Genomic DNA, 56240 nt, shown 5'->3' on the forward strand with positions numbered 1-56240 from the left:
TACATGGCCAAGCTGACCATCAACCCCGCCATCGCCCACGGCCTGGCCCACGAGGTCGGCTCCATCGAGGTCGGCAAGATGGCCGACATCGTGCTGTGGAAGCCCGAATTCTTCGGCGCCAAGCCGCAGTTGGTGCTCAAGTCCGGCTTCCCCGCCTACGGCGTCGTGGGCGACCCGAACGCCGCCACCGACACGTGCGAGCCTCTCGTCCTGGGGCCGCAGTTCGGTGCGTACGGCGCGACGCCCGCCGACATCTCGGTGGCCTTCGTCGCGCGGGCCGCCGTCGACCAGGGCAACGACCAGATGCCGACCCGGCGGCGCCGCGTCGCCGTGCGGGGCACCCGGGGCATCGGCCCCGCCGATCTGCGGCTCAACTCCCGCACCGGATCCATCGACGTCGACCAGCGCTCCGGCCTGGTCACGCTCGACGGCGACCCGGTGCGATCCGAGCCCGCCGACTCCGTGTCCCTCAACCGCCTCTACTTCCTGTAGTCCCCGTTCCGTCAGTCCTGTAGTCCGTCCCGTCAGTCCTTGCCGTAGGGATCACCATGACCTTCCACATGCCCGCCGAGTGGGCCCCGCACGAGCGCACCTGGATGGCCTGGCCGGGCCCCAATCCCACGTTCACCAATGAGCGTGAGCTCGCCGAGGGCCGGGCCGCCTGGGCGGGCGTCGCCCGTGCCGTACGCCGCTTCGAACCCGTCACGATGGTCGTCGGCACCGGCCAGAGCGAGTCGGCCCGCGCGCTCCTCGGCCCCGACATCGATCTCGTCGAGCGTGACCTGGACGACGCGTGGATGCGGGACATCGGCCCCACCTTCGTACGCGACGGCGATCAACTCGCCGCCGTGGACTGGATCTTCAACGGCTGGGGCGGCCAGGACTGGGCCCGCTGGGAGCACGACGCGAAGATCGCCCGGCACGTCGCCGACATCGCGGGCGTGCCCGTCCACTCCTCGCCCCTGGTCAACGAAGGCGGCGGCATCCACGTCGACGGCGAGGGCACGGTGCTGCTGACCGACACCGTCCAGCTCGACCCGGGACGCAATCCAGGGCTGACCCGCGAGCAGGCCGAGGAGGCGGTCCACGCCCGCATCGGCACGCGCAAGGCGATTTGGCTGCCGAAGGGCCTGACGGGTGACTACGGCCAGTTCGGCACCCGGGGGCACGTCGACATCGTCGCCGCCTTCGCCGCGCCCGGCATCGTGCTCGTCCACTCGCAGCAGGATCCCGCCCACCCGGACTTCGAGGTCAGCAAGGAGATCATCGGGGTGCTGAAGGGGCAGACCGATGCCCGGGGACGCACCCTGCAGATCGTCGAGGTGCCCGCGCCGACCGTCCTCACCGACGACGAGGGGTGGGTCGACTACTCCTACATCAACCACTACCTCTGCAACGGCGGCGTCGTCCTGTGCGCCTTCGACGACCCGCGCGACGAGGTCGCGGCCGGCATCTTCCGCCGTCTCTTCCCGGAGCGGACCGTGACGCTCGTGGACGCCCGTACGATCTTTGCCGGGGGTGGTGGCATCCACTGCATCACCCAGCAGCAGCCCAAGATCTAGCGTCAGACGAGTCACCGCAGGAGTCCCCGTGGCCCAGGCCGCCCGCCGGAAGAACGCACCACCGCGCGAGGACGTGCTGGCCGCTGCCATGGAGATGATCGCCGAGCGCGGCCTGGAGAAGCTGACCATGGCCGCGCTCGGCCGCGAGGTCGGCATGAGCAGCGGCCATCTCCTCTACTACTTCCGCACCAAGGACGAGCTGCTCCTGCGCACCCTGGAGTGGAGCGAGTCCGCGCTCGGCGCCGAGCGCGGCCGGCTGCTCGCCCGGCAGGGCACGGCCCGCGAGCGGCTGGACGCGTACGTCGACCTGTACGTCCCTGACGCCCCCGGCGACCCCCACTGGACCCTCTGGCTAGAGGTCTGGAACCGCTCCCTGAACGCCGACGAGGACGAGCGCGACCGGCAGGTCGCCATCGAGAGCGCCTGGCACCGCGACCTGGTGGCGCTGCTCGCCGAGGGCGTCTCGCGGGGCGAGTTCGGGGCCCTTGACCCCGACCGGTTCGCTTCGCGGTTGCGGGCGCTGCTCGACGGGTTCTCCATCCATGTGGCGATCGGCCTGCGCGGCACGGGACGTGACCAGATCCTCGCGCACGTACGGGAGTTCCTGGACGGAGCACTCGCCTCCGGCTCGGGGGACCCCGTTACCCCCGTCTAGGTTGTACGCGTTCCTGCGGATTGTGTGTGACCTGGCGGTGCGCTTGTATCCCCGTGGGCCTTCGGTACCGGGCCGGGGGGAATGACAGGTTTTGGGGGAAGCCATGTCCACTGCAAGACGCGTGTCCTTGAGCGCTTCACTGGTCGCGGCGCTCGGCGCCACCGTGTTACCGGCCGCGGCGCAGGCCGCGCCGCACGAGCCGTCGGCGCCGCCCGCACCGAAGGTGGAGCGCGTGAGCGTCGCCGCCGACGGGACCGAGGCCGACGGTGCCTCCCGCACCGCGTCCATCTCGGCGAACGGCCGCTACGTCGCCTTCTACAGCGACGCGGAGAATCTGACGGAGGGTCATCAGGGGCCGTACGACTGGGCGTTCGTGAAGGACCTGGAGACCGGCGAGGTCAAGCGCCTCAAGAACTCCATGGCCGCCCCCGTGATCAGCGACGACGGGCGGTACGCGGCGCACACCGGCTGGGGCTCGCACGGCATCAACGTCTTCCTCACCGACCTGAGCACGGGGGAGATCAAGCAGATCGACGGCCGGGGCTTCAAGTACAGCGCGTCCTCGCCGTCCATCAGCGCGGACGGCCGCTTCGTCGCGTACGACCTGCAGCCGCAGCACCCCGGAGACCCCCAGCGGGTCGAGGTCTACGACCGCGAGAGCGACACCCGCGAGGTCGTCAGCGACGGACCGCCCGACTCGGCCCGCGACATGGTGGACCCGTCCATCAGCGCCGACGGCCGTTACGTCGCCTACGAGGACAAGGGCACCGGAGAGGTCTGGCTCCGCGACCGCACCACCGGCAGCCTCACCCGCGTCGACGACGGCACGCCGTCCAAGGTGGTGCAGGTCAACGGCCGTACGGTGGCGATGAACGGCTCGGACGGTGCCTACGTACGGGACCTGCGCACCGGAAGGGTCGAGCACTTCCCGGGGGCGAGCGCGCAGGCAGTCAGCCGGGACGGCCGTCAGCTCGTCTACGGGGTCCACGGAGACGGACGGTCGGACATCCGGCTGCGCCACCTGCCCAGCGGCCACGAGCGGACGATCGGCCACGGCGGAGCCGCCGCGGTGGGGGCGATCGCCGACAAGGGGCGCAGCATCGTCTACTCCTCGGACGACGCGGACATCGTGCCGGGGGACACGAACGGCGTGGGGGACGTGTTCAAGTGGACGGCGCGCTGACGGACGGCAGCTCCGGCATCTTCGTGCGGACAGTTCCACAAGGCCCGCAACCATAAGACCATCTCGCGCATCACAGACATTGCACGCACTGAATGCCGCGCCGCACCGAACGACGCATCCGTACTGAACGCGGCATCCGCACCGAACACCAAGAAATCACGGGGGACTTGACCATGCACAGCACCAAGCGCCGCGCCGCCCTGGCCGCCGCCGCACTCGTCGCCGCCGTCACGGCGACGACCCTGCCCGCCGCCTTCGCCGCGCCCGCAGCCGACGCGCCCCGCACCGAGGGCATCAGCGTCACGGCCGACGGCAAGGCCGCGAACGACCGCTCTGCGGGCGCAGTGATCAGCCGCGACGGCCGGTTCACGGCCTTCGACTCCGAGGCCACCGATCTGGTCGCAGGCGACACGAACGGCCTCGGCGACGTCTTCGTACGCGATCTGCGCACCGGAAAGACCGAGCGGATCGCCCTACAAGGGCGCGACGTCAGGAGCCCCTCGCTGAGCGCGGACGGGCGATACGTCGCGGTGGTCACCAGCCCCGCCGGCTCCTACTCGGACTCCGACGTCCGGCTCTACGACCGCAGGACCAAGAAGACCGAACGGCTCGACGTCGAGCTGCCCGACGGCGCCGCGGGCGCGGGCAGCGTCTCGCTGACGCCCGACGCCCGGTACGCCGTCTTCGACGTCAGCCAGAGCGCGGGCAGCCCCGGCGGCGTCGTCTTCCTGCGCGACCGGAAGACCGGCACGACCGAGCGGATCAGCGAGGCCGACCCGGCGAGGGAGGGGCGCACCGCGCACGGGGCGACCGTCAGCGACGACGGCAGCCGTGTCGTCTACGCGTACAACTACTTCAACGGCCCGCGCGGCGACGACTGGAGCGACGTCTGGCTGCGTGACCGCAAGACCGGTGAGCTGACGGAGGTCGACCGTTCCCACGACGGGTCGGAGACGGAGAAGGAGTCACTCGAACCGTCCATCAGCGGCAACGGCCGCACCGTCGTCTTCGAGTCCCGCGACACGCATCTCGTCCCGAACGACGACGACGTCGCCTGGAACGTCTTCGTGCACGACGTCGCATCCGGAAAGAACCAGCGGATCCACGGCACGCAGGGCGGCCCCGGCGAGGTCTACACCCGCTCGCCCGCGATCAGCGCCGACGGCCGCAGGCTGACGTTCATGTCGGAGCTCACCGAAGCCGGATCGGAGTACGGCAAGGAGTGGCCCGTCTATCTGCGGGACCTGAAGAAGGGCAGCACCACGCTCGTCACCCCGGACACCACGGGCGGCGCGGCCTCGGCCCAGGTCGCCCCCGGCGGCATCTCGGCCGACGGCCGCCGCGTCGCCTTCCTCTCCGGTGACGCCTCGCTCCTGAGCGGCGACACCAATGACGGCTACGACACGTTCGTGCGCCACGTGCGCTGACGTCCTGTGGCATGCGGGCGGCGCGTCCCACGCGCCGCCCGCATCGTGAGACGGGGCAGCGCGGTGTGTGCGCGCTGTGGCAAGCTGCCACCGTGCTCTCGTTCGCCATGATTATTGGCAGCAGGCGCGCCGGTCCGCAGTGACCGTCTCGTACCACCATGTACGGGCGGACACCGTCGTCTCTCGACCCGCGCGCAAACCTCTCGTACCCACGAGGGGTTTTTTCGTTTCCTGGCCCAACATCAGCCGGACGCGGAGCGCGAGGGATCATTGAGGCGGTGGAGCCGGTCATTCCGGTAGACCGAGATCCGACACAGGAGCCAGATCAGCATGACGGAAACCAGCACACCCGACGATACGTTCCACGTCTTTGACACCACGCTGCGCGACGGCGCGCAGCGCGAGGGAATCAACCTGACCGTCGCGGACAAGCTGACCATCGCCCGGCACCTGGACGACTTCGGCGTGGGCTTCATCGAGGGCGGCTGGCCGGGCGCCAATCCCCGCGACACCGAGTTCTTCGCCCGCGCTCAGCAAGAGATCACCTTCCGGCACGCCCAGCTCGTCGCCTTCGGCGCCACGCGCCGCCCGGGTGGCTCGGCGGCAAAGGACCCGCAGGTCAACGCCCTGCTGGAGTCCGGCGCCCCGGTCATCACGCTCGTCGCCAAATCCCATGACCGGCACGTCGAGCTCGCTCTGCGCACGACCCTGGAGGAGAACCTGGAGATGGTGCGCGACACCGTCTCCTACCTCACCGGCCAGGGCCGGCGCGTCTTCGTCGACTGCGAGCACTTCTTCGACGGCTACCGCGCCAACCCCGAGTACGCGAAGTCCGTCGTCCGCACGGCCTCCGAGGCGGGCGCCGACGTCGTCGTCCTGTGCGACACCAACGGCGGCATGCTCCCCGCCCAGGTCCAGGCGATCGTGGGCACCGTGCGCGCCGACACCGGCGCCCGGCTCGGCATCCACGCGCAGGACGACACGGGGTGCGCGGTCGCCAACACCCTCGCCGCCGTCGACGCGGGCGCCACGCACGTGCAGTGCACCGCCAACGGCTACGGCGAGCGGGTCGGCAACGCCAACCTCTTCCCCGTGGTCGGCGCCCTTGAGCTCAAGTACGGCAAGCAGGTCCTGCCCGAGGGCTCGCTGCGCGAGATGACCCGCGTCTCGCACGCCATCGCCGAGGTCGTGAACCTCACCCCCTCCACGCACCAGCCGTACGTAGGCGTCTCGGCCTTCGCCCACAAGGCGGGCCTGCACGCCTCCGCGATCAAGGTCGACCCGGATCTCTACCAGCACATCGACCCGGACCTGGTGGGCAACCGCATCCGGATGCTGGTCTCGGACATGGCGGGCCGCGCCTCCATCGAGCTCAAGGGCAAAGAGCTCGGGATCGACCTGGGCGACGACAGAGCGCTGGTGGGCAGGGTCGTCGAGCGGGTGAAGGAGCGGGAGCTCAGGGGCTACACCTACGAGGCCGCGGACGCGTCCTTCGAGCTGCTCCTCCGCGAAGAGGCCGAGGGGAGGGCCCGGCGCTACTTCCGTGTCGAGTCCTGGCGGGCCATCGTCGAGGACCGGCCCGACGGCACGCACGCGAACGAGGCGACCGTGAAGCTGTGGGCCAAGGGCGAGCGCATCGTCGCCACGGCGGAGGGAAACGGCCCGGTCAACGCGCTCGACCGGTCGCTGCGCGTCGGCCTCGAGCGGATCTACCCCCAGCTCGCCAAGATGGAGCTGGTCGACTACAAGGTCCGCATCCTGGAGGGCAAGCACGGCACGTCGTCCACGACCCGGGTGCTGATCTCCACCAGTGACGGTGACGGTGAGTGGTCGACGGTGGGTGTGGCGGAGAACGTGATCGCGGCGTCGTGGCAGGCGCTGGAGGACGCGTACACGTTCGGTCTGCTGCGGGCGGGCGTCGAGCCGGTGGAGTAGTCGCTGGAGAACCGGTGGAGTGGTCGCCGGAAACCGGTGGAGTGGTCGCCGGAATTGAGGTCGTCCCGGACCGCCGTCGGGGGCCCGACTGAGTTAGCTTCGAAGTATGACCAATGGGACGAAGCGAATATTTGTCGCACTGTCCGGGCTTCTCGTGACCCTGGGTGCCGTGTCGCTGACCGCAGCGCCCGGGGCCGCGGCTGCCACCGGTGTCCCGGCGGTGGCCGAAGCCTGGGAGAAGAGCCCGGTGTACGTGGATCCGGACGCGTCGGACCAGCTGTCCGGGGCCGAAGCGGACGCCATCGCGGAGAAGATCAAGGACGCCGACAAGCCCGTGTTCGTGGCGGTCCTGCCCGCGGACTTCCCGAAGCAGGACCTGTTCCAGAAGCTGCGCACCGAGACCGGTGTGACGGGTGTGTACGGGGTCAGGCTCGGCGATGCGTTCAACGCGCGAGCGGACAGTGCGGTGCTGAGCAACGCGGCCGTCGCGAACCTCGTCACCACGTACAAGGACGTGGGCGACACCAAGACCCAGCTCAACGACTTCGTCGACCAGGCGGTGAAGGACGCGCGCGGCTCGGCGCCGGCTTCGTGGGACGACGCCGCGGGTTCTGACGGCGGCACTCCCGTGGGCGCGCTGATCGGTGTCGGCGCGGTGCTCGTCGCGGGTGGCGGGGCCACGTACGCGGTGGTCCGGCGCAACCGGCGGCGGAAGGCCGAGGAGCAGCGGGTCGCGCTGGAGAAGCTGCGGGTCGTGGTGGACGAGGACATCACGGCGTACGGCGAGGAGCTGGACCGTCTCGATTTCCACCCCGCGGAGGCGGGCGCGGACGACACGATGCGCGCGGACTACGAACGGGCCCTCGACTCGTACGAGAAGGCGAAGTCGTTCATGGCGGCGGCGGAGCGGCCCGAGGAGGTGCGGGCGGTCACCCAGTCCCTGGAGGACGGCCGCTTCTCGCTCGCGCTCCTGGCCGCACGACGCGAGGGTCGCCCACTGCCGGAGCGGCGGGCCCCCTGCTTCTTCGACCCGCGCCACGGCCCGTCGGTGAAGGACGCGCAATGGGCGCCGCGGGGCGGGGCCGAGCGGTCGGTCCCGGTCTGCCTGGCGGACGCGACGCGCCTCGCGGACGGGGAGGAGCCGATGGCACGGACGGTGACCACGGAGTCGGGGGAGCGCCGCCCGTACTGGGAGGCGGGCCCGGCGTACGGCCCGTGGGCCGGCGGCTACTTCGGCGGCGGCATGCTGCCGGGACTCCTGGTGGGCACGATGCTGGGCGGAATGATGGCGAGCCCGGCGTACGGGGCGGATTACGGGTCGGGGTACGGGGACTTCGGCGGCGGGGGAGGGTACGACGGCGGGGACTACTCGGGGTCGGACTTCAATCCTGGGGACTTCGGAGGCGGCGGCGACTTCGGGGGTGGAGGGGACTTCGGGGGTGGCGGGTTCTAGGGGCTTCGGCTGAGGGGGGGCGCGGCGCGGGGCCGGTCCTTCTGTGATGCCGGATCTGGGGTGCTGGGTCTGTGATGCCGGGTCTCTGAGGCCGGGGGTTGACGTTCCGGCAGTTTGACGAGACGATACGTATCGTTCCGTTGCTTTCCCGCCGACCCGGAAGGTCACCATGCAGCAGCAGTACGTCGAAACCGCCCCCGGCGTCCGCCTGTGGACGGAGCGGCGCGGTGCCCCCGGGGCCCCCGTGCTGCTCCTGATCATGGGTGCCCAGGCTTCAGGCCTCGGCTGGCCCGACGACCTGGTCGACGCGCTCGCGGCCCGGCATCACGTCATCCGCTACGACCACCGGGACACCGGCCGCTCCACCACCGCCTTCGACCAACACCCGTACCCCATCACCGACTTGGCCCAGGATGCTGTGGCGGTCCTGGACGGCCTCGGCGTCGAGAAGGCGCATCTGGTGGGCATGTCCCTCGGCGGCATGCTGACCCAGCTGGTCCTCGCCGACCACCCCGAGCGCGTCCTCAGCGCCACGCTGATCGGCACCTGCGCGCTCAGCGAGACCCCGTACGAGGCGCCGGACGGAACGCGGGTACCCGTCGGGGAGCTGCCCGGCATCGCCCCGGAGGTCCTGGAGATGTGGTCCCGCCCGGTCGAGGACAAGGGCCCGGAGGCCGAACTGGACCGCCGGGTGGAGCACTGGCGTGTCCTGAACGGTGGCCAACTCCCCGTCGAAGACGCGTACTTCCGCGATCTGGAGGCCCGGATCATCGCGCACACGGGAACCCACGTCGCCTCGACCGCACACGCCCGAGCCGACGACTCCCACATGCTCCGCACCGACGAACTGGCCGACACGAAGGTCCCCACGCTCGTCATCTCCGGCCCTGCCGAGCCGGTGTTCCCGCCCCCGCACCCGCACCACCTGGCCCAGGTCATCGGAGGCGGCGGCGCACGCGTGGTGGAGATCGCGGGCATGGGGCACGCACTGCCCCCGGCGGTGCAGGGCCCGCTCGCGGAAGCGATCCTGACGCACACGGACGCCGTCAGGTCCTAGCCGCGCCGTTCCGCAACCCCGTGAGCTCCGCGGACAGTTGCCAGAGGCGGGCCGCGGCGTCGGGGTCCGTCGCCCAGGGTTTGACGCCTCCGATCAGCATGTCCTGCGTGGTGGCGGGTTCCGCGATGTCGCAGTCCTGGCAGTACGCGCCGCCGTGGGCGTCCAGGAGCGGTGACGTCGCGGCCCAGACCGCCGTGGCCGCACCCTGCGCCGGGGTCTTGAATCCCTGTGCCGGTGTGCCGTCGGCGGACATCCAGCCCTGTGCGATCTGTTCCTCCCGGGGGATGTGGCGCTGCAGGGGAGTGAGGATGCTGCCGGGGTGTACGGAGTAGGCCCGGGGGCGGCTGGTGTCGGCCGTGCGCAGTGAGTTGAGGTGGACGGCGAAGAGCGCGTTCGCCGTCTTGGACTGGGCGTAGGCCAGCCAGCGGTCGTACCCCTCGTGGAAGTGCGGGTCCGTCCAGCGGATGTCGGAGAGGAAGTGGCCGGACGAGGCCACGGACACGACGCGTGCGGTGCCCGGGGTCAACGCCGGCTGGAGGAGGCCGACCAGGGCGAAGTGGCCCAGGTGGTTGATCGCGAAGTGCGACTCCCAGGTGCCGTCCGGGCCGACCCGGGTCTCGGGGCACGCCATCACGCCCGCGTTGTTGATGAGGATGTCGAGGGCGCGGTCCGTGGCGAGGAAGCGTTCCGCGAAGCGCCGGATGCTGTCCTGATCCGCCAGGTCAAGCGCCCGCACCTCCACGCGGTCCGTGCCCCGCAACGCCTCGCGTGCCGCGTCGGGCCTGCGCGCCGGGACGACGACGTGCGCGCCCGCCCGGCCGAGCGCCCGGGTGATCTCCAGGCCGAGTCCCGAGTAGCCGCCGGTGACCAGCGCCGTCCTGCCCGAGAGGTCGATCCCGGCGAGTACGTCGTCCGCCGTGCTCGACGCGCCGAACCCGCTGCCGATCCTGTGCTGTTGCGCTTGCCGCTGCTCTCGCTGTGTGGTCATGAGCGCGACGCTAGAACCTGGACCGCGCTCTAGGGCAAGGTGTGCCCTGACCGGCGGAGGGACCGTTCCGGGCGTACACGGACAATGGACAAGCGGGGGAAGACAGTGAGCGAGCACGGCACGAACGACACCACCTGGGCCATCCTCGACCGAGCGCACGCGGCCCTGCGCACGGCCGTCCGCGGCGTACCGGACGGGGACTGGGACCGCCCGACGCCCTGCGCGGAGTGGAACGTCACCCAGGTCCTTCAGCACGCCGCCGGCGACCAGCTCGGCTATGCCGCGTCCCTCACCGGGGGCCCCGGCCCCACGGAGAACCCGTTCACACCCTCCGGCAAGCTGACGGATTCCCCCCAGGCCCTGCTGGAACCGGCGCTCGCGGCAGCCGCGGCGGCATGGGGGACGGTCGACGCGTCGGCCCAGGAGGTACGCGTACCGATTCCGCCCGGCACCATGACGGCCGCCCTGGGCGTCGGCGCCTGCGCACTCGACGCCGCAGTCCACGCATGGGACATGGCCGTGGCCACCGGCCAACCCTCGCCGCTCGACGATGAGTTGGCGCAACCGCTGCTCGACGTGGCCCGGCAGGTGGTCGAGCCGGTCCGTGCGTTCGCGTTCGCGCCTGCCCTTGGGGCGGAAGCGGGTGGGGCGGAGAGGGGAGCGGCCGCCGAACTGCTGAGGTACCTCGGCCGCCGACCCGACTGGGCGTAGCCGGGGGGAGAGAGGGGGGAGGCTCAGGCGCTCTCCGACGGCGGCATGCGCCACCTCCCCGAATGTCCGGGCGGGAGCGCCAAGTCACGCCGGACCGCCTGGTAGTAGCCCTCGCGTGTGGTCCGCTGGCGGTCGAGCAGGGCGGACCACGCATCCGGATCGTGCGTGCCCGCGCGCAAGAAGCGCTCCATCTCGACGACCGTGAGCACCCAGACCCGCGCCTTGTCCACCACGTCCGGCGTGCCGAGCATCAGCAGCGCCTCTCCGGCCGGGTCCCGCGCGATGGAGGCTTCCGCCAGGCGGGGTGCTGCTTCCTCGGGGGTCAGGGGATGCGGGTGCGGGTCGTTGCCGAGGTGCGCCGCGACGCGGTAGGTGAGCGTGACCGCCTGCTTCACCACGCGGGCGTAGTCGCCGTACACGGCGAGCCGCCGCTCCTCCCAACGGGCGGCCTGCTCCCGCTGGAAGCGTGCCCGATCACCTCGGGTGATCGCCAGATACGACCCGAGCGCACCGACGATCACGCCTATCAGGGCGGGCAGTTGCTGTATGAACTCGACCACGCCCCGAACGCTATAGGACCCTCACCACACAGGTCAGACAAACAAGCCGCCCCACCACGGCCACACCACGAGTACGAGGCAACCCACCCAATCCCCCCGGCACACAGGCGAGTCGCCCCCCGCGCAAGCGGCACACGCGCTGAGGCAACCATCCACCGCCCAAACACACATCTACGAGACGACCCACCCAGTCCGGCGGGCACGCATGCGAGGCAACCCACCCAGTCCGCCACACATACAAGGCAACCCATCCACCTCGCCCGGGGCACATGCGGGAGGCGCCCCACTCACTGCCTCGGCACATATGCGAGGCAACCCACCCAGTCCGGCGGGCATGCATGCGAGGCAACCCATTCACCTCGCCCGGGGCACATGCGGGAGGCGCCCCACTCACTGCCTCGGCACATATACGAGGCAACCCACCCAGTCCGCCGGGCACGCATGCGAGGCAACCCACCTAGTCCGGCGGGCATGCATGCGAGGCAACTCACTCACCTCGCCCAGCGCACATGCGGGGGCGCCCCACTCACCACCCCGGCACAGATATACGAGGCGACCACCCACCCCCAGCACGCATGCGAGGCGCCCCCCACCCACCCCCAGCACGCATGCGAGGCGCCCCCCACCCACCCCACCCGGCACACATACAAGTCCACCCACCCACCCCACCCCGCATGCATGCTGCGGGGCAATCGGGTGGGTGGGTGGGAGAGATCCGCCGCGAAGCGGCGGCCCAGAACCCCAGCGAGGCTCAGGAGCCAGACTTAATCGCGGAGATGTCGAAGCTCAGCTTGATCTTGTCGGAGACAAGCACCCCGCCCGTCTCCAGCGCGGCGTTCCACGTGAGGCCCCACTCCGAACGGAGAATCTCCGCCTTGCCCTCGAAGCCGACCCGCTCGTTCCCGAAGGGGTCCGTGGCGGAGCCGTTGAACTCGAGGTCGATGGCCAGCGGCTTCGTGGTGCCGAGGATCGTCAGGTCACCGGTGATGCGGTAGTCGTCGCCGCCCAGCGCCTCCGCCTTGGTGGAGCGGAACGTCATCTCCGGGAACTCCTCGGTCTTAAAGAAGTCCGCGCTCTTCAGGTGACCGTCACGGTCCGCACTGCCGGTGTCGATGCTGTCCATCTTGACGTCGATGGAAGCCGTCGACCGGGACGGGTCCGCGCCGTCCAGGTGGAGCGTGCCCGCGATGTCGGTGAAGGAGCCCTTGACGTTCGTGACCATGGCGTGGCGTGCGACGAAGCCGATCGACGTGTGCGAGGGGTCGATCGCGTACTCGCCGGTCAGGGCGGCCAGATCCGGGTTGACCGGAGCGGGCGCCGTGACGGTGCCGACGGGGGAGGTGGCGGGGGAGGTGGCGGTTTCGTTCTTGCGGCCGAAGAGACCCATGACTGCTCCTTGGGGACGAGCTGCGAGCGGGAAAGCCGAGCTGCGAGCTACGGGGTGTGTCTGTTGAATGTTCAACGAGATTGACTCTAGCGCCATTCGGTTCAACATTCAACATCGAGCGGAACGTGTCGAAGTGATCACGCACCGCATGGGCTCAAAGTCCCGGCGCGAGGCGACATGTGAGGTGGATCTCACTCGCCTCTTTGTGAAATCCCTACAGCGCGACGGCCCTCTGAGCAGTCACTTCGGGCGCACTGGACTGAGCTTCTGTTCGGGGGTGCCAGGAAAACGGGCCGGAGACTGTTCAGAGTCGACGGTCCGTTTCCGTAGGCCCACTTCGTAAGGTCACTACATGACCGTTTTGGACGACACCGCTTCTCCCCAGGGCGAGCCCACCGACGCGCGTGGGCGTGTGGCCGAACTGCACGCGATCCGTGCCGAGGCGCTGCGAGGCCCGAGCGAGAAGGCGACGAAGGCCCAGCACGCCAAGGGCAAGCTGACCGCGCGTGAGCGGATCGAGCTGCTTCTGGACGCGGGTTCGTTCCAGGAGGTCGAGCAGCTGCGCCGGCACCGGGCGACCGGGTTCGGCCTGGAGGCCAAGAAGCCGTACACCGACGGTGTGATCACCGGGTGGGGCATGGTCGAGGGCCGGACGGTCTTCGTCTACGCGCACGACTTCCGCATCTTCGGCGGCGCGCTCGGCGAGGCGCACGCCACGAAGATCCACAAGATCATGGACATGGCCATCGCGGCCGGTGCGCCGCTGGTGTCCCTGAACGACGGCGCCGGCGCCCGTATCCAGGAGGGCGTCTCCGCGCTCGCGGGTTACGGCGGCATCTTCCAGCGCAACACCAAGGCCTCGGGTGTCATCCCGCAGATCAGCGTGATGCTCGGCCCGTGCGCGGGCGGCGCGGCCTACAGCCCGGCCCTGACGGACTTCGTGTTCATGGTCCGCGACACCTCGCAGATGTTCATCACCGGGCCGGACGTGGTGCGTGCGGTGACCGGCGAGGAGATCACGCAGAACGGCCTGGGCGGCGCGGACGTGCACGCCGAGACCTCCGGCGTCGCGCACTTCGCGTACGACGACGAGGAGACCTGCCTCGCCGAGGTCCGCTACCTCATCGCGATGCTGCCCTCGAACAACCGCGAGAACCCGCCCACCCACGAGTCGGACGACCCGGCGGACCGCCGCTCGGACGTCCTGCTCGACCTGGTCCCGGCGGACGGCAACCGTCCGTACGACATGACCAAGGTCATCGAGGAGCTCGTCGACGACGGCGACTTCCTGGAGGTCCACGAGCGCTGGGCCCGCAACATCATCTGTGCCCTGGCCCGCCTGGACGGCAAGGTGGTCGGCATCGTCGCCAACCAGCCGCAGTCCCTGGCCGGGGTCCTGGACATCGAGGCCTCCGAGAAGGCGGCCCGCTTCGTCCAGATGTGCGACGCTTTCAATATCCCGATCGTGACGCTGCTCGACGTCCCCGGCTTCCTGCCGGGTGTCGACCAGGAGCACGGCGGGATCATCCGGCACGGCGCGAAGCTCCTGTACGCGTACTGCAACGCCACCGTGCCGCGGATCTCGCTGATCCTGCGCAAGGCCTACGGCGGCGCGTACATCGTCATGGACAGCCAGTCCATCGGCGCTGACCTCACCTACGCCTGGCCCACGAACGAGATCGCGGTGATGGGTGCCGAGGGCGCCGCCAACGTGATCTTCCGTCGGCAGATCGCCGCCGCCGAGGACCCCGAGGCGATGCGCGCGCGCATGGTCAAGGAGTACAAGGCCGAGCTGATGCACCCCTACTACGCCGCCGAGCGAGGCCTGGTCGACGACGTCATCGACCCCGCGGCCACGCGTGAGGTGCTGATCAGCTCCCTCGCGATGCTCCGCAACAAGCATGCTGACCTGCCGTCGCGCAAGCACGGCAACCCCCCGCAGTAATCCTGCAGTAGCCCACAAGGAGAACGCTGCACATGACTACGCCTGACATCCGCGTCGAGAAGGGCCACGCCGAGCCCGAGGAGGTCGCCGCCATCACGGCGATCCTGCTGGCCCGCAGCGCCGCTGCCACCGCGCAGGCGCCCGCGCCCCGCCGTGGCCGCGACAAGGCCGGCTGGCGCCGCCTGGAGCGCAGCCCCGGCTTCCGCGCCCCGCACAGCTGGCAGGGCTAGCCCCCACCGCCTGACAAGGCCCCGCACCACTTCCGGTGCGGGGCCTTCGTGCTGCCGGGACGCACCCGCGGACGAACACGATGGGCCCCGCACCCACCTGAGGGTGCGAGGCCCATTCACGTACAGGCAAGGACCGCTAACGCAGCCTGGCCATCAACGCGTGCTCCACGAGCGTGATCAAACCGCTCTTCGCGTCCGCGCGATGCCGCGCGTCCGTCGTGATGATGGGGGTGTCCGGGCCGATCTGCAGCGCCTCACGCACCTCGTCCGGCGTGTACGGCTGGTGGCCGTCGAAGCCGTTGAGGGCGATGACGAAGGGCAGGCCCGAGTTCTCGAAGTAGTCGACCGCGGGGAAGCAGTCGGCGAGACGGCGGGTGTCGACCAGGACCACCGCGCCGATGGCGCCGCGTACGAGGTCGTCCCACATGAACCAGAAGCGGTCCTGACCGGGCGTACCGAAGAGGTACAGGATCAGGTCCTGGTCCAGGGTGATGCGGCCGAAGTCCATGGCCACCGTGGTGGTGGTCTTGTCCCCGGTGTGGGTGAGGTCGTCGATGCCCGCGGACGCGGACGTCATGACGGCCTCGGTGCGCAGCGGGTTGATCTCAGAGACCGCTCCGACGAACGTGGTCTTGCCCACGCCGAAGCCGCCCGCCACCACGATTTTCGCGGAAGTGGTGGAGCGGGCTGTTGCTCCGCCGCTAGAGCTTGCGAAGTCCACTGAGCACCCTTTCGAGCAGTGTCACGTCTGGCTGGCCGCCGGCGGACTCGTCGCCGCCCGGCTGATGGATGGCGACAAGTCCGGCCTCCGCCAGGTCGGCTACGAGGATCCGGGCGACGCCGAGGGGAATGGTGAGAAGTGCCGAGATCTCAGCGACTGACTTGATCTCGCGGCACAGATTGCAGATCCGCTGATGCTCGGGCAACTGGCCCTGAAGCTGGTGCGGTTGGGCGGTGGTGTGCACCAGCGCCTCGATGGCGAGCTGGTAGCGGGGCCTGGTGCGGCCGCCCGTCATGGCGTACGGGCGCACCAGGGGGTTGCTCGCAGAACCTGCGGGCGCCGCTTCCGGGGCGCGTCGCTGTGGTTGCACTGGCTGGATCCTGGGGGTGTGAGGCTGCTCGTACGGGCTCTGGCGGGGGCCCGGCTGCTGCGGCTGCTGATAGGGCCTGCGGTGCTGGCTGGGCGCGGAGGGGAAGTTGTAACGGTTCGGCGCCCCGTCGTGCGGCCCCTGCCCCTGGCCGTGACCAGGCGACCAGTTGGCCGATGACGAACCGTCCGGGGGTGTTCCTGAACCTGCCACGTACTCCTCCTCCGACTGTGCCGGGCACCATCATTCTGGAGCCGCGTCCCGAAACCTTACGGCCACGGGACGCGAAAACGCACCGTACGTCTACTAGTTGAGAAGGCTCCCCTGCAGCTCCGCACGCAGGTCGGGCGTGAGTACGGTGCCGGCGCGGTCGACAAGAAGCGCCATCTCGTACCCAATGAGACCGATGTCCGCATCCGGGTGGGCGAGGACGGCCAGCGAGGAGCCGTCGGAGATGGACATAAGGAAGAGAAATCCTCGCTCCATCTCCACAACGGTCTGGGTCACGGAACCGCCCTCGAAGATCCGGGAGGCCCCGGCGGTGAGGGAGGTCAGACCGGATGCGACGGCCGCGAGCTGGTCGGCCCGGTCGCGGGGGAAGCCTTCGGACATCGCCAGAAGGAGTCCGTCGGCGGAGACCACCACCGTGTGGGACACCCCAGGGGTGTTGTCCACGAAGTTGGTGATCAACCAGTTCAGGTTCTGCGCCGCCTGGCTCATCGGGCTCACACTAACGCTCCTGGTTGTAGGTGCTGTCAGGACCGAAGCCCTGGCCATTCGTGGTGTCACTGCCTGCGCTGCGTCCCCGCTGGACGCCGCGGCGCAGGTTGCTCAGCCGACCCCGAACGTCCTCGGGGTCGCGGGAGACCTGAGGGCCGCCCTGTGGGGTCTGTTCCGCCGTGCCCTCGACCAGATTGGCCTTGGGCACCCGCTTCGGGAGACCGGACGGGGTGACGCCACCCGCCTTGGGCTCCTTCAGGGACTCGGCGCGATGCCAGCGGTCGTCGTTGGACGTACGCCAGCTGCTGTCGTCGTTGTTGCCGAACGCGTCGCCGGTCGGGGCTGCCGCCGGGGCGCTGCCGTTGCCGGTCGCACCCGTGGAGCCGCGGCGCGGGAGACCCGCTGCGGTCGTGTCGTGGACTGCGGACGGGGCCGGTCCGGGACGCTCGAAGCCTACGCGGTCGGCGCCGTTCGCGGGAGCCGCCGGACCAGATTCCGGTTCCGGAGAGTACTCGGCCTGATACGCGCCCGAGTTGTTCTCGTATCCGTCACGCGAGGGCCAGTCGTCCTGGTGAGAGCGGTCCGGGTAGGCCACGAAGGGCTCGGAGACGGCACCCGTACGAGCGGCGTGATCGTCGTGACCGGCCTCCGTATAGGGGGCGTCCTGGTAGCTCTCCTGCGCCGGGTAGTACGCGTCCTCGTACGCCGGTTGTGCGGCCTGGCCCTGGTTGTACTCGTCGTACGCCGGCGCCTGCTGGTCGTACGAGGGGTCGTAGCCGCCCTGCTGGTCGTATCCCTGCTGACCGTCGACCTCGTCGCGGAAGAGCGGACGGCCGTCGGCGGACTGCGCCTGCGCCTCCAGAGCGGCACGCCGCTCCTCGCGCATCAGCGAGCGGCCCACCGGGTCGAGCTCCTGGGCGTCGGCGCCGTCGCCGTTGTAGCGGCTGTCGTCGAAGCCCAGTTCGGCCGCCGTACGCATCGGCTGGTGGTTGAAGGACGGCTGCTCCGGGGCGTGCTGCTCCGGCATGATCGAGGAGACAGTGAACTCGGACTCGGGCAGCTGGTTCTCGCCGCCGCCACCGTGCGTGATCCCGTCCGGGAGCATGACGAGCGAGGTCGTGCCCGCCTGCTCGCCCGAGGGGCGCAGCTGGACGCGGATGCCGTGCCGGTCGGAGAGCCGGCCGACCACGAACAGGCCCATGCGCTGCGAGATCGCGGCGTCCACCGTCGGCGGGTTGGCCAGCTTGTGGTTGATGTCCGCGAAGTCCTCGGCGGTGAGGCCGATGCCCTTGTCGTGGATCTCGACCATGATGCGGCCGTCGGGCAGCCGGGTCGCGGTGACGCGGACCTTGGTCTGCGGCGAGGAGAACGTGGTGGCGTTCTCCAGGAGCTCGGCGAGCAGGTGCACGAGGTCGGTCACGGCGAGGCCGTGGATCTCGGCCTCGGGGACACCCGAGAGCTCGACGCGCTCGTACTGCTCCACCTCGGATGAGGCGGCGCGCAGGACGTCGACCAGCGGGACCGGCTGGTCCCAGCGGCGTCCCGGCTCCTCGCCGGAGAGGACCAGGAGGTTCTCGCCGTTGCGTCGCATACGGGTCGCCAGGTGGTCCAGGCGGAAGAGGCTCTCCAGCTGGTCCGGGTCGGCCTCGTTGTTCTCCAGGTCGGTGATGAGGGTCAGCTGGCCCTCGATCAGGGACTGGTTGCGGCGCGAGAGGTTGGTGAAGATCGCGTTGATGTTGCCCCGGAGCAGAGCCTGCTCGGCGGCGAGCCGCACGGCCTCGCGGTGCACCTGGTCGAAGGCGCGGGCGACCTCGCCGATCTCGTCCGTGGAGGAGATCGGGATGGGCTGTACGCGGGTGTCGACGCGGCCGGGGTCGGTGCGCGAGAGCTGGTCGACCAGCATCGGCAGGCGCTGCTCGGCGATGCCGAAGGCGGCCGTACGCAGCTGGCGCATCGCCTTGGACATCTGGCGGGCCATCATCCCGGCCAGGATGAAGGCGGCGAGCAGCGCGATCACGACGATGGCGCCGGTGATGTACGCGTTGCGCTGGGCGTCGGCGGCGATGTCCGACGCCTCGGTCACGGCCTTGTCGGCCAGGTCGGACTCGATGGTGCGGTACGCGTCGAACTTGGCGGAGGTGGTGGCCCACCAGGCCTCGGGGGTGACGCCCTTACCGGCGAGGGCGACCCGGGCGCTGGGCTGCGTGCTCTGCAGCTGCGCCATGGCAGCGACCATCGCCTCGGACGACGGCGGCGGGACGAACGTCTCGCCCTTGGCCTTGGCGGCGGCAGCGGCCTGCTTGGCCTGCTTCTCGCCGTCGGCCTTCAGCTGCTTCTTCGCGGCCTCGAGCTTGGCGACGTCCGCGGGGGTGCCGCCGCCCGTGTACTCCTCGATGGCGATGCCTTCGAGGTAGGCGTACGAGGAGAGCGCCACGCGCTGCTTGGCGAGGCTGGTGGCGGTGGGGCCGGGCTTGACGAGCAGGTGGGTGCCGAGGGAGCGCTGCAGGGAGAGCGCGGCCTTGGTCAGCGAGATCGCGTAGACGGTGCGGCCGTAGCTGGTGATGTTTCCGGTGCCCAGACCGAGTTCGTTGGCGAACTCCATCAGGGGGTGCTGGATGGCGACGTAGCCCTCTTCGGTCTGCGCGCCGGAGAGCTTGGAGGTGTAGGCGGCCTGCCGCAGGGACTGCAGACCCGGCTCCACCTTGTGGAAGCCTTCGAGGCGGCGCTCGAGGCCTTCCTTCTGCGGCATGTTCTCGGCGGCGGCGTCGAACTCGTTCGCGGCCTCGTCGGTGGCCTTGCGGGCCTTCACGACGACCGGGTCGTTCTTCTTGCCGCGCAGCAGCGGAGCGGCGGAGAGGTCACGCTCTTCGATGAGGCGGTTGCCGTAGTTCAGGGAGGCCTGCACGAGGCGGGCCGTCGCCTCGGCGTCCTGGGCCTCGCTCCAGGTGTCGATCGAGCCCTTGACCTGGAAGCCGCCCATGACGAGACCGACGAGCACGGGTATGAGGAGGATCGCGTTCAGGCGGGTCGGCACGCGCCAGTTGCGCGGGGACATTCTGCCGCCGGTGGGCGCCGGCGGCTCCATGCCCTGCACATCGGTGGGGGACGCCGCTGTGCGCGGCGGCGGGGTGAAGTTGCCCCGCGTGTCCCGCGTATGCGGCGGTGCGGGGCTCGTCTTGCTTCGCCTCACTCGACCAACAACCTCTCGGCGGCGGGACCTACACCGGTCCCGCTGTCGTCTCCAAGGCCCGTGCTACTGGGCAGTTCAGCGCATTCCAGCACGTCAGGGGGTCCTCTACCAAACAGTGAGAAGCGCTGGTTCCGAGTGGTGTAAGCCTCAGATAAAACGGTCAAATAGAGCGAGCCCCGCCAAAAGGCGGGGCTCTTGTGCGCACAGCGGCACCGGATGACCGCGACGCGTGGCGGCGCCCGGTCAATTCTCTGTCGAAACGTTATGAACAGAGCGGTCATCCGTGTCAAAGGACACAGACCGCTCTGTGGAATCTACGGCAACTGCCGTACGGCCTCGTCTACTTGAGTCGTGCCATAAGTGCGTGCTCGACCAGCGTGATCAGGCCACTCTTTGCGTCCGCACGGTGTCGCGCGTCGGTCGTGATGATCGGCGTATTGGGGCCGATCTGGAGAGCCTCGCGCACCTCGTCCGGCGTGTACGGCTGGTGGCCGTCGAAGCCGTTGAGGGCGATGACGAAGGGCAGGCCCGAGTTCTCGAAGTAGTCGACGGCCGGAAAGCAGTCGGCGAGACGGCGGGTGTCGACCAGCACGACGGCGCCGATGGCGCCGCGTACGAGGTCGTCCCACATGAACCAGAAGCGGTCCTGACCGGGTGTACCGAAGAGGTACAGGATCAGGTCCTGGTCCAGGGTGATGCGGCCGAAGTCCATGGCCACCGTGGTGGTGGTCTTGTCCCCGGTGTGGGTGAGGTCGTCGATGCCCGCGGACGCGGACGTCATGACGGCCTCGGTGCGCAGCGGGTTGATCTCGGAGACGGCGCCGACGAACGTGGTCTTGCCGACGCCGAAGCCGCCCGCCACCACGATCTTCGCGCTGGTGGTGGAGCGAGCTGTCGCTCCGCTGCTAGAGCTTGCGAAGTCCACTGAGCACCCTTTCGAGCAGTGTCACGTCAGGCTGACCGCCGGCGTTCTCGTCGCCGCCGGGCTGGTGAATGGCGACGAGCCCGGCCTCCGCCAGGTCGGCCACGAGGATCCGGGCCACGCCGAGGGGCATGGAGAGCAGCGCCGACACCTCGGCCACCGACTTGACCTCACGGCAGAGGTGGCAGATGCGCTGGTGCTCCGGGAGCAGCCCCATCAGCTGCGCCGGGTCGGCCGTCGTGCTTACCAGCGCCTCTATCGCGAGCTGGTAGCGGGGCCTGGTCCGGCCGCCGGTCATCGCGTAAGGACGCACCAGCGGCTGGTCGCCTTCAATGCCGTACGACGCGTGAGAGCCGTACGGGTCGTGAGAGGCGTTGGGCGGGGTCATGGATCCTCCGGGCGGGACAGCAGGTGGTCTGCGTGCCGTCTGATAGAGCCGGTGGGGGGCACCAGGTTGGCCGGACGGTGGTCAGTACGTTCGGTCGGTGGGGCGGCCGATGGAGAGAGCTAGTGCAGCAGGCTGCCCTGCAGTTCGGCGCGGAGGTCCGGGGTGAGGACGGCGCCCGCGCGGTCGACGAGCAGCGCCATCTCGTATCCGACAAGGCCGATGTCGCACTCGGGGTGCGCGAGCACGGCCAGGGACGAACCGTCGGAGACCGACATGAGGAAGAGGAACCCCCGCTCCATCTCCACCACGGTCTGGGTGACGGCGCCGCCCTCGAAGATCCGGGAGGCCCCGGCGGTGAGGGAGGTCAGTCCCGACGCCACCGCGGCCAGCTGGTCGGCGCGGTCACGCGGGAAGCCCTCGGACATCGCCAGAAGGAGGCCGTCGGCGGAGACCACGACGGTGTGGGACACCCCGGGGGTGTTGTCCACGAAGTTCGTGATCAACCAGTTCAGATTCTGTGCCGCCTGGCTCGGACTCAACTAACGCTCCTGCTGGTGAGTGGGGAAGCTGCCGGTCTGGCCGGTACCGGCCTGGCGACCCTGCTGGATGCCCCGACGGAGATTCGTCAGCCGGCCGCGTACCTCTTCGGGCGCACGCGAGACCTGCGGACCTGTGCTGTCCTGCTGCTGCTGTGCGGTGCCCGCGACGAGGTTGGCTCGCGGGACACGGCGCGGCAGGCCGGACGTGGTGACGCCACCTGCGGACGGCTGCCGGACGCGCTCGGCCTGTCGGCCCAGCTCGTCGTTGGGGGAGGTGCGCCAGGATGCGGCGCTGCCGTTCGTGACGTTGCCGAAGTTGCTGTTGCCGCCGCCGGTTCCGTTGGACGCGGGGGCGGGCGCCGCGGCCGGGCGCTGGGGCGCGGCCGGGTTCTGCGGCTGCTGTCCCTGCGGACGCTGCCCCTGGGGCCGCGAGGGGAGCGGCGACGAGGGCTGCGGGCGCTGTGGACGCTGGGGCTGCTGCTGCAGCGGCTCGGGCGCATCGGGCGCATCGGGCGCGGGGGAGCGTTCGCCGCCCTGCTGACCCTGCTGTCCTTGCTGCTGCTGTTGCTGCTGGAACCAGTTGGTCTCCAGCGTGTCGAACAGCGGGGTGCGGCCGTCGCCGGGACCGGCGGGCGGCAGCCCTTCCGGCTGCGCGGGCTGCTGGGGCTGTACGGGCTGCTGCTGCACCGGAGGCACCGGCGGGATGCCGAGCTGGCCGCCCTGACCCTGACCCTGACCGGGGCCCTGGCCGGGTCCCTGGCCACGCCGAGGCGCGTCGCCCGCGTCACGGCCACCGCGCTGCTGCGGCGCACCGGCGCCCGGCGCCCCGCCGTTGTAGCCGGGGGCGCTGGTGCCGGGACGCTGGAACTGACCCGTGCCGGACGAGGTGTCCTGGCCGCCGAAGACATCCGGGCGGACGAACTGGCCGGTGCCCTGCTGGCCCTGGCCCTGGCCCTGTCCCTGGTTCTGGCCCTGACCGCCCTGCTGGCCCGCGTTCTGCGGCGAACCCGTGCCGGGCGGCGGTCCGTTGAAGTCGGGCCGCGCGAACTCGGCGGTCGAACCGGGGCCCTGCGAGGGGGAGCCGGCCGTGGGGTGCGGGAACTGTCCGGTGGACTCCGGCTCCTCGTGCCCGCGCGGGGTGTCGAAGGGCTCGCGTGAGACCTGCGGCTGCGCGTTCTCGTCGCTCCAACTGGGCACGCGCGGCTGCGGGTTGCCCCCGGGAAGCTCGGCACGCGGACCACCGCGCGGCGGCAGCTGCGGCCTGCGTCCCTGGTCCCCCGCGTTGTTCGCGGAGGGGTTCACGGGCGCGGCCGGATTCACCGGATTCGTACGCTGCTGAGGTACGGGAGGCTGCGGCGCGGACTGGCCGCGGCCACCGCCCTGCCCGCCACCGAAGAGGCTGCCACCGGAACCGCCCGGGGCACCGGCGCCCTGTCCGGGCGGCCCCTGCCGGGGAGGCTGCTGACCGGAAGGACCCGCAGGCGCGGACGGCGAACCGGTCCGCGAACCCGCGTCACGAGCGGGAAGCGCGGCCCGCGGCCCCGTACCCGTCACCTGACCGCGCGGCGGACCCGCACCGAGCCGGCCCGCGGAACCCGCGGGACCCGCCGAGCCGGGCGCACCGTTGCCGCCGCCGTTCCCGGCGCCGACTCCACGACGTGCCGCTGCGGCACCCGCGGACGCCTGCGCGGCGACGGGGCCACCGCCCTGGCCGGGAGCGGGCGCACCGGGCTTGTTCGGCGCCTTCTTGCCGCCCTGGGCGACATCGATGGGCAGCATGACGAGCGCGGTGGTGCCGCCGGAGTCCGAAGGACGGAGCTGGATGCGGATGCCGTGACGCTGCGACAGACGGCCGACCACGAACAGACCCATGCGGCGCGAGACCGAGACGTCCACGGTGGGCGGCGACGCGAGCCGCTCGTTGATCGCGGCGAGGTCCTCGGGAGACAGGCCGATGCCCGTGTCGTGGATCTCGATGAGCACACGGCCGTCGGGCAGCGCGTGACCGGTGACCTTGACCTTCGTCTGCGGAGAGGAGAACGACGTCGCGTTCTCCAGGAGCTCGGCGAGCAGGTGCACGAGGTCGTTGACCACGCGTCCTGCGACCTCGGTCGTCGGGACCGCGGAGAGCTCGATGCGCTCGTACTGCTCCACCTCGGACGCGGCGGCACGCAGCACGTCGACGAGCGGAACGGGCCGGGTCCAGCGGCGGCCGGGCTCTTCACCGGCGAGCACGAGGAGGTTCTCGCCGTTACGGCGCATGCGGGTCGCGAGGTGGTCGAGCTTGAAGAGCGAGGAGAGCTGGTCGGGGTCGGCCTCGCGCGACTCCAGCTCGGAGATGAGCGAGAGCTGGCGCTGGATGAGGCCCTGCGAGCGGCGCGAGAGGTTGGTGAACATCGCGTTGACGTTGCCTCGGAGGAGCGCCTGCTCGGCGGCCAGACGGACCGCCTCGCGGTGCACGTCGTCGAAGGCCGCGGCCACCTGGCCGATCTCGTCCCGGGAGTGCACACCGACGGACTCGACGGAGGTGTCGACGTCCTGCGGGTCGGCCTCGGAGAGCTGCTTGACGAGCTCGGGCAGCCGGTCCTGGGCGACCTTGGTCGCGGTGTCCTGGAGGCGCCGCAGCGAGCGGATCATGGACCGGGCCACGACGAAGGCGCCGACGAGCGAGACACCGAGGACGAGCAGGATCAGCGCACCGTTGAGGATGGCGGCCTGCTCGGACTCGTTGCGCAGCTCGCGGGCCTTCTGCTCCATCTCGTTGAGCAGCGTGAGCTCGATCTTGGACATCGCGTCGATCTTGGTGGTGTCGGCGTCCACCCAGTCCTTGTACGAGCGCTTGTCCTGGAGCTTGATGCCGCCCTCCTGCTCAAGCACACGCTTGGCGTAGGAGTCGGCGCCCTTGATGGACGAGTTGCCGCCGTCGATGGGCTTGGTCAGCTCGTCGGGGTTGCCCGCGTAGATGCCCTTGAAGGCATCCAGCTCGGAGTTCTCCTTGTCGAGCGCGGACCAGCCGTAGCGGCGGTCGGTCTCGGAGATCTTGCCGAACGTGCTGTCGCCCGCGGGGAGCGAGGCGGCGATCACGGCGCGCTGCACCGAGGCGTACTCCTTGGCGGAGGAGAAGGCCGTCAGGGCGCGGGTGCGCTGGATCATGTCCGGGTTGCTGGTCGCCTGCGCCATGTCGGAGGACAGGGTCAGCAGCTGCTCGATGAGCTGGCTGTAGGCGTCGACCGTCTGCGACGTGGAGTTCGAGTCGCTGTAGGCGTTCTTGCGTACGTCGTTGATCTTCTGGAGCTGCTGGGTGATCTCGACCGTGTTGGCCCGGACGCCGAGGAGACCCTTGTCGCCGTCGGTGTTGTCGAGGTCCTGCGTCTCCTGGAGGAAGCGGTTGTAGGCGCGGTCCGTCTTCTGCCGGGAGCCCTTGACCACGTAGTCCGAGGAGTTCGCGCCGTGCGCGAGGGGACCTGCCGAGCGGTCGCGCTCCTCCTGGAGCGCGGAAGCCAGCTCGGTGGCCCGCTTGGTCATGTCCGTCAGCAGCTTCATGTTGTTGAGCTGCTGGATCTCGTCCATGGACTCGTTGATGCGCAGCGCGCCGAGGGACGTCGCGGTGATCACGGGGAGCGCGAGCAGCGAGACCAGACGGGTGGAGATGCGCCAGTTGCGCAGGGCTATTCGGGAGCCGGGGCCTGTGGGCGACTTGACCGTGCCCGTCGAACCGCCCGGGTTCGCGGCGGATGTGGGCAGACTTCCGCCACCGGAACCGCGCACGGTCCCGGGACCGTTGTCGCCGGACGGTACCTGCCCGGGGTTCTGGGCGTGCTGGGGCGAGGAGCCGCGGTCGGTCCCGCCGCGCTCCGGCTCCGCCGCAGCGCTGCTGCCATCCCTCTTGAAACGTCCCTGCACTAGCGTCGCAACCTCTGGACCAGGCGTCCCTCCGCACAAACGGCGGGACGGTGTCGGCGTCGTGGGGCGCAGAACGCCCCATGGTGGTCGTGAGTGAGCCGGCGCTGCTCCCCTTTCCCGCCGCCACTCGGCGCTGCGTTGCGCCCCTGCGCGCCGGTTCGATCCCGCGGCGGTCCCGGGAATTCCAGCACAGTGCAGGATCTCCAACAAGGCCCGTGTGTCGCGTCGCGACCTCCGTGACACGGCGTGAGTGCCGCGTCACGAGACGTAGAAAGTGATCCGGGGCAAAACGGGCGATTAGCCCCGGCAGGCCCGCAGGTAAGCGGTGTCCCAGTCTTCATGATCGGGAGCGGAATGATGGCTTCAGTGGGGCAATGTCCGATTCCAACAAGGTCTCCACGGGCCTGAATTGACCTATTTGCCCGCTCGCTCGTGAGCAAACTCACATCAAGATCAAGGCCTCATCCGGGCTTTGGCCGGGAATTGGATGTTTAGCCTGGCGCTTTACAGGGATGGCGAATCCGACAACCCGCGTCCACCACACGACGCTCAACTGACAGGGCATGAAGAGCAGATGAAGACTGTGAAGTCGGCGATGTTCCACAACATAGCCAACCCGCGCCGCACCACCCTCGCCCACCTCACGGACGCGCAGGAGGTCGCCCCGGCCGCCGACCAGCCCGAGCACGCCGTCGAACTCCCGACGGTGACGGCCAACCCCCGCCGCACGGTCCTGATGACGGCGCCCGAGGCTTTCAGCCCGTCCGGCGTCTGAGCCCGAGGCTCCAGTCCGTCCGGCGTTCGAGGGCGAGCGCGCGGCGCGATCGACGGAGGCCGCGGGCGCGCGGGCACGGGAGGCTCCGCGGCACACGGCCACGTTAGCCTGGGGTGTCAGACCCTCCCCCTCCAGCAAAGGGCACCGCTCTTGCGCATCGCCAGGTTCTCCATCGACGGCAACGTCGCCTTCGGCGCGGTCGAGGGCGAAAGTCCCCCCGGAACGACCGACGGGCTCGTCCTCGACATCATCAAGGGCATCCCGTTCGCGGACTTCGAGCTCTCCGGCACGAAGGTCCCGCTGAGCAAGGTCAGGCTGCTGCCGCCGGTGCTCCCCAACAAGGTCGTGGGCATCGGCCGCAACTACGCGGACCACGCGAAGGAGCTCGGCAACGAGGTCCCCGACACCCCCGTCGCCTTCTTCAAGCCGTCCACCTCGGTGATCGGCCCCGGCGACGCCATCGCGTACCCCTCCTTCTCGCAGGAGGTGCACTACGAGGCCGAGCTGGCCGTGGTCATCGGCCGCATGTGCCGCGAGGTCCCGCGCGAGCGCGCCCGTGACGTCATCCTCGGCTACACCTGCGCCAATGACGTCACCGCGCGTGACGTGCAGAAGCGCGAGAACCAGTGGGCCAGGGCCAAGGGCTTCGACAGCTCCTGCCCGCTCGGCCCCTGGGTGGAGACGGAGCTCGACCCCTCCGACCTCACCATCCAGTGCACGGTCAACGGCGAACAGCGCCAGCTGGGGCGTACGGCCGAGATGGTCCGCTCCATCGAGGACCTGATCGTGCACATCTCCGAGGCCATGACGCTGCTCCCGGGCGACGTCATCCTCACGGGCACCCCGGCAGGGGTCGGCCCCCTCAACGTCGGCGACGAGGTCGCCGTCACCATCGAAGGCATCGGCACTCTCACCAACAAGGTGATCAAGCGTGGCTAACGCGAACGTCCGCGTACGTTTCTGTCCCTCGCCGACCGGCAACCCCCACGTGGGCCTGGTCCGCACCGCTCTCTTCAACTGGGCCTACGCCCGGCACAACGAGGGCTCCCTGGTCTTCCGCATCGAGGACACCGACGCGGCGCGCGACTCGGAGGAGTCGTACGAGCAGCTGCTCGAGGCGATGCGCTGGCTGGGCTTCGACTGGGACGAGGGCCCCGAGATCGGCGGCCCGCACGCGCCGTACCGCCAGTCGCAGCGCATGGACATCTACCAGGACGTCGCCGCCAAGCTCCTGGACGCCGGGCGCGCGTACTACTGCTACTGCTCCACGGAGGAGCTGGACGCCCGCCGCGAGGCCGCCCGCGCCGCCGGCAAGCCGTCCGGTTACGACGGCCACTGCCGCGACCTGACCGCCGAGCAGCGCGCCGCGTACGACACGGAGGGCCGCAAGCCCATCGTGCGCTTCCGCATGCCCGACGAGGCGATCACGTTCACGGACCTGGTCCGCGGCGAGATCACCGTCCAGCCGGAGAACCTTCCGGACTACGGCATCGTCCGCGCCAACGGAGCACCGCTCTACACCCTGGTGAACCCGGTCGACGACGCCCTGATGGAGATCACCCACGTCCTGCGCGGCGAGGACCTGCTCTCCTCGACCCCGCGCCAGATCGCCCTGTACAAGGCGCTTGCCGACCTGGGCATCGCCAAGGAGACCCCGGCCTTCGGCCACCTCCCGTACGTCATGGGCGAGGGCAACAAGAAGCTGAGCAAGCGTGACCCCCAGGCATCGCTCAACCTCTACCGCGAGCGCGGCTTCCTCCCCGAGGGCCTCCTCAACTACCTGTCCCTCCTGGGCTGGTCGTTCTCCGCGGACCAGGACGTCTTCTCGATCCCCGACATGGTCGCCAAGTTCGACCTCGCGGACGTGAACGCCAACCCGGCCCGCTTCGACCTGAAGAAGGCCGAGGCGATCAACGCCGACCACATCCGCATGCTGGACGTGAAGGCCTTCGCCGCGGCCTGTGAGCCGTGGCTGAAGGCCCCGCACGCCAACTGGGCCCCCGAGGCCTTCGACCAGGCGGCCTGGGAGGCCATCGCCCCCCACGCCCAGACCCGCATCAAGGTCCTCTCCGAGATCACGGAGAACGTGGACTTCCTCTTCCTGGACGAGCCCGTCGAGGACGAGGCGTCCTGGACGAAGGCCATGGGCAAGGGCGACCCGGCCGCGCTCCTGACGACGGCCCGCGCCAAGCTCGACGCCGCCGACTGGACGTCCCCCGAGTCCCTCAAGGAGGCCGTCCTGGCCGCCGGCGAGGAGCACGGCCTCAAGCTCGGCAAGGCCCAGGCCCCGGTCCGCGTGGCCGTCACGGGCCGCACGGTCGGCCTGCCCCTCTTCGAGTCCCTGGAGATCCTGGGCAAGGAGAAGTCGCTGTCCCGCATCGACGCGACGCTGGCGAAGCTGGCCGCGTAGGCACGCACGGACAGAGGTACGCACGGACAGAACGAAGGACCCGGAAGCCGCGACGGCTCCCGGGTCCTTCGCATACCGTCGGAGACATGACGATCAAAGCCGTGGTCTGGGACGTAGACGACACGATCTTCGACTACGCGCACGCCGACACCACCGGCATGCACGCCCACCTCACCGCCGAAGGCCTCATCGAGCGGTACGAGACCGCCGAGCGCGCCCTCGTGCTGTGGAAAGAGGTCACCGAGCGCCACTGGGCACGCTTCAGCGCCGGGGGGATCGAGTTCGAGGCCCAGCGCCGCGATCGCGTACGCGAGTTCCTGGACGCCGTCATGACCGACCAGGAGGCGGACGCCTGGTTCGCGCGTTATCTCGGTCACTATGAATCCGCCTGGACCCTCTTCCCGGACACCGTCCCCACCCTGGACGCCCTCGCCGCCGAGTACCGCCAGGCGGTCCTCTCCAACTCCGCTCTGGTCGTCCAGGAGCGCAAGTTGAGCGTTCTCGGGGTGCGTGACCGCTTCGAAGCCGTCCTGTGCGCCGCCGAACTCGGCGTCTCCAAGCCCGCGCCCGAGGCGTTCCTCGCGGTGTGCACGGCGATGGGGCTGCGGCCCGAGGAGATCGCCTACGTAGGGGATCAGCCGGAGATCGACGCCAGGGGTGCCCGTGACGCCGGGCTTCTCGGGATCTGGCTCGACCGCAACAGCGCATCCCAGGAAGGCCCGTCGGGGGTGCACCGCATTACGTGTCTCGCCGAGCTGCCCGCACTGCTCCGCTCCGATACCCGTTTTGGAGCGCCGTCCACCTTCGGGTAATGTTCTTCCTGCGCCGCCCGAGAAGGCCGAAAGGTCCGATCAGGAAGCGCAAGTCGATCAAAGATCCCGCAAGGGGTTGCGTATCGATGGCCTATGGTGTAATTGGCAGCACGACGGTTTCTGGTTCCGTTAGTCTAGGTTCGAGTCCTGGTAGGCCAGCTCGCAGAGCTTATCTGCAACGCCCCCGTTGTGTAGCGGCCTAGCACGCCGCCCTCTCAAGGCGGTAGCGCCGGTTCGAATCCGGTCGGGGGTACAGATCCTTCCCATGGAAGCAGTCCGGGTCGCACCCACTGCAGCCGATGCAGGATCGCTAGGGCCCCCGTTGTGTAGCGGCCTAGCACGCCGCCCTCTCAAGGCGGTAGCGCCGGTTCGAATCCGGTCGGGGGTACGCAGGGTCTAGCTGGTCTAGACCACAGTGGGCTATGGTGTAATTGGCAACACGACGGTTTCTGGTTCCGTTGTTCTAGGTTCGAGTCCTGGTAGCCCAGCGCAGTACAGCAGGACAGAGCAGTAGCGCAGGAGAAGCTAGCCCCCGTTGTGTAGCGGCCTAGCACGCCGCCCTCTCAAGGCGGTAGCGCCGGTTCGAATCCGGTCGGGGGTACGCGAATGGACAAGGGGCCTTTCCGCAAGGGAGGGCCCCTTCGTCATTCCTCCGGCGTTTCCGGTCCGCCCGAACTCTCCTGCCCGTAGCGGCGGTTGGACTCCTCGGCCTGGGCGAGCCTGCGCAGGCTCAGGAGGACCGGCTCGTACAGCACGGTGAGGGCGACCGCCGCCTCCAGCTGTTCGTCGGGCGACTCGTAACGCTCCACCAAGTTCAGGTCGGCGACGGCCAGTTGGCCGGCCGAGCGCGCGTAGGGCGCCAAGTCCTCGACGGCGCAGGGGTATCCGAGCCTGGCCAGCGTCGCGACCGCGGTCACGAGCATTCCGTACGCCGGCGAATCGGGCCCGTAGTCCTGGCCGTACTGCCAGCCGAGCCGTTCCAGCAGGGCGTCCACCGTGTGACGGGCCGTCTGTGTCGCCGGATCTTCGGCGGCGGGTTCGGGGCCGTGGGGGAGTGCCCAGACCGCCACGCCCAGACGGGAGTTGTGGTCCAGGGAGTCGTCCTCCAGGGCGGTGAGCACATCCCGGGCGGAGGCGATCGGCACCCGGCCCACCTGGATGAGCGCCCGGACGAGGCGCAGCCGCTGCAGGTGCTTCTCGTCGTACTCGGCCTGCGTCGCCGTCACGCGGCGGCCCGGCGGGAGCAGTCCCTCGCGCAGGTAGTACTTGATCGTGGCCGTCGAGACCCCGCTGCGCGTGCTGAGCTCCGCCAGTCTCATCGGCTCGCTTCTCCTCTTTTCCCCTTGCGCATCCACTTGGTGAGTGACACTATCCAATCATGGATAGCGGAACTATCCAACGCTCTCCTGAACGCTCTCTGAAGGGGGAACCATCGTGAGCACCAAGCCGATCGAAGGGCGCATGACCGCCGATGCGCAGGGCGGTGTCACCGTCTTCACCATCGGGATGCGCGTCAACAACTTCCGCGCCGTGCGCAGCTGGTGGCCCGTCCTCCGGGCGATGCCGCGGATGCTCAAGGAGCTGTCCGTGGACCGGGGGATCGGCATGCTGGACTATCAGCTGCTGCTCGGCGCTCCGCGCGTGCTGTACGTGGTGCAGTACTGGGAGTCGCCGGAGAAGCTGCTCGCGTACGCGTCCGATCAGGGCAAGGAGCACCGGCCCGCCTGGGCCGCCTTCAACCGGCGGATGCGGGAGGGCAAGGGGAAGGTCGGCTTCTGGCACGAGACGTATGTGGTGCCGGCCGGGGCCCATGAGGCGGTGTACGTGAACATGCCGGAGTTCGGCCTCGGCAAGGCCATCGGTGTGGTGCCGGTCGGCCGCCGGGGGGACAGGGCGGCCGACCGGCTCAAGGCGGCCTGACAGCGGACAGGAAAACGCCCGAGGGGCCGCCGCGGCGTTGAGGCGGCCCCTCGGGCGTTCTGTGTGCTGTCTGTGGACGGTGCGGGCTCAGCCCGTGCGGCGCAGTGCCTCGGACAGGCGCCCGGCGGCGTCGATGATGGCCTGGGCGTGCATCCGGCCCGGGTGGCGCGTGAGGCGCTCGATCGGCCCGGAGACGGATACGGCGGCGACCACGCGGTTCGAGGGGCCGCGCACGGGGGCGGAGACCGACGCGACGCCCGGCTCCCGCTCGCCGATCGACTGGGCCCAGCCCCGGCGGCGTACGCCCGAGAGGGCCGTGGCCGTGAAGCGGGCGCCCTGGAGGCCGCGGTGCAGGCGCTCCGGCTCTTCCCAGGCCATCAGGATCTGCGCGGACGAGCCGGCCTTCATCGTGAGCGTCGAGCCGACCGGGACCGTGTCCCGCAGGCCCGAGAGGCGCTCGGCCGCGGCGACGCAGATGCGCATGTCGCCCTGGCGGCGATAGAGCTGCGCGCTCTCGCCCGTCACGTCACGCAGGTGCGTGAGGACCGGGCCCGCCGTGGCGAGCAGGCGGTCCTCGCCGGCCGCCGCCGCGAGTTCCGACAGGCGCGGGCCGAGAATGAAACGGCCCTGCATGTCGCGCGCCACCATCCGGTGGTGTTCCAGTGCCACGGCGAGGCGATGTGCCGTGGGTCGTGCGAGTCCGGTGGCCGCGACCAGACCCGCGAGGGTGGCCGGACCGGACTCCAGGGCGCTCAAGACGAGAGCCGCCTTGTCGAGAACGCCGACGCCGCTAGAGTTGTCCATGCGTCGATACTCGCGTCTCACTCTGTGAAACGCAAGTTCAATTTTCCATGGAACACGTCACCCTGTACGTGCGATCCGCGGACCAACGGAAAGCGGTCCACGCGCGGCACGAGGGGTACGGGCGTGGACGAACAATTCTCTAGTTGGGCCGGCACAAGACAGCCGGTCGGAGGGAAAGCGATGGGTAGGACACTCGCGGAGAAGGTCTGGGACGACCACGTCGTCCGGCACGCCGAAGGCGAGCCCGACCTCCTCTTCATCGATCTGCACCTGCTGCACGAGGTGACGAGCCCGCAGGCCTTCGACGGCCTCAGGCAGGCCGGCCGCCCGGTGCGGCGTCTCGACCTCACCATCGCCACCGAGGATCACAACACCCCGACCCTCGACATCGACAAGCCGATCGCGGACCCGGTCTCGCGGGCGCAGTTGGAGACGCTGCGCAAGAACTGCGCCGAGTTCGGGGTGCGCCTGCACTCGCTCGGCGACGTCGAGCAGGGCGTCGTCCACGTGGTGGGCCCGCAGCTGGGCCTGACCCAGCCCGGCACCACCGTGGTCTGCGGCGACTCCCACACCTCCACGCACGGCGCCTTCGGCGCGCTGGCGTTCGGCATCGGCACCTCCCAGGTCGAGCACGTCCTGGCCACGCAGACGCTGCCGATGGCCCCGCCGAAGACCATGGCCATCACCGTCGACGGCGAACTGCCCGACGACGTCACGGCCAAGGACCTGATCCTCGCCATCATCGCCAAGATCGGCACCGGCGGCGGCCAGGGCTACGTCCTGGAGTACCGCGGCTCCGCCATCGAGAAACTCTCGATGGAAGCCCGCATGACCATCTGCAACATGTCGATCGAGGCAGGCGCCCGCGCCGGCATGATCGCCCCCGACGCGACCACCTTCGACTACATCGAGGGCCGTGACCACGCCCCGAAGGGCGAGGAGTGGGACGCGGCGGTCGCGTACTGGAAGACCCTGAAGACGGACGAGGACGCGGTCTTCGACGCCGAGGTCTACATCGACGCCACCCAGCTCGCGCCGTTCGTCACCTGGGGCACCAACCCGGGCCAGGGCGCGCCGCTCTCGGCGAACGTCCCCGATCCTGCTTCGTACGAAGACGCCTCGGAGCGGTACGCCGCCGAAAAGGCCCTGGAATACATGGGGTTGACCGCCGGGCAGGCGCTGCGCGACATCAAGGTCGACACCGTCTTCGTAGGTTCGTGCACCAACGGCCGTATCGAGGACCTGCGTGCGGCGGCCTCCATCGTCGAGGGCCGCAAAGTCGCCGACGGCGTACGGATGCTGGTCGTCCCCGGCTCGGTCCGGGTCGCCCTCGAGGCCGTCGCGGAGGGCCTGGACAGGGTCTTCACCGCCGCCGGCGCCGAATGGCGGCACGCGGGCTGCTCGATGTGCCTGGGCATGAACCCCGACCAACTGGCCCCCGGCGAGCGCTCCGCGTCGACGTCCAATCGCAACTTCGAGGGCAGGCAGGGCAAGGGCGGCCGCACCCATCTGGTGTCGCCCCAGGTGGCCGCCGCCACCGCGGTGACGGGCCACTTGGCCTCACCCGCCGACCTGACCGATGCCCCTGACGCCCCCGTCACCGCCGGAGTCTGAGAGCCATGGAAGCATTCACCACGCACACCGGCCGGGCCGTTCCGCTGCGCCGCAGCAACGTGGACACCGACCAGATCATCCCCGCCCACTGGCTGAAGAAGGTCACCCGGGACGGATTTGAGGACGGGCTCTTCGAGGCCTGGCGCAAGGACGGCGAGTTCATCCTGAACAAACCCGAACGTGAGGGTGCGACGGTCCTGGTCGCGGGTCCCGACTTCGGAACGGGCTCCTCGCGTGAGCACGCCGTCTGGGCGCTGCAGAACTACGGCTTCAAGACCGTCATCTCCTCGCGCTTCGCCGACATCTTCCGCGGCAACTCGCTGAAGAACGGCCTGCTCACCGTCGTGCTCGACCAGAAGGTCGTGGACGCGCTCTGGGCTCTGACGGAGGCCGACCCGCAGGCCGAAATCACCGTTGACCTGCAGGATCGCCAAGTTCGCGCCGAGGGCGTCACCGCCGACTTCGAGCTCGACGAGAACGCCCGCTGGCGTCTCCTGAACGGTCTGGACGACATCAGCATCACGCTCCAGAACGAGCCGGACATCGCCGCGTACGAGTCGAAGCGCCCCTCGTACAAGCCGCGGACGGTGCAGGTCTGACACCCCCGCAACACCCTGGTGTACCCCCAATCGTGGACGGTTGGGGGTACATCTGTGTCTGCCCCCTTTGTGGTGGGCCATGACCTGAACGGGTGGTGTCAACTCCCTTGATTCGGACGGCAGAAGAGGCTTGAAATCCCCTTGTACTCGCTCTGAGCGGGTACCCTCAGGAGGGCGCCGGATGTGGGTAGTTACCCCCTGCGGAGGCGACAACTCGCCCCAGATGGCACAATCGGTGCATGGAACGTGACAGCCAACTCGAGCTCTACGGGCTTGTTGCGGACCAACTGAAGGAAGCGCACTCAAGGGTGCGTGCACTGCAAGTCCCGGAGGGCGTACGGATGGCGCTGACCCGGAAGCTGCTGGTCATTACGGCCGCGGCCAAACACGATCTCGCCGATGCGGCAAGGCGTCTGGAGCGATTGATGGAGTCCATCGACGAGGCCGACGAGGGCCGATTCCCCGAAGATGCCTGAGCCACAAGGCTCAAACGGCCCTTCGAGGAGCCTTCGAGGAACTCATGGACAGCCGAGTTCGTTGCGGCACAAGGGTGATTAGCCCGTTTCGTGTTTGATTTGCGGTATATATCTGCCTAACGTGCGAAAAAGCCTGGCGAATACGCTCGGGCGAGGTCTCCGAAGGGGAAGACGTGAACAAGGCGCAGCTCGTAGAAGCGATTGCCGACAAGGTGGGTGGCCGTCAGCAGGCCGCCGACGCCGTGGACGCGGTTCTGGACGCAGTCGTCCGTGCCGTCGTCAGCGGAGACCGTGTTTCGGTCACCGGTTTCGGCTCGTTCGAGAAGGTGGACCGTCCGGCCCGTTACGCCCGCAACCCGCAGACCGGGGAGCGCGTTCGGGTCAAGAAGACCTCGGTTCCGCGTTTCCGCGCAGGACAGGGCTTCAAGGACCTGGTGAGCGGCTCGAAGAAGCTCCCGAAGAACGACGTCGCGGTCAAGAAGGCGCCCAAGGGCAGCCTTTCGGGCGGCAGCGCTTCGGCGACCGTGAAGAAGGCAGCGGCCAAGAAGGCCACCGCCAAGAAGGCGACCGCGAAGAAGGCCGCCACCGCCAAGAAGGCCACCGCCAAGAAGACGACGGCGACGGCGAAGAAGGCGACCGCCAAGAAGACCACCGCCAAGAAGGCGACGGCGACGGCCAAGAAGGCGGCCACGGCCAAGAAGGCGACGGCCAAGAAGACCGCTCCCGCCAAGAAGGCCACCGCCAAGAAGACCGCGCCGGCCAAGAAGGCCACCGCCAAGAAGGCGCCCGCCAAGAAGTCGACGGCGCGCAAGACCACCGCCAAGAAGGCGACCGCCCGCAAGAAGTAAGGGCACGAGGGCACTCACGCGCCGGGCCGGGCTCCCCACTGGGAGCCCGGCCCGCGGCGTGTGCGGTGGTGCCTGCCGGGACGTCCCCGGACGGCCCTCAGAACGTCTGCAGCGTCACCAGAGTGATGCGGCGCTGCTCGCCCTCTCCCTCGACCTCGATCCGTACCCGCTGGCCGGGCCTCAGGAGCCGCAGGCCACCCGCGTCGAACGCCGGGGGGTCGAAGGGCACCGGGGTGCCGTCGTCGAGCAGCACGCTGCCGCTGCGGGTCTCGGAGTCGTACGTGTACGCGGTCGCCTGCATGGGGGAAGCGTACTCAGTCGGCGATCAGGAGCCTCGCGGCAGCCGTCGCCGTACGCGGCCCGACGCCCAGAGCGAGGGCGGCCCGCAGATCGTCGCCGGTGTCCACGTCCTGGCGCACGGAGTCGACGCCTTCGAGCGGAAGTTCCACCGCACCCGAAGCCGCGTGCCGGGAACGGGACGCCGCGCCGAATGCGGGACGCAATTCCGTGCGGGGGGCCGCGGACAGCAGTGTCGTACCGATTCCCGCGGCATCCGCGAGGAAAGAACGGGGAAATGGAGCCGCCCCGTCGAGTACCCGGGCCAATTCCATGGGGCGCAGTGCCGGGAGATCCGCATTCAGCGCCGCGACAGCCGATTGTGGCCGCCCGGCGCGCACCGCCGCCGCTCCGTGCGCCAGGGCCGCGTTGAGGCCGCCCGCGGGTTCGTCCCGCAGGATCCGGGCCCCCAGCGCCGCCAGCTCGCGCCCGGCGCGGCCGTCGTCCGTGACGACCACCACATCCCGTACCGCGGGACAGGCCAGCGCGGCGGCCACGGTGTCCTGTGCGAAGGCGAGGGCGAGGCCCGGACGCAGGGTGTCGCCGGTGGCGGCGGTGAGCCTGCTCTTGGCGCGCTCCAGCGGTTTCAGGGGTATGACCAGGGTCCACTGCACGGGGGGCGGCTCCGTCCTTCGCGTCGCGCCCATTGTGACCTGCTGACCGGGGCACTAGCGGGGCCGGGTTGCGGGGGCGGGCGTACGGTGTTCTCGACAGACCGGCAGCCTGGGGCGACACTTGTGCGGCCGACCAGGTTCATGGAGGAAGGTGTCCGAGTGTCCCGCCGCAGAATCGGCTTCTGGTACCGCCTGGCGGCGGTCATCGCCAAACCGCCCCTGGTGGTTTTCTTCAAGCGGGACTGGCGAGGAATGGAACACATTCCGGCCGACGGCGGATTCATCACCGCGGTGAATCACAACTCGTATATCGACCCGCTCTCGTACGCGCATTTTCAGTACAACACCGGACGAGTGCCCCGTTTCCTGGCAAAGGACGGCCTTTTCAAGGACGGGTTCGTCGGCAAGGTCATGAAGGGCACGGGCCAGATCCCGGTCTACCGCGAGACCACGAACGCGCTCGACGCCTTCCGTGCCGCTGTCGACGCGATCGAGCGCGGTGAGTGCGTGGCGTTCTACCCCGAGGGCACCCTCACCAGGGACCCCGAGATGTGGCCGATGACGGCCAAGTCCGGTGCCGCGCGGGTCGCCCTGCGCACCAAGTGCCCGGTGATCCCCGTCGCGCAGTGGGGCGCCAACCTCGCGCTCCCCCCGTACAGCAAGAAGCTCAGCCTCTTCCCGCGCAAGAAGCTGCAGGTGCTCGCGGGCGAGCCGGTCGACCTCTCGCGCTTCTACGACAAGGAACCCAGCCCCGAGATCCTGCGGGAGGTGACCGAGACCATCATGGCCGCGGTCACCGAACTCCTGGAGGAGGTCCGGCAGGAGAAGGCCCCCGAGATCCCGTACGACCCCCGCAAGGCGCGGCTCGCGCAACGACGCAAGGCGGCGGACCGCGGCGGTCGCGGCGTCCCCCGGAACACCCCTGAGAACACCACGGAGGACAGCAAGTGACGAACCCGGTGAAGGCCGCCGTCTTCGGAACGGGCTCTTGGGGTACCGCCTTCGGCATGGTGCTCGCCGACGCCGGGTGCGACGTCACCCTGTGGGGCCGTCGCCCCGCACTCGTCGACGCGGTCAACTCCTCGCACAGCAACCCCGACTACCTCCCCGGTGTCGAACTCCCGGAGGGCCTCAGGGCGACCACCGACCCGGCAGAGGCCGCGGCGGGCGCCGACTTCACCGTGCTCGCCGTGCCCTCGCAGACGCTGCGCGGCAACCTCGCCGAGTGGGCGCCGCTGCTGGCCCCCGACACCGTGCTCGTCTCCCTCATGAAGGGCGTCGAGCTGGGCTCCGCGATGCGGATGAGCGAGGTCATCGAGGACGTCACGAAGGTCGCCCCCGACCGCGTCGCCGTCGTCACGGGCCCCAACCTCGCCCGCGAGATCGCCGCGAGGCAGCCCGCCGCCGCCGTGGTCGCCTGCCGCGACGAATCGATCGCGCAGCGCCTCCAGACCGCCTGCCACACGCCGTACTTCCGCCCGTACACGAACACGGACGTCGTCGGCTGCGAACTCGGCGGCGCCGTCAAGAACGTCATCGGTCTCGCCGTCGGCATCGCGGACGGCATGGGCCTCGGCGACAACGCCAAGGGCTCGCTCATCACGCGCGGCCTCGCCGAGACCACCCGTCTGGGCCTGGCGATGGGCGCGGACCCGCTGACGTTCTCCGGACTCGCGGGCCTGGGCGACCTGGTGGCCACCTGCTCGTCGCCGCTGTCGCGCAACCACACCTTCGGCACGAACCTCGGCAAGGGCATGACGCTGGAGGAGACCATCGCGGTCACCAAGCAGACCGCCGAAGGCGTCAAGTCCTGCGAGTCGGTGCTCGATCTGGCCCGCAGGCACGGCGTCGACATGCCCATCACGGAGACGGTCGTGGGCATCGTGCACGAGGGCACACCGCCCGTGGTCGCCCTCAAGGAGCTGATGTCGCGCAGCGCCAAGGCCGAGCGCCGCTGACTCTCCGGGGGCCAGCGGGTACTCTCAAGCCGATATGAGCAGCGAGAACCTCCCCCAGAGCCCCAGGCCGAGCACCGAGCAGAGCTCTGAGCTGCCGCTCCGCAAGCCGCGTGTGGCCGTCGTGTTCGGCGGCCGCAGTTCGGAGCACGGCATCTCGGTCGTCACGGCGGGCGCCGTACTGCGTGCCATCGATCGCACCAAGTACGACGTCCTGCCCATCGGCATCACGACGGACGGCCGCTGGGCCCTGACCGCCGACGATCCCGAGCGCATGGCGATCACCGACCGGCAGGTGCCCAACGTCGACGCACTCGCCGAGTCGGCCGACGGCGGCGTCGTGATGCCCCTGGACCCGAACAACCGCGAGGTCGTCTACAGCGAGCCCGGGTCCGTGCCCAAGGCGCTCGGCGAGGTCGACGTCGTCTTCCCGATGCTGCACGGTCCGTACGGCGAGGACGGCACGCTCCAGGGACTCCTCGAGCTCTCCGGAGTGCCCTACGTGGGCGCCGGAGTGCTCGCGTCGGCCGTCGGCCAGGACAAGGAGTACATGAAGCGGGTGTTCACCTCCTTCGGGCTGCCCGTCGGCCCGTACCTGGTGATCCGCCCGCGCGAGTGGGACCGCGACCAGCAGGCCGCCCGCAAGAAGATCGCCGAGTTCGCAGGCGAGCACGGCTGGCCGCTGTTCATCAAGCCTGCGCGCGGCGGCTCTTCGATGGGCATCACGAAGGTCGACTCCTTCGAGGGCCTCGACGAGGCGATCGAGGAGGCCCGCCGCCACGACCCCAAGATCCTGATCGAGTCGCTGCTGCGCGGCCGCGAGATCGAGTGCGGGGTCCTGGAGTTCGAGGACGGGCCGCGAGCGAGCGTGCCCGCCGAGATCCCGCCGGTGCAGTCGCACGACTACTACGACTTCGAGGCGAAGTACATCGACTCGACGCCCGGGATCGTGCCCGCACCGCTGACGCCCGAGCAGACCGCCGAGATCCAGCGGCTCGCCGTCGACGCCTTCGAGGCCACGTCCTGCGAGGGCCTGGTGCGCGCGGACTTCTTCCTCACCGAGGACGGGCAGTTCGTCATCAACGAGATCAACACGATGCCGGGCTTCACGCCCATCTCGATGTACCCGCAGATGTGGGAGGCGAGCGGCGTCAGCTACCCGGAGCTGGTGGACCGCCTCGTCCAGGCGGCCCTCAACCGGTCCACAGGGCTGCGCTAGCACCCCTGCAGGCGCTAGGCGATCCCCTTGGGGATCGCCTTCTTGACGGGGGCGGCGAAGTCCGTCAGCGGGCTCACGCCGCTCCCCGCGCGCTCCTTGGGCAGCGTGACCTCCACGTACGCCTTGCGTAGCGTGGAGGTGAAGCGGAACGATCCGTCGTCCTGCTCCTCGAGCAGCCAGTTGACGCCGTCCGCCGTCACGCCGTCCGCCTCGGGGTTGTTCATCTCGGTCGGTCTGGCGACACCGCAGCGCAGTATGATCGCCGGGTCTCCCCACCCGGCGGTCAGCTCGGACTTCGGCTCGGGATCAGCGCGCCCAAGACCGTCCACCTTCTTCGGCAGCTGCTTGTCCAGGTTCCGGCACAGTTCGGTGACCTTGCTGTCCGGGGTGGGAACCGCAGCCTTCACTGCTTCGTCTGCTGAGGAGCAGCCCGCGGACGCGATCAGGAGTGCGAGGGCGGGGGCCGAGACGAGGCAGCGACGCCGGCGACGGGAAATCTTCACCGGCCAAGGGTAGACGGGGGCTAGAGGTGCACGACGGGGCAGGTCAGGGTGCGGGTGATGCCGTCCACTTGCTGGACTTTGGCGACCACCATGCGGCCGAGTTCGTCCACCGTGTCCGCCTGGGCGCGCACGATGACATCGTAGGGTCCGGTCACGTCCTCGGCCTGGATGACTCCTGGGATCTTGCCGATCAGCTCGGCGACGGTCGACGCCTTGCCGACCTCTGTTTGGATCAGGATGTACGCCTGTACCACGGAACCTCCAGGGCGGCCACGAGGATCATGTGGGGAGAAGGGACGCCACGGTACCGCGTCGCCGCTTCCCACGGGGAGACCCGGGGGAGCTGTGGCGCGCACATCGCGGTGGACGGGCAACAGAAGTTGACGGTCATCTCGACCGTACCTATGACAGTGAAGGCTCGCGACCGCAAGCCGAGCAGCGTGAAAGGGCATGGTGACTCCCGGTGAAGGGAACCGTCGGCGAGTTGGGGGAGTTCGGACTCATCAGGGAACTCACCTCCCGGCTCACCACCACCCCGGCCGTCCGGCTCGGCCCGGGTGACGACGCCGCCGTCGTGTCGGCTCCCGACCGCAGGGTCGTGGCGAGCACCGACATCCTCCTGGAGGGACGGCACTTCCGCCGCGACTGGTCCACCGCGTACGACGTGGGCCGCAAGGCCGCCGCGCAGAACCTCGCCGACATCGCCGCGATGGGCGCCGTGCCGACCGCTCTCCTCCTGGGCCTGGTCGTCCCCGCCGAACTCCCCGCCAGCTGGCCCACCGAGCTCATGGACGGCCTGCGGGACGAATGCCAGGTCGCGGGAGCGGCCGTCGTGGGCGGCGACGTCGTACGCGGCGACACGATCACCGTCGCGATCACCGCGCTCGGCGATCTGCGCAACCACGAGCCGGTGACCCGCGCGGGCGCACAGCCCGGCGATGTCGTCGCCGTCACGGGCTGGTTGGGCTGGTCCGCCGCCGGGCACGCGGTGCTCTCGCGCGGCTTCCGCTCGCCCCGCGCCTTCGTGGAGGCCCACCGCAGGCCCGAACCGCCGTACCACGCGGGCCCCGCGGCCGCCGGCCTCGGCGCGACCTCGATGACGGACGTGAGCGACGGCCTCATCGCCGACCTCGGGCACATCGCCGATTCGAGCAAGGTACGCATCGACATCCGCTCCGGAGACGTCGACGTGCCCTCCCAGATGAACGACATCGGCCAGGCCGTCGGCGTCGACCCGCTGCAGTGGGTGCTCAACGGCGGCGAGGACCACGCCATCGTGGCGACGTTCCCGCCGGACGTGAAGCTGCCCGCCCGCTGGAAGGTCATCGGCGAGGTCCTCAACCCCTCGGCCCTGCCGCAGGTGACGGTCGACGGCGCGCCCTGGACCAGCAAGGGCTGGGACCACTTCGGCGACAACCTCGAGGACTGACCAGGACCGCCGTGCCCCCGCGCGGAACTCCCTTGGCGTACAAGGCTTTTGGGAGCTGCCGGTGGAAGCGGTGCGCGCGCACCGGGGCGATCGGAGGCCGGGTGCGCGCTCGGCGGCGGGATCGGGCCCGTGGATCATGGGTGGCGGTTCAAGAACCGGCGGTGAGTGCTGGGGACCCCCGAAGACCCGAAGCCCCGGAGCAGAGCTGTGGGCACACGAAAGAGCCGGTCCCCCGAAGGGGACCGGCTCTTTCAGCAACCAGCTAGGTGGCCGCGCTTACTTGCGTCAGCGCGAGACCTTGCCGGCCTTGATGCACGAGGTGCAGGCGTTGAGCCGCTTCGGCGTCCCGCTGACCACGGCACGAACGCGCTGGATGTTCGGGTTCCAGCGACGGGACGTACGGCGGTGAGAGTGCGAGATGTTGTTGCCGAAGCTCGGCCCCTTGCCGCAGACGTCGCAGTTGGCAGCCACGGGTCACTCCAAGACTTCAGATGCACTTACGGGTAATCCCGGCATGCCGGGATCAGTGCAATGATCGTGGGTGGCGTTGCCAGGAGGAAGGTCCCGATGGGTATCGGGCAACCGGAGCAGCATACAACGACTGCTTCGGTAGAACGAAACTACCATGTCTCGCCCCGGCCCCGCCCCGGGCCCTTCGCCCGTCCCGGTCTACGCTGCGTCCATTCCGGATGCCCTTAGGAGGCGAGCAGGTGCCGCAGAACCTCGACGCCGTCGCGGTGCGCGCCTGGTGCGGCCTCGCTCTGGACGCCCTGGGGCGGGCCCGCGAGGAGATCGACGCGATCAACGTCTATCCGGTCGCGGACGGGGACACCGGAACCAACCTCTACCTGACCGTGGAATCGGCGTCCCAGGCGGTCGACGCGGTCTTCACCGGCCTCGACCCGGCCCGGCCGGCCCTGGCCGAGGCCGCGCGGGCCATGGCGCACGGCGCGCTGATCGGGGCCCGCGGGAACTCGGGCACCATCCTGTCGCAGCTGCTGCGGGGCATGGCGCAGGTGCTCGGCGCCGACCGTGACACCGATCACGCCGACGGCCGGGCTCTGGCGCTCGCGCTGCGGCGGGCCGCCGAGTCGGCCTACCAAGCGGTCGCGCATCCCGTGGAGGGCACCGTCCTGACGGTGGCCGCCGCCGCTGCCGACGCGGCCTTTGGCGCCGACGGCGACTGCGGGGCGGTGGCGCGGGCCGCGTACGACGGGGCGTGCCGGGCGCTGGACGCGACGCCGGAGCAGCTCGCGGTGCTCGGGCGCGCGGGAGTGGTGGACGCCGGGGGACGCGGGCTCGTGGCGGTGCTCGGGGCTCTGGTGGGGGCTCTGTCGGGCGGGACGGCCTCTCCGTACGTGAAGACCGCCTCCCCGTACGGGAAGGCGGCCGAGTCGGGCGGCCACGCGCGCGTGGAGCCCGCGGAACCCCTTGAGTGCCAGGACCCCCAGGCCGACGCGGAGTGCCAGGACCCCCAGGCCGACGCGGCAGCCCCCGCCTTCGAGGTGATCTACCTCCTGGAGGCCGACGACGCGGCCGTCGCACGGCTGCGGACACGGCTCGACGGACTCGGTGACTCGCTCGTCGTCGTCGGCGGGGACGGGCTGTGGAACGTCCACGTCCATGTGGACGACGCCGGGGCAGCCGTCGAGGCGGGCGTCGAGGCGGGGCGGCCCCACCGCATCCGCATCACCCACTTCGGGGTCGGGGACGCGCACACCGCGGGCGTCACGCAGCCGCCACGGGAGCGGGTCCAGCGCGGGATCGTCGCCGTCGTCCCGGGGGAGGGGCTCGCTGGTCTCTACGCCGATGCCGGGGCGACCACCGTGCCCACGCGCCCCGGGGAGCCGCCCGCCAGCGGGGAGCTCGTCGAGGCGATCCGGCGTGCCCACGCGCGCGAGGTGGTGCTCCTGCCGAACGACGCCGAGCTGCGCCACACCGCTGCCGCCGCCGCGGAGCAGGCCCGCACCGAAGGGGTGCGCGTCGCGCTGATCCCCACCCGGTCCGCGGTCCAGGGCATCGCGGCGCTGGCCGTGCACGAGCCGGACCGCCGCTTCGACGAGGACGTCGTCGCGATGACCTCGGCGGCCGGAGCGACCCGGTACGCCGAACTGGCCGTCGCCGAGCGGCAGTCGTGGACCATGGCGGGCATCTGCCAGGCCGGTGACGTCCTCGGCCTGATCGACGGCGACGTCGCGGTGATCGGCGACGACACCACACGCACCGCGCGCTCCGTCCTCGACCGGATGCTGGCCGCGGGTGGCGAGATGGTCACGCTGGTGCTCGGGGACGACGTGCCGGACAGCCTCGGCGACCAGCTGGAGAAGCATGTGCGCGAGGCGCATCTGGCGGTCGACACGGTGGTCTACCGCGGGGGACGCCAGTCGGCGCTGCTGCTGATCGGCGTGGAGTAGCCGCCGCGTTCAGCCTTCCTGACCAGCGGATTTCGGGGACGTACGCCGAATTGTCAGTGGCGTGGTGTGCAATGGATCTCGTGCCCGCGCTCGAAGAACCCCTGAAGAAAGTGGTCGGTCCCGCCACCGCGAAGGTGATGGCCGAGCACCTGGACCTGCACACCGTCGGCGACCTGCTGCACCACTATCCGCGGAGGTACGCGGAGCGTGGCGAGCTCACCCGTCTCGCCGACCTGCCGCTGGACGAGCACGTCACGGTGGTCGCCCAGGTCGCGACGGCGCGCATCCTGACGTTCAACGGCGGCAGGGGCCAGCGCCTCGAAGTGACGATCACCGACGGCAGCGGCCAGCTCCAGCTGGTCTTCTTCGGCCGCGGCATCCACAAGCCGCACAAGGACCTGCTGCCCGGCACGCGCGCGATGTTCGCGGGCAAGGCATCCGTCTTCAACCGCAAGATGCAGCTCGCCCACCCGGCGTACGAACTCCTGAAGGGCGACTCGGACGACGCGGACGAGGCCGTCGGCTCCTGGGCGGGCGCCCTCATCCCGATCTATCCGGCCACCGCCAAGCTGGAGTCCTGGAAGATCGCCAAGTCCATCGACGCGGTCCTGCCCAGCGCCCAGGAGGCCGTCGACCCGCTGCCGCCGAGCCTGCGCGACGGCCGTGAGCTGATCCCGCTCCCCGAGGCGCTCCTGAAGATCCACCGCCCGCACACCAAGGCGGACATCGAATCAGCCCGCGACCGCCTGAAGTGGGACGAGGCCTTCGTCCTGCAGGTGGCCCTGGCCCGCCGGAGGTACGCGGACGCGCAGCTCCCCGCGATCGCCCGCCGCCCCCGCGAGGGCGGCCTGCTCGACGCCTTCGACGCCAAGCTGCCCTTCACGCTCACCGAGGGCCAGGAGAAGGTCTCCAAGGAGATCTTCGACGACCTGGCGACCGAGCACCCGATGCACCGCCTCCTCCAGGGGGAGGTCGGTTCCGGCAAGACGATGGTGGCCCTGCGCGCCATGCTCGCCGTCGTGGACGCGGGCGGGCAGGCCGCGATGCTCGCGCCCACCGAAGTCCTGGCCCAGCAGCATCACCGCTCGATCACCGAGATGATGGGCGAGCTCGCCGAGGGCGGCATGCTCGGCGGCTCGGACCAGGGCACGAAGGTCACGCTGCTCACCGGCTCCATGGGCATGGCGGCCCGGCGCCAGGCGCTGCTCGACCTGGTCACGGGCGAGGCAGGGATCGTCATCGGCACGCACGCGCTGATCGAGGACAAGGTCCAGTTCCACGACCTGGGCCTGGTCGTCGTCGACGAACAGCACCGCTTCGGGGTCGAGCAGCGCGACGCCCTGCGCGGCAAGGGCAAGCAGCCCCCGCACCTCCTCGTCATGACGGCCACGCCCATCCCGCGGACGGTCGCGATGACCGTCTTCGGCGACCTGGAGACCTCGGTCCTCGACCAGCTCCCCGCGGGCCGCTCGCCGATCGCCAGCCATGTCGTCCCGGCCGAGGACAAGCCCCACTTCCTGGCACGCGCGTGGGAGCGCGTGCGCGAGGAGGTCGAGAACGGCCACCAGGCGTACGTGGTCTGCCCCCGGATCGGCGACGAGGACGACGACCCGAAGAAGGCCAAGAAGAAGGCCGAGGAGGAGGCGACCGCCGAGAAGCGGCCACCGCTCGCCGTCATCGAGGTCGCCGAGCAGCTCGCCCGCGGTCCGCTGAGCGGCCTCAAGGTGGAGGTCCTGCACGGCCGCATGCAGCCCGACGACAAGGACGCGGTGATGCGCCGCTTCGCCGCGGGAGAGACCCAGGTCCTGGTCGCGACGACGGTCATCGAGGTCGGCGTGAACGTCCCGAACGCCACCGCCATGGTGATCATGGACGCGGACCGCTTCGGCGTATCGCAGCTGCATCAGCTGCGCGGCCGCGTCGGCCGTGGCTCGGCCCCCGGCCTCTGCCTCCTGGTCACCGACATGCCCGAGGCGAGTCCCGCCCGCGCCCGCCTGGGAGCCGTGGCCGCGACGCTCGACGGCTTCGAGCTCTCCCGGATCGACCTGGAGCAGCGCCGCGAGGGCGACGTACTGGGCCAGGCGCAGTCCGGTGTCCGCTCCAGCCTGCGCATGCTCGCGGTCATCGAGGACGAGGAGATCATCGCCGAGGCCCGCGAGGAGGCCGTCGCCGTGGTCTCCAAGGACCCTGACCTGGAGCACCTGCCCGAGCTGCGCACGGCCCTTGACGCCCTCCTGGACGACGAGCGCGAGCAGTACCTCGACAAGGGCTGACAGGCAGCGGGGGCACAGGGGCTGAGAGACTGAGCCCGGATCTTCCCGTACGGACACCGACAAGGACTCAGATGACCCGCGTGATCGCCGGTGTGGCCGGCGGACGTCGCCTCGCCGTCCCGCCAGGAAACGGCACACGGCCCACGTCCGACCGAGCGCGCGAGGGCCTGTTCTCCACCTGGCAGGCCCTGCAGGGCACGTTGGACGGGGCACGCGTCCTCGACCTGTACGCCGGGTCCGGCGCAGTGGGCCTCGAAGCGCTCTCGCGCGGCGCGGGCCACGCCCTGCTCGTCGAGGCCGACACCGGCGCGGTGCGCACCATCAGGGAGAACGTGAAGTCCATCGGCCTGCCCGGTGCCGAGGTCCGGTCGGGCAAAGCGGCCCAGATCGTCCAGGGCGGCACTCCCGCGGCCCCGTACGACCTGGTCTTCCTCGACCCTCCGTACGCCGTCACCGATGACGATCTTCGCGAGATCCTGCTCACACTCCGCGCGGAACGCTGGCTCACGGGCGATGCGCTCGTCACCGTTGAACGCAGTACCAGAGGCGGAGAATTCTGCTGGCCCGACGGCTTCGAGGCACTGAGGTCCCGTCGCTACGGCGAAGGCACGTTTTGGTACGGTCGCGCCGCCTCTACGTGCGACGACTCAGTGATCGCGCCATGACCGGACCGGAGAGCGAGGGACTTCAGTTGCGCCGCGCCGTCTGTCCGGGGTCATTCGACCCCATCACCAATGGACACCTCGACATCATCGCCCGCGCCTCCAGGCTGTACGACGTGGTGCACGTCGCGGTGATGATCAATCAGTCGAAGAAGGGCCTGTTCTCCGTCGAGGAGCGGATCGAGCTGATCCGTGAGGTCACCGCCGACTTCGGGAACGTCGAGGTCGAGTCCTTCCACGGCCTTCTCGTCGACTTCTGCAAGCAGCGCGACATCCCGGCCATCGTCAAGGGCCTGCGCGCGGTCAGCGATTTCGACTACGAACTGCAGATGGCCCAGATGAACAACGGCCTCTCGGGCGTCGAGACCCTGTTCGTGCCCACCAACCCCACCTACAGCTTCCTCTCCTCCTCGCTGGTCAAGGAGGTGGCAGCCTGGGGCGGCGACGTCGCCCACCTGCTGCCGCCGCTCGTCCACGAGGCGCTCGTCGAACGCCTGGGCAAGAAGTGACCCACTGACAGTTCGTCACCCGGTGTCGGGCGGTCGGCCACTGGCCTTACAGTCGTCCCGTCCGTCTCCAAACCAGCTGTAGAGAGTGGCGAGCACACGGTGGACGTGCAGAAGAAGATCGACGAGATCGTCGAGGCGGTCGGCAGCGCCCGGTCCATGCCCATGTCGGCCTCGTGCGTGGTCAACCGCGCCGATCTCCTGTCGATGCTCGAAGAGGTGCGCCAGGCACTGCCCGGTTCCCTCGCCCAGGCCCAGGAGCTCATCGGCGGCCGCGAGCAGCTGGTCGAGCAGGCCCGCCAGGAGGCCGACCGCATCATCGAGACCGCGCACGCCGAGCGGGGCTCGCTGATCTCCGACACGGAGGTCGCCCGCAATTCCCAGGGCGAGGCCGCGCGCATCCTCGCCGAGGCGCGGCAGGCCGCCGACGAGGTCCGCGTCGAGGCCGACGACTACGTGGACAGCAAGCTGGCCAACTTCGAGGTCGTCCTCACCAAGACCCTCGGCTCCGTCGGCCGCGGCCGCGAGAAGCTCCTCGGCACCGGACCCGGCCTCGACGAGCAGGGTTACGAGGACGAGGACGCCCCGCAGCGCAGCCACGACCCCGAGACCCTGCGCCGGGACGCGGACGCGTACGTCGACGCCAAGCTCGGCGCCTTCGAGGCGGTCCTGGCCAAGACCCTGGAGGCGGTCGGCCGCGGCCGCCAGACCCTGCACGGCCGTGCGCCCGCCGACGACCTCGCGGCCCTCGCCGAGGGCCTCGGATCCCAGGCGCACACCACGGACGCCGAGTACCTCGCGGGCCTCACCGACCCCACGGCCGCCGCGGCCCCCGCCCCGGAGCCCCCGCAGGCCCCGCAGCCGCCCCAGGCACCCCCGCAGATCCCCGTGCAGCAGCCGTACGCCCCGCCCCAGCAGGAGCCGGACCCGTACGCCTACCAGCAGCAGGATCAGTACGCCTACCAGCAGCAGTACGCCCAGCAGGATCCGTACGGCTACCAGCAGCAGGATCCCTACGGCTACCCGCAGCAGGGATACGACCAGGCGGCCCAGCAGCAGGGGTACGGCGACCAGCAGCAGCACCACCAGCAGCAGCAGGCCCCCGGGGTGCTCGACGAGACCAGTCTCTTCGACACCGGCATGATCACCGCGGAGCAGCTGCGCCAGTACGAACAGGGCCGCTAGCCCCTGCCCCGAGGCCTGTCCGGGACCGGATTGGGCCGAGAGCGAATGGTCCAGTATCCTGGCTCTTCGGTCGCGCGTACGTCCGCGATCCAGGCTGCCCGGCTAGTGAGCCAAGCTCACGACGGGGGCGGCCCTCCTTGAACTTCCAGGATTCGAAAGCAGGAAAAGCCCTGAGTGCTCGCCTTGACCACCGAAACCCACTCGTGTTCGACACACACGAGCTGGGTCGGCGTCCCGGTGCGCTGCAGCGGCTGACCCGTTCCATCGAGGCCCCCGGTTCGCCGGATGTCTTCGGTATCGAAGGGGTCATCGGAGTGCCGGCAGGTGCTTCGGTCGAGCTGGAGATCCGTCTTGAGTCGGTCATGGAAGGGGTGCTTGTCACAGGCACCGCCCGTGCGTCGGCCGAGGGGGAGTGCGTAAGGTGTCTGGAGCCGCTGAAGCTTGAGGTGGACGCGGATTTCCAGGAGATGTTCTCGTACCCTGACGCCGACGACCGGAGCCGCACCGCGGAACCGGCCGACGACGCCGAGGAAGATGAGGACAGGCTCTATCTCGAGGACGGCTTGTTCGACCTCGAACCCGCGCTGCGTGACGCGGTAGTGCTCGCACTGCCGATGCAGCCGGTGTGCCGGGACGACTGTCCGGGCCTGTGTTCCCAGTGCGGAGCACGGCTCGCGGACGACCCGGACCACCACCATGACGCCGTCGACATTCGTTGGGCGGCACTGCAGGGACTCGCCGGGACCATCCAGGACGGCGAGAAGGACGACGTGAGCGGCGCCGAAGCCGGCGTCGACGAGAAGCAGGAGAAGTAGCCGTGGCTGTTCCGAAGCGGAAGATGTCGCGCAGCAACACGCGCCACCGCCGGTCGCAGTGGAAGGCTGCGGTCCCCACCCTGGTTGCGTGCGAGCGCTGCCACGAGCCGAAGCAGCAGCACATCGCGTGCCCGAGCTGCGGCACGTACAACAAGCGCCAGGTCCTCGAGGTCTGAGCGGCTGGTGAGAGGCACCGTGTCTAGCCACAAAATGGCGGATGACGCCAAGGCGGAAAACGCCAAGAAGCAGGCGGAAAACACGGCCTCGTCCCACACGCTTTTGGAAGGGCGGCTCGGGTACAGACTCGAGTCCGCCCTTCTGGTGCGTGCACTGACCCACCGTTCGTACGCGTACGAGAACGGCGGTCTGCCGACGAATGAACGGCTCGAGTTCCTCGGGGACTCGGTGCTGGGACTCGTCGTCACGGACACGCTCTATCGCACCCACCCCGACCTGCCCGAAGGCCAGCTGGCCAAGTTGCGGGCCGCGGTGGTCAATTCGCGTGCGTTGGCGGAGGTCAGTCGTGGCCTCGAACTCGGTCTCTTCATCCGGCTCGGCCGGGGCGAAGAGGGCACGGGTGGCCGGGACAAGGCATCCATCCTCGCCGACACCCTTGAAGCGGTGATCGGCGCGGTCTATCTGGACCAGGGTCTGGACGCGGCGGGCGAGCTGGTGCACCGGCTCTTCGACCCGCTGATCGAGAAGTCCTCGAACCTGGGCGCGGGCCTGGACTGGAAAACCAGCCTCCAGGAGCTCACCGCGACCGAGAGCCTCGGTGTTCCCGAGTACCTCGTCACGGAGAGCGGCCCGGACCACGAGAAGACCTTTACTGCTGCCGCCCGCGTCGGAGGCGTCTCGTACGGCACCGGCACCGGCCGCAGCAAGAAGGAAGCGGAGCAGCAGGCCGCGGAGTCCGCGTGGCGCGAGATTCGCGCTGCCGCGGATGAGCGGATCAAGGCGGCGGAGGCTTCCGACGCCGCCACCGCAGCTGCTCCCGCTGCCGCGGAGGTTGACGGGGCTGCCGAAGCCTCCTCTGCCTGACAGCTCTAATGTTGGTGCCGGTCGCCCTCTGGGTGGCCGGCACCAGTCATTTCGCCGCTTCGCGGCATTCTTTCCCTTCTCACCCACCCGATTGCCCCGGAGTAGTCACATGCCCGAGCTGCCCGAGGTCGAAGTCGTCCGGCGTGGGCTCGAGCGGTGGGTGGCTCAGCGCACCGTCGCCGATGTCGAGGTGCTGCATCCTCGGGCCGTGCGGCGGCATGTCGCGGGCGGTGACGACTTCGGGCTCCGCCTCAAGGGCCACCGAGTCGGTACGGCGATGCGGCGCGGGAAGTATCTCTGGCTGCCCGTCGAGGACAGCGGCACCTCGATCCTCGCCCATCTCGGCATGAGCGGGCAGCTGCTCGTCCAGCCCCAAGAGGCTCCGGACGAGAAGCACTTGCGGATCCGGATCCGCTTCGCCGACGCGCTCGGCACCGAGCTGCGCTTCGTCGACCAGCGCACCTTCGGCGGGCTCTCGCTGCACGAGAGCACCCCGGACGGGCTGCCGGACGTCATCGCGCACATCGCGCGCGACCCGCTGGACGAGAAGTTCGACGACGCGGCCTTCCACGCCGCGCTGCGCCGCCGTCGTACGACGATCAAACGCGCCCTGCTCGACCAGTCGTTGATCAGCGGCGTCGGCAACATCTACGCGGACGAGGCCCTTTGGCGGGCGAAGCTGCACTACGAGCGGCCCACCGCCACGTTCACGCGTCCGCGCACGGCCCAACTCCTGGGCCACGTACGGGACGTGATGAACGCCGCCCTCGCCGTCGGCGGCACGAGCTTCGACAGCCTGTACGTGAACGTGAACGGCGAGTCCGGGTACTTCGAGCGGTCGCTCGACGCCTACGGCCGTGAGGACGAGCCGTGCCGCCGCTGCGGTACGCCGATGCGCCGGCGGCCCTGGATGAACCGCTCCAGCTACTTCTGCCCGCGCTGTCAGCGGCCGCCGGCCGCCACGCTGTCGTAGCGCTCGCGCGCTTCGAGGACGCCGTCCATCCTGCCCTCCACGAAGTGGATGAGGCTCATCAGGCGATCGGCGATCTCCCGCCCCAGCGGGGTGAGCCGATACTCCACGCGCGGCGGGTTGGTGGGCTGTGCCTCGCGGTGGACCAGGCCGTCGCGCTCCAGCGCGTGCAGGGTCTGGGACAGCATCTTCTCGCTCACGCCGTCGACCCGGCGGCGCAGTTCGTTGAAACGGAACGTGCCGTCGTGCAGCGCGCCCAGGGTGAGTGCTCCCCAGCGTCCGGTGACGTGCTCCAGGGTGCCGCGCGAGGGGCACTGCTTGGAGAACACGTCGTACGCCAGGTCGTCCGCGGCCTGGGCGTCTTCGGCCGGAGCGTCTTCGGCCTGGACGTCTTCGGCCTGAGCGGTGGAATCCATGCCGACAGCATACTCCCGCACAGCGCTATCTGACGGGTTGCGCTAACTAGAAGTTAGTGCTTTCCTTCAGTCACTGCTCGGAGTCCGTCCGACTGTTCTGTTCCGCTGTGCTGCCGCCGTATGAGGAGTCCCCACCATGACCAGCCCTGTTGTCGCGATCGCCTATCACTCGGGCTTCGGCCACACCGCCGTCGTCGCCGAGGCGGTCCGCGCCGGTGCCGCCGACGCGGGCGCCACCGTTCACCTGATCAAGGTCGACGAGATCACCGAGGCGGACTGGGAGCTGCTCGACGCCGCGGACGCGATCGTCTTCGGTTCGCCCACCTACATGGGCACCGCGTCCGGTGCCTTCCACGTCTTCGCGGAGGCCTCGTCGAAGCGCTGGTTCGCCAAGACGTGGCACGACAAGCTCGCCGCCGGATTCACGAACTCCGGTTCCAAGAGCGGCGACAAGCTGCACACCTTGCAGTACTTCCAGACGCTCGCGGCACAGCACGCGATGCACTGGGTGAGCCTCGGTCTGACCCCGGGCTGGAACTCCACGCAGGGTTCCGAGCACGACCTCAACCGTCTCGGCTTCTTCTCGGGCGCCGCCGCGCAGACCAACGCCGACGAGGGCCCCGAAGGCGTGCACAAGGCGGACATCGCCACGGCCGAGCACCTCGGCCGCCGGATCACGCAGACCGCACAGGTGTTCGTGACGGGCCGCGCGGCTGTCGCGCCGACCGCGGCCTGATGAATCCTGGGGCTTCCTAGAAGCCGAAGTCCTGCGTCCACCAAGGGCCGCCCGGCGCGAAGTGCGCGCCGACGCCCAGGGTCTTGTAGTCGCAGTTGAGGATGTTGGCCCGGTGGCCGGGGCTGTTCATCCAGGCGTCCATCACGGACTGGGCGTTCGCCTGGCCGCGGGCGATGTTCTCGCCGCCCAGGTCCGATATCCCGGCCTTCTCGGCGCGGTCCCACGGGGTCGCGCCGTCCGGGTCGGTGTGGTCGAAGAAGTCGCGCTCGGCCATGTCCGAGCTGAACGCTCCGGCGAGCGAGGCCAGCGCGGCGTCGGCGCGCACGGGGGAGCAGCCGACCTTGGCCCGCTCCGCGTTGACCAGGGTGAGCACCGCGGCCTCGGCCGCGCTCTCGGTGGACGGCGACTTCGAGCCGGTGACCGGCGGGGCCTTCGGCTTCTCGGAGGGGGTGCGCGAGGGGCTCGGGGGAGTCGTCTTCTTCTGCTTCTCGTCGGCCTCGGGCGCGGGCGCCTTGGTCGACGGCTTCTTCGACGGCTCGGCCGTAGGCTTCTCGGTGGTCTTCGAGGGGGAGGGGGCCGGGGCGTCGGGGCGCTCGGAGCCGCGGCTCGGCGGGGCCGACTCGCGGTCGGCGGTGCCGTTCTCGCCGCCCTGCGGTGTCACCTCGCTCGGGGTGGTGGCAGCACGCACCTTGTTCGAGTCGCCGCCACCGCCCAGGGAGTAGTTCTCGGCGCCCGGGACCAGGCCGGATGCGACGGCCACGGCGCCCATGGCGACGGCTGCCGACACGCCGAGCAGGCCGGTGCGCACCGGTGTGGCGCGGCGGCCCCTGTGGCGGTGCGCGACGTTGGCGGGGCGGGGCTCCGGGACGCCGGCGTGCTCGCCCGCGTACACGTCGGAGACTCCAGTGGCGCGGCCGGTGGCGGCTGCCCCTGCGCCGGAGCGTCGGTGGCGTCCCATCTCCTGGCCTTCCTCGTCCTGGCGGTCAACGTGGCTCACCCATACGAGTGAGGCTCATCGAGTCGGGACTGTACGCGATGGCGCATGGGGACGAAGTGCTCCGAGTGCAATTGGCCGGTTAGCGTGCACCCATGAACGAAGAAGTCAGAGTCACGGCCTGGGTGCGTGGCCAGGTGCAAGGCGTGGGATTCCGCTGGTTCACGCGGGCCAAGGCTCTGGAGATCGGGGGCCTGAGTGGTTTTGCTCTCAATCTGGACGACGGCCGTGTGCAAGTCGTCGCAGAGGGTCCGCGCGCGGGCGCCCAGGGGCTGCTCGACTGGCTGCGCGAGGGCGACACACCCGGCCGCGTCGACGGCGTCACTGAGATCTGGGACACTCCGCGCGGCATCTACGAGACGTTCGCGATTCGCTGACGGAGAGCCGCCGTGCGGACGCGCTCCGGTGTGGTCAGGGCGACTGTCAGGGGCAGGAAACGCCTGGTGGTTGCCAAGAAGGGCGCGTCGTGGCAGGCTCCCAAGTGCAGGATGATCGACACGCCCCCAGGGCCCCGCAGCAGAGGCAGCGCCGCCGTTTCCACGGCCGCAAGCCCCCGGGTTGCCCGCCAATACGGGGCGTGATCGTGTTGACCGTCAAACTTTTTGGTGAGACTCTGGAATCCCCGCGCACCTTAGCTGTTTGGCATGTGAGAACGGCCAGCACGACCCAGCACGAACAACGAGTGCCAAGCACCGCGGGTGCGATTCCCTCACGACCCACACCGCTTCGGTCGGTCACTCATTGTGGAGGACCATCCATCATGGCAAAGGCGCTTCTCGGTTACGTCGGCGGTTCCGACCCGCGACTTCTCGCCGAGATGCGACGGCTCCAGCAACGCGTCCAGGACCTGGAATCTGAGCTTGTGAAGATCCAGGCCGAGAACGACGCGCTCGCGGCTGCCGCTTCTCACGAATCGCTCCTGGAGAGCATCGACGTACCCCAGGCGGAGCCTGCGCTCACCTGACCACTGCCATCCTGAGTAAAGGCGCTTTTCTCGCAGGGCTTGCGCAATGATCATTCAGCGTCGCGCTCTTTTCGCCGTGTGAGCTGCCTCTTCACGCACGTGGTCGGGCTGCCCATGTCAGCCGCTTGTCCAGATCTGCAAGGGACGCTTCGGCGTCCCTTCTTTCTTGCCGCCCCCGTAATGTGTTTCCTTTACAGCTGATGTGCCCTGCATCTTCCTGGGTGAAACGGTCAGTGAAAGGTAGAGTCCGGCGGCGTGCACCTCAAGGCCCTGACACTGCGCGGTTTCAAATCCTTCGCGTCGGCCACGACGCTGAAGTTCGAGCCGGGCATCACCTGCGTTGTCGGACCGAACGGCTCCGGCAAGTCCAACGTCGTGGACGCGCTGTCCTGGGTCATGGGCGAGCAGGGCGCCAAGTCGCTGCGCGGCGGCAAGATGGAGGACGTCATCTTCGCCGGCACCACCGGGCGCCCGCCGCTCGGCCGTGCCGAGGTGTCCCTCACCATCGACAACTCCGACGGTGCCCTGCCCATCGAGTACGCCGAAGTCACCATCACGCGGATCATGTTCCGCAACGGCGGCAGCGAGTACCAGATCAACGGGGACACCTGCCGGCTGCTCGACATTCAGGAACTGCTCTCCGATTCCGGCATCGGCCGCGAGATGCACGTCATCGTCGGGCAGGGCCAGCTCGACGGCGTGCTGCACGCCGACCCCATGGGGCGCCGCGCCTTCATCGAGGAGGCCGCGGGCGTCCTCAAGCACCGCAAGCGCAAAGAGAAGGCGCTGCGCAAGCTCGACGCGATGCAGGCCAACCTCGCGCGCGTCCAGGACCTGACCGACGAACTGCGGCGCCAGCTCAAGCCCCTTGGCCGGCAGGCCGCCGTGGCGCGCAGGGCCGCCGTCATCCAGGCCGATCTGCGCGACGCCCGCCTTCGGCTGCTCGCCGACGATCTCGTACGCCTGCGGGACGCGCTGCGGACCGAGGTCGCCGACGAGGCGGAGCTCAAGCGGCGCAAGGACAGCGCCGAGGCCGACCTGAAGAAGGCGCTCCAGCGTGAGGCGGAGCTCGAGGACGAGGTGCGCCGCCTCACTCCGCGGCTCCAG

57 protein-coding genes and 5 tRNA genes (1 of these 62 running past the window's edge) are annotated in these 56240 nt (G+C 69.8%); 42 read left to right on the top strand and 20 right to left on the bottom strand.

The genetic code is table 11. From position 1 onward, the window contains the following. From AC07AG_RS38845 to AC07AG_RS38880, 8 genes are all read left to right on the top strand, one after another. A partial coding sequence (locus tag AC07AG_RS38845) for an amidohydrolase family protein (RefSeq protein WP_478761488.1) occupies positions 1 to 492 on the top strand: 492 nt, incomplete at its 5' end. 56 nt (positions 493 to 548) lie between these two features. Continuing rightward, positions 549 to 1562: an agmatine deiminase family protein gene (locus AC07AG_RS38850; RefSeq protein ID WP_478761489.1), complete on the top strand. Its 1014-nt coding sequence runs from the start codon at positions 549 to 551 to the stop codon at positions 1560 to 1562. A gap of 88 nt (positions 1563 to 1650) precedes the next feature. Beyond that, on the top strand, positions 1651 to 2217 hold the full coding sequence (locus AC07AG_RS38855; RefSeq protein ID WP_478761700.1) for a TetR/AcrR family transcriptional regulator: 567 nt from the start codon (positions 1651 to 1653) through the stop codon (positions 2215 to 2217). A gap of 121 nt (positions 2218 to 2338) precedes the next feature. After that, positions 2339 to 3400, top strand: coding sequence for a TolB family protein (locus tag AC07AG_RS38860; protein ID WP_478761702.1), 1062 nt, complete (start codon positions 2339 to 2341; stop codon positions 3398 to 3400). A gap of 173 nt (positions 3401 to 3573) precedes the next feature. Then, positions 3574 to 4827 (top strand): TolB family protein, encoded by a 1254-nt coding sequence (locus AC07AG_RS38865; RefSeq protein WP_478761490.1) that lies wholly within the window; start codon positions 3574 to 3576, stop codon positions 4825 to 4827. A 330-nt stretch (positions 4828 to 5157) separates the two neighbouring features. Further along, a complete protein-coding gene (gene cimA / locus AC07AG_RS38870) occupies positions 5158 to 6762 on the top strand; it encodes a citramalate synthase (RefSeq protein WP_478761491.1) in 1605 nt (534 codons plus the stop codon). Positions 6763 to 6868: 106 nt separating this feature from the next. Continuing rightward, a complete protein-coding gene (locus tag AC07AG_RS38875; protein ID WP_478761492.1) occupies positions 6869 to 8215 on the top strand; it encodes a hypothetical protein in 1347 nt (448 codons plus the stop codon). Between the two features lie 169 nt (positions 8216 to 8384). Beyond that, positions 8385 to 9272, top strand: a complete 888-nt coding sequence (locus AC07AG_RS38880; protein WP_478761493.1) for an alpha/beta fold hydrolase — start codon at positions 8385 to 8387, stop codon at positions 9270 to 9272. On the opposite strand, the gene AC07AG_RS38885 is transcribed toward AC07AG_RS38880, so the two are convergent. Next, complete coding sequence (locus tag AC07AG_RS38885; protein WP_478761494.1) at positions 9262 to 10260, bottom strand: SDR family NAD(P)-dependent oxidoreductase; 999 nt, start codon at positions 10258 to 10260, stop codon at positions 9262 to 9264. The two genes, AC07AG_RS38880 and AC07AG_RS38885, sit on opposite strands and share 11 nt — an antisense overlap. Before the next feature lie 105 nt (positions 10261 to 10365). Here AC07AG_RS38885 and AC07AG_RS38890 point away from each other — a divergent pair, with 105 nt between their 5' ends. Further along, entirely contained in the window at positions 10366 to 10971 is a 606-nt protein-coding gene (locus tag AC07AG_RS38890; protein WP_478761495.1) for a TIGR03086 family metal-binding protein, read from the top strand. Positions 10972 to 10994: 23 nt separating this feature from the next. On the opposite strand, the gene AC07AG_RS38895 is transcribed toward AC07AG_RS38890, so the two are convergent. Then, a complete protein-coding gene (locus tag AC07AG_RS38895; protein WP_478761496.1) occupies positions 10995 to 11531 on the bottom strand; it encodes a hypothetical protein in 537 nt (178 codons plus the stop codon). Positions 11532 to 12282: 751 nt separating this feature from the next. Next, on the bottom strand, positions 12283 to 12918 hold the full coding sequence (locus AC07AG_RS38900; protein WP_478761498.1) for a YceI family protein: 636 nt from the start codon (positions 12916 to 12918) through the stop codon (positions 12283 to 12285). 352 nt (positions 12919 to 13270) lie between these two features. Between AC07AG_RS38900 and AC07AG_RS38905 the strand changes: the two genes are divergently transcribed. Continuing rightward, on the top strand, positions 13271 to 14863 hold the full coding sequence (locus tag AC07AG_RS38905; protein ID WP_478761499.1) for an acyl-CoA carboxylase subunit beta: 1593 nt from the start codon (positions 13271 to 13273) through the stop codon (positions 14861 to 14863). A 32-nt stretch (positions 14864 to 14895) separates the two neighbouring features. Beyond that, complete coding sequence (locus AC07AG_RS38910) at positions 14896 to 15093, top strand: acyl-CoA carboxylase subunit epsilon (protein WP_249587538.1); 198 nt, start codon at positions 14896 to 14898, stop codon at positions 15091 to 15093. Positions 15094 to 15229: 136 nt separating this feature from the next. Here the strand turns inward: AC07AG_RS38910 and AC07AG_RS38915 are convergent, their stop codons facing one another. The 8 genes from AC07AG_RS38915 to AC07AG_RS38950 all read right to left on the bottom strand — a co-directional run bounded on the left by AC07AG_RS38915 (position 15230) and on the right by AC07AG_RS38950 (position 25843). Beyond that, positions 15230 to 15814: a GTP-binding protein gene (locus tag AC07AG_RS38915; RefSeq protein ID WP_190084708.1), complete on the bottom strand. Its 585-nt coding sequence runs from the start codon at positions 15812 to 15814 to the stop codon at positions 15230 to 15232. Next, the gene (locus AC07AG_RS38920; RefSeq protein ID WP_249587537.1) at positions 15795 to 16394 is read right to left on the bottom strand and encodes a DUF742 domain-containing protein; all 600 of its coding nucleotides are present in this window, start codon (positions 16392 to 16394) and stop codon (positions 15795 to 15797) included. The genes AC07AG_RS38915 and AC07AG_RS38920 overlap by 20 nt, the downstream gene beginning before the upstream one ends. Positions 16395 to 16487: 93 nt before the next feature. Then, on the bottom strand, positions 16488 to 16901 hold the full coding sequence (locus AC07AG_RS38925; RefSeq protein WP_135330751.1) for a roadblock/LC7 domain-containing protein: 414 nt from the start codon (positions 16899 to 16901) through the stop codon (positions 16488 to 16490). A gap of 10 nt (positions 16902 to 16911) precedes the next feature. Beyond that, entirely contained in the window at positions 16912 to 20091 is a 3180-nt protein-coding gene (locus AC07AG_RS38930; protein ID WP_478761500.1) for a sensor histidine kinase, read from the bottom strand. A gap of 340 nt (positions 20092 to 20431) precedes the next feature. Then, positions 20432 to 21016: a GTP-binding protein gene (locus AC07AG_RS38935; protein WP_249587535.1), complete on the bottom strand. Its 585-nt coding sequence runs from the start codon at positions 21014 to 21016 to the stop codon at positions 20432 to 20434. Then, positions 20997 to 21401 carry a DUF742 domain-containing protein gene (locus tag AC07AG_RS38940; RefSeq protein WP_190084712.1) on the bottom strand — a complete coding sequence of 135 codons (405 nt, stop codon included), beginning with the start codon at positions 21399 to 21401 and terminating at the stop codon, positions 20997 to 20999. Before AC07AG_RS38940 ends, AC07AG_RS38935 begins: the two co-directional genes overlap by 20 nt. A 119-nt stretch (positions 21402 to 21520) precedes the next feature. Further along, positions 21521 to 21940, bottom strand: coding sequence for a roadblock/LC7 domain-containing protein (locus AC07AG_RS38945; RefSeq protein ID WP_098244998.1), 420 nt, complete (start codon positions 21938 to 21940; stop codon positions 21521 to 21523). Beyond that, positions 21941 to 25843 carry a sensor histidine kinase gene (locus tag AC07AG_RS38950; RefSeq protein ID WP_478761502.1) on the bottom strand — a complete coding sequence of 1301 codons (3903 nt, stop codon included), beginning with the start codon at positions 25841 to 25843 and terminating at the stop codon, positions 21941 to 21943. 574 nt (positions 25844 to 26417) lie between these two features. On the opposite strand from AC07AG_RS38950, the gene AC07AG_RS38955 reads away from it, so the two are divergent. The 9 genes from AC07AG_RS38955 to AC07AG_RS38995 all read left to right on the top strand — a co-directional run bounded on the left by AC07AG_RS38955 (position 26418) and on the right by AC07AG_RS38995 (position 30441). Further along, positions 26418 to 26618 (top strand): hypothetical protein, encoded by a 201-nt coding sequence (locus tag AC07AG_RS38955; protein ID WP_478761504.1) that lies wholly within the window; start codon positions 26418 to 26420, stop codon positions 26616 to 26618. A gap of 150 nt (positions 26619 to 26768) precedes the next feature. After that, entirely contained in the window at positions 26769 to 27557 is a 789-nt protein-coding gene (locus tag AC07AG_RS38960; protein WP_249587532.1) for a fumarylacetoacetate hydrolase family protein, read from the top strand. Beyond that, positions 27550 to 29028, top strand: coding sequence for a glutamate--tRNA ligase (gene gltX, locus AC07AG_RS38965; protein ID WP_478761505.1), 1479 nt, complete (start codon positions 27550 to 27552; stop codon positions 29026 to 29028). The genes AC07AG_RS38960 and gltX overlap by 8 nt, the downstream gene beginning before the upstream one ends. 86 nt (positions 29029 to 29114) lie before the next feature. Beyond that, positions 29115 to 29840, top strand: coding sequence for an HAD family hydrolase (locus AC07AG_RS38970; RefSeq protein WP_478761506.1), 726 nt, complete (start codon positions 29115 to 29117; stop codon positions 29838 to 29840). 87 nt (positions 29841 to 29927) lie between these two features. After that, a tRNA-Gln gene (locus AC07AG_RS38975) sits at positions 29928 to 29999 on the top strand. Between the two features lie 21 nt (positions 30000 to 30020). Beyond that, a tRNA-Glu gene (locus AC07AG_RS38980) sits at positions 30021 to 30093 on the top strand. Positions 30094 to 30155: 62 nt separating this feature from the next. Beyond that, a tRNA-Glu gene (locus AC07AG_RS38985) sits at positions 30156 to 30228 on the top strand. A gap of 28 nt (positions 30229 to 30256) precedes the next feature. Beyond that, positions 30257 to 30328: transfer RNA gene (locus AC07AG_RS38990), tRNA-Gln, on the top strand. Positions 30329 to 30368: 40 nt separating this feature from the next. Continuing rightward, positions 30369 to 30441 (top strand) — tRNA-Glu (locus tag AC07AG_RS38995). A gap of 43 nt (positions 30442 to 30484) precedes the next feature. Here AC07AG_RS38995 and AC07AG_RS39000 read toward each other — a convergent pair. Then, a complete protein-coding gene (locus AC07AG_RS39000) occupies positions 30485 to 31159 on the bottom strand; it encodes a MerR family transcriptional regulator (RefSeq protein WP_478761508.1) in 675 nt (224 codons plus the stop codon). A gap of 142 nt (positions 31160 to 31301) precedes the next feature. Between AC07AG_RS39000 and AC07AG_RS39005 the strand changes: the two genes are divergently transcribed. Then, complete coding sequence (locus AC07AG_RS39005) at positions 31302 to 31760, top strand: DUF4188 domain-containing protein (RefSeq protein ID WP_478761703.1); 459 nt, start codon at positions 31302 to 31304, stop codon at positions 31758 to 31760. Positions 31761 to 31847: 87 nt separating this feature from the next. On the opposite strand, the gene ndgR is transcribed toward AC07AG_RS39005, so the two are convergent. Then, positions 31848 to 32564 carry an IclR family transcriptional regulator NdgR gene (gene ndgR / locus AC07AG_RS39010; protein ID WP_119295157.1) on the bottom strand — a complete coding sequence of 239 codons (717 nt, stop codon included), beginning with the start codon at positions 32562 to 32564 and terminating at the stop codon, positions 31848 to 31850. A gap of 180 nt (positions 32565 to 32744) precedes the next feature. Between ndgR and leuC the strand changes: the two genes are divergently transcribed. The 4 genes from leuC to AC07AG_RS39030 all read left to right on the top strand — a co-directional run bounded on the left by leuC (position 32745) and on the right by AC07AG_RS39030 (position 36101). Next, the gene (leuC, locus tag AC07AG_RS39015) at positions 32745 to 34178 is read left to right on the top strand and encodes a 3-isopropylmalate dehydratase large subunit (RefSeq protein WP_478761510.1); all 1434 of its coding nucleotides are present in this window, start codon (positions 32745 to 32747) and stop codon (positions 34176 to 34178) included. A 5-nt stretch (positions 34179 to 34183) separates the two neighbouring features. Then, the gene (leuD, locus tag AC07AG_RS39020) at positions 34184 to 34777 is read left to right on the top strand and encodes a 3-isopropylmalate dehydratase small subunit (protein ID WP_478761511.1); all 594 of its coding nucleotides are present in this window, start codon (positions 34184 to 34186) and stop codon (positions 34775 to 34777) included. Between the two features lie 239 nt (positions 34778 to 35016). Beyond that, the gene (locus tag AC07AG_RS39025) at positions 35017 to 35253 is read left to right on the top strand and encodes an SCO5555 family protein (RefSeq protein WP_249587526.1); all 237 of its coding nucleotides are present in this window, start codon (positions 35017 to 35019) and stop codon (positions 35251 to 35253) included. Positions 35254 to 35426: 173 nt separating this feature from the next. After that, a complete protein-coding gene (locus AC07AG_RS39030) occupies positions 35427 to 36101 on the top strand; it encodes an HU family DNA-binding protein (protein WP_478761513.1) in 675 nt (224 codons plus the stop codon). A gap of 97 nt (positions 36102 to 36198) precedes the next feature. Here the strand turns inward: AC07AG_RS39030 and AC07AG_RS39035 are convergent, their stop codons facing one another. Together AC07AG_RS39035 and cofC are read right to left on the bottom strand one after the other, a co-directional pair. After that, on the bottom strand, positions 36199 to 36402 hold the full coding sequence (locus AC07AG_RS39035; protein ID WP_190084725.1) for a hypothetical protein: 204 nt from the start codon (positions 36400 to 36402) through the stop codon (positions 36199 to 36201). 13 nt (positions 36403 to 36415) lie between these two features. Beyond that, positions 36416 to 37051 (bottom strand): 2-phospho-L-lactate guanylyltransferase, encoded by a 636-nt coding sequence (gene cofC, locus AC07AG_RS39040; RefSeq protein WP_478761516.1) that lies wholly within the window; start codon positions 37049 to 37051, stop codon positions 36416 to 36418. Between the two features lie 159 nt (positions 37052 to 37210). Here cofC and AC07AG_RS39045 point away from each other — a divergent pair, with 159 nt between their 5' ends. Genes AC07AG_RS39045 through AC07AG_RS39055 form a run of 3 tightly spaced genes read left to right on the top strand, consistent with a single transcriptional unit; the run spans position 37211 to position 40225 of the window. Continuing rightward, positions 37211 to 38002 carry a lysophospholipid acyltransferase family protein gene (locus tag AC07AG_RS39045; protein WP_478761517.1) on the top strand — a complete coding sequence of 264 codons (792 nt, stop codon included), beginning with the start codon at positions 37211 to 37213 and terminating at the stop codon, positions 38000 to 38002. After that, entirely contained in the window at positions 37999 to 39009 is a 1011-nt protein-coding gene (locus tag AC07AG_RS39050; RefSeq protein WP_478761518.1) for an NAD(P)H-dependent glycerol-3-phosphate dehydrogenase, read from the top strand. Before AC07AG_RS39045 ends, AC07AG_RS39050 begins: the two co-directional genes overlap by 4 nt. Before the next feature lie 34 nt (positions 39010 to 39043). After that, positions 39044 to 40225, top strand: coding sequence for a D-alanine--D-alanine ligase family protein (locus AC07AG_RS39055; protein ID WP_478761519.1), 1182 nt, complete (start codon positions 39044 to 39046; stop codon positions 40223 to 40225). Between the two features lie 14 nt (positions 40226 to 40239). On the opposite strand, the gene AC07AG_RS39060 is transcribed toward AC07AG_RS39055, so the two are convergent. Together AC07AG_RS39060 and AC07AG_RS39065 are read right to left on the bottom strand one after the other, a co-directional pair. Then, positions 40240 to 40722, bottom strand: a complete 483-nt coding sequence (locus AC07AG_RS39060) for a DUF3515 domain-containing protein (RefSeq protein ID WP_478761704.1) — start codon at positions 40720 to 40722, stop codon at positions 40240 to 40242. Between the two features lie 26 nt (positions 40723 to 40748). After that, the gene (locus AC07AG_RS39065) at positions 40749 to 40982 is read right to left on the bottom strand and encodes an Lrp/AsnC family transcriptional regulator (RefSeq protein ID WP_016642988.1); all 234 of its coding nucleotides are present in this window, start codon (positions 40980 to 40982) and stop codon (positions 40749 to 40751) included. Positions 40983 to 41191: 209 nt separating this feature from the next. On the opposite strand from AC07AG_RS39065, the gene AC07AG_RS39070 reads away from it, so the two are divergent. Then, positions 41192 to 42157 (top strand): thiamine-phosphate kinase, encoded by a 966-nt coding sequence (locus AC07AG_RS39070; protein WP_478761521.1) that lies wholly within the window; start codon positions 41192 to 41194, stop codon positions 42155 to 42157. 285 nt (positions 42158 to 42442) lie between these two features. On the opposite strand, the gene rpmB is transcribed toward AC07AG_RS39070, so the two are convergent. Then, on the bottom strand, positions 42443 to 42628 hold the full coding sequence (rpmB, locus tag AC07AG_RS39075; protein WP_160507429.1) for a 50S ribosomal protein L28: 186 nt from the start codon (positions 42626 to 42628) through the stop codon (positions 42443 to 42445). Between the two features lie 218 nt (positions 42629 to 42846). On the opposite strand from rpmB, the gene AC07AG_RS39080 reads away from it, so the two are divergent. The 9 genes from AC07AG_RS39080 to mutM all read left to right on the top strand — a co-directional run bounded on the left by AC07AG_RS39080 (position 42847) and on the right by mutM (position 52026). Next, positions 42847 to 44571, top strand: coding sequence for a DAK2 domain-containing protein (locus AC07AG_RS39080; RefSeq protein ID WP_478761523.1), 1725 nt, complete (start codon positions 42847 to 42849; stop codon positions 44569 to 44571). 71 nt (positions 44572 to 44642) lie between these two features. After that, on the top strand, positions 44643 to 46844 hold the full coding sequence (gene recG, locus AC07AG_RS39085) for an ATP-dependent DNA helicase RecG (RefSeq protein ID WP_478761525.1): 2202 nt from the start codon (positions 44643 to 44645) through the stop codon (positions 46842 to 46844). 71 nt (positions 46845 to 46915) lie between these two features. Continuing rightward, positions 46916 to 47509, top strand: a complete 594-nt coding sequence (gene rsmD, locus AC07AG_RS39090; protein ID WP_478761526.1) for a 16S rRNA (guanine(966)-N(2))-methyltransferase RsmD — start codon at positions 46916 to 46918, stop codon at positions 47507 to 47509. 26 nt (positions 47510 to 47535) lie between these two features. Then, positions 47536 to 48015, top strand: coding sequence for a pantetheine-phosphate adenylyltransferase (coaD, locus tag AC07AG_RS39095; protein ID WP_361056201.1), 480 nt, complete (start codon positions 47536 to 47538; stop codon positions 48013 to 48015). A 99-nt stretch (positions 48016 to 48114) separates the two neighbouring features. Then, positions 48115 to 49197 (top strand): cell division initiation protein, encoded by a 1083-nt coding sequence (locus tag AC07AG_RS39100; protein ID WP_478761528.1) that lies wholly within the window; start codon positions 48115 to 48117, stop codon positions 49195 to 49197. Between the two features lie 137 nt (positions 49198 to 49334). Then, the gene (locus AC07AG_RS39105; protein WP_478761530.1) at positions 49335 to 50012 is read left to right on the top strand and encodes a YceD family protein; all 678 of its coding nucleotides are present in this window, start codon (positions 49335 to 49337) and stop codon (positions 50010 to 50012) included. 2 nt (positions 50013 to 50014) lie between these two features. Next, positions 50015 to 50188: a 50S ribosomal protein L32 gene (gene rpmF / locus AC07AG_RS39110; RefSeq protein WP_003951102.1), complete on the top strand. Its 174-nt coding sequence runs from the start codon at positions 50015 to 50017 to the stop codon at positions 50186 to 50188. Positions 50189 to 50195: 7 nt separating this feature from the next. Then, entirely contained in the window at positions 50196 to 51053 is an 858-nt protein-coding gene (gene rnc / locus AC07AG_RS39115; RefSeq protein WP_478761532.1) for a ribonuclease III, read from the top strand. Between the two features lie 109 nt (positions 51054 to 51162). Beyond that, entirely contained in the window at positions 51163 to 52026 is an 864-nt protein-coding gene (gene mutM, locus AC07AG_RS39120; protein ID WP_478761533.1) for a bifunctional DNA-formamidopyrimidine glycosylase/DNA-(apurinic or apyrimidinic site) lyase, read from the top strand. On the opposite strand, the gene AC07AG_RS39125 is transcribed toward mutM, so the two are convergent. Next, positions 51996 to 52439 carry a winged helix-turn-helix transcriptional regulator gene (locus tag AC07AG_RS39125; protein WP_478761535.1) on the bottom strand — a complete coding sequence of 148 codons (444 nt, stop codon included), beginning with the start codon at positions 52437 to 52439 and terminating at the stop codon, positions 51996 to 51998. The genes mutM and AC07AG_RS39125 overlap by 31 nt on opposite strands. A 136-nt stretch (positions 52440 to 52575) precedes the next feature. On the opposite strand from AC07AG_RS39125, the gene AC07AG_RS39130 reads away from it, so the two are divergent. Beyond that, a complete protein-coding gene (locus AC07AG_RS39130; RefSeq protein WP_478761537.1) occupies positions 52576 to 53175 on the top strand; it encodes a flavodoxin family protein in 600 nt (199 codons plus the stop codon). 16 nt (positions 53176 to 53191) lie between these two features. Here AC07AG_RS39130 and AC07AG_RS39135 read toward each other — a convergent pair whose 3' ends face one another. After that, the gene (locus AC07AG_RS39135) at positions 53192 to 54133 is read right to left on the bottom strand and encodes a CAP domain-containing protein (protein ID WP_478761706.1); all 942 of its coding nucleotides are present in this window, start codon (positions 54131 to 54133) and stop codon (positions 53192 to 53194) included. A 131-nt stretch (positions 54134 to 54264) separates the two neighbouring features. On the opposite strand from AC07AG_RS39135, the gene AC07AG_RS39140 reads away from it, so the two are divergent. The 3 genes from AC07AG_RS39140 to smc all read left to right on the top strand — a co-directional run. Continuing rightward, a complete protein-coding gene (locus tag AC07AG_RS39140) occupies positions 54265 to 54546 on the top strand; it encodes an acylphosphatase (RefSeq protein ID WP_249587510.1) in 282 nt (93 codons plus the stop codon). A 383-nt stretch (positions 54547 to 54929) separates the two neighbouring features. Next, entirely contained in the window at positions 54930 to 55133 is a 204-nt protein-coding gene (locus AC07AG_RS39145) for a hypothetical protein (protein WP_135333243.1), read from the top strand. Between the two features lie 255 nt (positions 55134 to 55388). Continuing rightward, positions 55389 to 56240, top strand: the beginning of a protein-coding gene (smc, locus tag AC07AG_RS39150) for a chromosome segregation protein SMC (RefSeq protein ID WP_478761539.1). It continues 2721 nt past the right edge of the window; only the first 852 of its 3573 coding nucleotides appear in the window; it begins with the start codon at positions 55389 to 55391; its stop codon lies off the right edge, out of view.

This window comes from Streptomyces sp. NPDC044044 (assembly GCF_056434405.1).

What these genes read in the sequence shown, in the direction of transcription:
- AC07AG_RS38850 (WP_478761489.1), top strand. Translation starts at nt 549, where the DNA reads ATGACCTTCCACATGCCCGCCGAGTGGGCCCCGCACGAGCGCACCTGG.
- AC07AG_RS38855 (WP_478761700.1), top strand. Translation starts at nt 1,651, where the DNA reads ATGGAGATGATCGCCGAGCGCGGCCTGGAGAAGCTGACCATGGCCGCG.
- AC07AG_RS38865 (WP_478761490.1), top strand. Translation starts at nt 3,574, where the DNA reads ATGCACAGCACCAAGCGCCGCGCCGCCCTGGCCGCCGCCGCACTCGTC.
- cimA (WP_478761491.1), top strand. Translation starts at nt 5,158, where the DNA reads ATGACGGAAACCAGCACACCCGACGATACGTTCCACGTCTTTGACACC.
- AC07AG_RS38875 (WP_478761492.1), top strand. Translation starts at nt 6,869, where the DNA reads ATGACCAATGGGACGAAGCGAATATTTGTCGCACTGTCCGGGCTTCTC.
- AC07AG_RS38880 (WP_478761493.1), top strand. Translation starts at nt 8,385, where the DNA reads ATGCAGCAGCAGTACGTCGAAACCGCCCCCGGCGTCCGCCTGTGGACG.
- AC07AG_RS38885 (WP_478761494.1), bottom strand. Translation starts at nt 10,260, where the DNA reads ATGACCACACAGCGAGAGCAGCGGCAAGCGCAACAGCACAGGATCGGC.
- AC07AG_RS38900 (WP_478761498.1), bottom strand. Translation starts at nt 12,918, where the DNA reads ATGGGTCTCTTCGGCCGCAAGAACGAAACCGCCACCTCCCCCGCCACC.
- AC07AG_RS38905 (WP_478761499.1), top strand. Translation starts at nt 13,271, where the DNA reads ATGACCGTTTTGGACGACACCGCTTCTCCCCAGGGCGAGCCCACCGAC.
- AC07AG_RS38910 (WP_249587538.1), top strand. Translation starts at nt 14,896, where the DNA reads ATGACTACGCCTGACATCCGCGTCGAGAAGGGCCACGCCGAGCCCGAG.
- AC07AG_RS38925 (WP_135330751.1), bottom strand. Translation starts at nt 16,901, where the DNA reads ATGAGCCAGGCGGCGCAGAACCTGAACTGGTTGATCACCAACTTCGTG.
- AC07AG_RS38940 (WP_190084712.1), bottom strand. Translation starts at nt 21,401, where the DNA reads ATGACCCCGCCCAACGCCTCTCACGACCCGTACGGCTCTCACGCGTCG.
- AC07AG_RS38955 (WP_478761504.1), top strand. Translation starts at nt 26,418, where the DNA reads ATGAAGACTGTGAAGTCGGCGATGTTCCACAACATAGCCAACCCGCGC.
- AC07AG_RS38970 (WP_478761506.1), top strand. Translation starts at nt 29,115, where the DNA reads ATGACGATCAAAGCCGTGGTCTGGGACGTAGACGACACGATCTTCGAC.
- AC07AG_RS39000 (WP_478761508.1), bottom strand. Translation starts at nt 31,159, where the DNA reads ATGAGACTGGCGGAGCTCAGCACGCGCAGCGGGGTCTCGACGGCCACG.
- AC07AG_RS39005 (WP_478761703.1), top strand. Translation starts at nt 31,302, where the DNA reads ATGACCGCCGATGCGCAGGGCGGTGTCACCGTCTTCACCATCGGGATG.
- ndgR (WP_119295157.1), bottom strand. Translation starts at nt 32,564, where the DNA reads ATGGACAACTCTAGCGGCGTCGGCGTTCTCGACAAGGCGGCTCTCGTC.
- leuC (WP_478761510.1), top strand. Translation starts at nt 32,745, where the DNA reads ATGGGTAGGACACTCGCGGAGAAGGTCTGGGACGACCACGTCGTCCGG.
- leuD (WP_478761511.1), top strand. Translation starts at nt 34,184, where the DNA reads ATGGAAGCATTCACCACGCACACCGGCCGGGCCGTTCCGCTGCGCCGC.
- AC07AG_RS39025 (WP_249587526.1), top strand. Translation starts at nt 35,017, where the DNA reads ATGGAACGTGACAGCCAACTCGAGCTCTACGGGCTTGTTGCGGACCAA.
- AC07AG_RS39035 (WP_190084725.1), bottom strand. Translation starts at nt 36,402, where the DNA reads ATGCAGGCGACCGCGTACACGTACGACTCCGAGACCCGCAGCGGCAGC.
- AC07AG_RS39055 (WP_478761519.1), top strand. Translation starts at nt 39,044, where the DNA reads ATGAGCAGCGAGAACCTCCCCCAGAGCCCCAGGCCGAGCACCGAGCAG.
- AC07AG_RS39080 (WP_478761523.1), top strand. Translation starts at nt 42,847, where the DNA reads ATGCCCTTAGGAGGCGAGCAGGTGCCGCAGAACCTCGACGCCGTCGCG.
- recG (WP_478761525.1), top strand. Translation starts at nt 44,643, where the DNA reads ATGGATCTCGTGCCCGCGCTCGAAGAACCCCTGAAGAAAGTGGTCGGT.
- rsmD (WP_478761526.1), top strand. Translation starts at nt 46,916, where the DNA reads ATGACCCGCGTGATCGCCGGTGTGGCCGGCGGACGTCGCCTCGCCGTC.
- mutM (WP_478761533.1), top strand. Translation starts at nt 51,163, where the DNA reads ATGCCCGAGCTGCCCGAGGTCGAAGTCGTCCGGCGTGGGCTCGAGCGG.
- AC07AG_RS39125 (WP_478761535.1), bottom strand. Translation starts at nt 52,439, where the DNA reads ATGGATTCCACCGCTCAGGCCGAAGACGTCCAGGCCGAAGACGCTCCG.
- AC07AG_RS39130 (WP_478761537.1), top strand. Translation starts at nt 52,576, where the DNA reads ATGACCAGCCCTGTTGTCGCGATCGCCTATCACTCGGGCTTCGGCCAC.
- AC07AG_RS39135 (WP_478761706.1), bottom strand. Translation starts at nt 54,133, where the DNA reads ATGGGACGCCACCGACGCTCCGGCGCAGGGGCAGCCGCCACCGGCCGC.
- AC07AG_RS39140 (WP_249587510.1), top strand. Translation starts at nt 54,265, where the DNA reads ATGAACGAAGAAGTCAGAGTCACGGCCTGGGTGCGTGGCCAGGTGCAA.
- AC07AG_RS39145 (WP_135333243.1), top strand. Translation starts at nt 54,930, where the DNA reads ATGGCAAAGGCGCTTCTCGGTTACGTCGGCGGTTCCGACCCGCGACTT.